We start from the raw sequence: 45,934 nt of genomic DNA on the forward strand, positions 1-45,934 counted from the left end.
CCGTCAGGCCGTCAGGCCGTCAGGCCGTCAGGCCGTCAGGCCGTCAGGCCGTCAGGCCGTCAGGCCGTCAGGCCGTCAGGCCGTCAGGCCGTCAGAAGACCGGTCACCGATAGCGAATCTTTCGGCTCCGCTTTCTGAAATGTTGCATTCCCCCTCTGAGCCAGGCGGCTGTCGGTCATGATGGTCGGGCCATGGCGACCTTCCGCGCGAAGGGCGCCCCGACCAGCCGTGGTGTGGTTCGGCCACGTGCGCTCGAGATCCTGTTCCATCGTGCGCAGCCCTGCGCCCCGTGACTCCCAGGCAGCGCTCTTCGCGCCACGTCCTCACTCACGCCCTTGACTTCGGCGTGCCCTCATCGAAACCGGAGTGTCTGCTGTGCCTGACCCAAGGGCCACGGCCGTTTTACCGAAACGGGCGGGGCCGCAGCCGGTTCCGCCGCCGCCCGATGTGCGCACCGGCCCCGCTGCTGGTCCCACGTCCTGCCTTGAGCCGGGAGCTGCTTTTCCGCGCTCCGGATACGGAAACGACCTGGGAGGTCATGCCGAATGAAGGTTGCAGTGAAGTCGGGCCTCAAGCGGCTCCTGGGGCGCACCGGATTCGACATCGTGCGCAGTACCAACAACCGGGGTGGGGTGGACGACTTCCTCCCGTTCGAAGCCACCATGCGGGCGGCGCGGTCGGCCGGCCTCTCAGTCGGCGACTACCTCGACGAGGTCATGAACGGCACCCCCGGTGCGACCCAGTCGACCATCGACGAACTGCGCGCCGTCGGCGTCTTCGCCGCCGATCCGAAGACGGTGCTGGAGATCGGCCCCGGGTCCGGCCGGTACCTGGAAAAGACCCTGAAGGAGTGTTCGCCAGGCCGCTACGAGATCTACGAGACGGCGGCGCCTTGGGCCGACTACCTCGTGGACACGTTCAAGGTGGTCGCCCGACCGACCTCGGGCAGCAGCCTCGCTCCCACGCCCGACGGCAGCGTCGATCTCGTCCAGGCCCACAAGGTGTTCAACACCGTGACCTTTCTCAGCGCATCCCGCTACTTCCTCGAGATGGCACGCGTCGTCCGCCCCGGCGGCCGGATCGTCTTCGACGTCATGACGGAGACCTGCCTGGACCCGGCGACGATGCGCGACTGGGCGACGAAGGGCGGGGCAGGGCACGACTCCTACCCAGCCGCCATGCCCCGCCAGGCGTGCGTGGACCTCTTCGCGACCCTCGGCTGCAGCCTGGAGGCCAGCTTCCCGGCCCCGATGGGCTTCGCGTCCACCGAGGTCCTGGTCTTCAGGAGGTGACCGTCCCTCCCCTGTCCCAGGGCTTCGCGCTGCCCGTGTCGCCCGCTGGGTTCGTATGGCTGGAGCAGCTGCCCGGGTCGACGGTGTCGTCCGCGTAGGGCCCTTCCGGGCCCCGGCAGGCGGCGAAGGTCCGGTGGTAAGTAGCGCCAACTCGTCGGGGGTGGAGCCCAGTTCTTTCCTGGCCGAATCCGAGAAGTCGGCCGTGGGCCGGCGCCGGAAAACCGCCTCTCTGACCGCAGTTCCGTGAACGACTCGGCTTGAGTCCGGACGGGGTCAGTCGTCGGCTGCGACCAGCAGTGTGAGCAGTGAGTGGTCACGGTCGACGGCGACGTACTCGTGGAAGTCCATGTGCACACCGCCCCAGTCGTGAAACGCCCTCTGCCCCAGATCTCGGAGGTGGTAGCAGTGGGTGGCCGAGTCGATCACGGTGCACATCGCTGAGGCGAGCGTCTCCTCAAGGGACTTCGGGATGGACCCTTGCCGGTCGGTCCAGTCGCGGAGCGTCTGGAGTGCTTCGGCGTTGCCAATCGGCTCGTAGGCCCGCGCCGTGACGTGCCTGAGCCAGTACGGGCCGTGGCGGGTCCCCTCAGGATCGACGCCGCCGCCTGCGTAGTCATCACGGAATTGCTCGTGCGCGACGAGCGCCGCCAGCAGCTCACCGTCCGGAACGTCCCCTGTGAATCGGAACGACTTCACATCGACCCACCGGTACCCGTGGGGTCCGTGGCCTGTGAAGTCATGGTGCCGAAAGTTCACGTCGCGTCGAGCGTCCAGGACGAGCTGTGTCACAGGCGGACGCTATCGCGCCGGCGAGAGGGCGATGGGCCTGGGGTTCCCGGCTCCGGTCAGCCGGTGGTGCGGGAACGTTCTGGCAGGGGATCCCTCGGTTGCGGGGCAACAGGCGTGGCGCCATCGCTGGATCGGGCCAGCGCACGCTGGGGTGGGACTGGCGGCCTCGGCGGCGTTATTGAGGTGAGTCGCTGGTGTCGGCTGCTCTGTTCTGGCGGTCTGGGGGCGGGGCGGGGGTGGCTGCCAGGCTGGCAAGGAGCTTGAGCCGGTCTTCGTCGGGGGAGCCGGGTTCGGCGGTGTAGAGGGTCAGGGAGTGTGCCTCTCGGGTGGACAGGGGCAGGTCCAGCGGCTGGTAGGTGAGTTCGAGCCGGCCGGCGTCGGGGTGGTTGAAGGATTTGACGCCGCCGTGGTGGATGCGGACGTCGTGGGCGGCCCAGCGGGTGCGGAACTCGGTACTGAGGGTGGACAGCTCTCCGATGAGTTCCCGCAATGCCTTGTCGTGGGGGTAGCGGCCGGCCTCGGCGCGCAGCAGGGCGGCGGTGATGGTGACCGCCTGGTCCCAGTCGGCGACGAAGTGCCGCGCGGTCGGGTCGAGGAAGTAGTGGCGAGCGCAGTTGGGGCGGCCGTGGTCGTCGGCGGTGTCGCTGCGGAACATGGGTGAGAGGACCGCTCGGGCGAGTGCGTTGGTGGCGACGATGTCGAGACGACCGTTGGTGACGAAGGCCGCGGACAGGGTCATGGAATCGAGCAGCCACTGGACGCGGGGTGGGAGGTCGACGGCCTTGCGGCGCCGGGGTGCGCGGCCGGCGGGCTGGGCAGCGCGGGGAGGTCGAAGAGGTAGGTGCGTTCGTCGTCGTCGAGGTGGAGTGCGCGGGCGACCGCGTCGAGGACGTCTTCGGACACCCCGTTGATGTGGCCTTTCTCCAGGCGTGTGTACCACTCGGTGCTGACACGCCGGCGAGGACGGCGACTTCCTCCCGCCGCAGGCCGGGGACACGGCGCCGGCCGCTGGTGGGCAGCCCTGCCTGCTCTGGGGTGATCCTGGCGCGTCGGCCGGCGAGGAAGTCCCGGATGTCGGAGCGGTTGTCGGGGCGCTTGTCCATGCCTCCACGGTAGGCGCGTGCCGCCGGGTAGGGAGGTGGAGCTTGTACCCCCTATCACCACGACCTTCCTGACCTGCGTGAATACCGGTTCTCTGGGATGGACACCCCACCGTGACACCCTCTGGAGCCCCACCATGCAAGGAGCGACCCTCCACGCCTCCGTCGACGAACGCGTCGAGCAGCGGCCACCTGCCTCCCGTCGGCTTCCCCTCGTGGTCTACGTGCCGGCCCTGGGGACTTTCCTGATGGGCACGACCGAATTCGTGGTGGCGGGTCTGCTGCCGGAGATCGCGGGCGACCTGCAGGTGAGCGTGGCCCGTGCGGGTCTGGCGATCACCGTGTTCGCGGTCGGGCTGATCATCGGTGCGCCGGTGATGTCGATGCTGACGCTGCGGCTGCCCGCCCGCCCGCCGGACGCTGATGCCGGCCCTGGGTGTCTTCGCCGCGGGGCACGCGATCGCCGCTGTCGGTGAGGGCTTCGGGTTGCTGCTTGCCGCGCGTTTCCTGACCGCGCTGGCGACCGGGGCGTTCTGGGCGGTGGCGAACGTCGTGGCCACCGGGGCGGCCGGCCCGGCCGCGAGCTCGCGCGCCGTGGGAGTGGTCGGTTCCGGTGCCATGCTCGCCAACGTCGTCGGCGTGCCGCTCGGCGCGTTCGCCGGGCAGCTGATGGGCTGGCGCGGACCCTTCTGGATACTGACCGTCCTGGCGGTGGCCGCGGTGGCGCTGATCGCGCGCCGGGTCCCGTACGAGACCCGCGGCGGGCAGACCGTGTCGATCCGGTCGGAGCTGTCCGCGCTGCGCTCGGGCCGGCTCTGGCTGGTGCTGGCGGCCTGTGCCACCACGAGCGCCGGCGTGCTGGGCACGTACACCTACGTCGCGCCGTTGCTGACCGACCGGGCGGGAATCGCCGCGGGTCTCGTGCCCCTCGTCCTCGTCGGCTTCGGTGCCGGCGCCCTGGCGGGCTTCCTCACCGGTGGTCGACTCGGTGATGTCCGCCCGTACGCGACCACGATCACGGCCGCGGCGTCGGCCACGGTGATCCTGCCGGCGCTCGGCCTGCTGTCGGGCTTCGCCGTCCCTACGGTGGTGCTGGTCGCCCTGCTCGGGCTGGTCGGGTTCCTCGGCACCCCGGTCCTGATCGCTCTGGGCGTCCGGTTCGCGGGCAAGGCCCCCACCTTGGGCTCGGCCCTGACGGTGTCCGCGTTCAACTTCGGCACCGCGGTCGGCTCCTGGATCGCCGGGCTCGCCCTCGACTCACCCTTCCAGGCCGCCGGACCCGCCATGGTCGGTGCCGCCTTCGCCTCGCTGACCCTTATCCCCACGATCACCATCGCACTCGTCCAGGGTCGCCGCGGGGGGCCCGCCCCCTTCTAGGGCCACCGGCGGCGGGACCGTCTCTAGGGCTGTCGGCGGGACCGTCGGACGACACCGACGACGCCACACCGGAACATTTCCCCTCATTCCCCAGGAAGTCGTGCCTTCCTGATCACACGCAGGCGCCCGAGGCGCCGGAAGCACCAAGCAAGGAGAACCACCATGCGTGGAGTAGTCATGCACACCGCCGGTGACGTCCGGGTCGAGGACCGCGACGACCCGAAGATCGTCGAACCGACCGACGCCGTCGTCCGGCTGACCGCGACCTGCATCTGTGGCTCCGACCTGTGGCCGTACCGGGGCATCGAGTCCGCCGACCACACGGCCATGGGTCACGAGTACGTCGGCGTCGTGGAGGAGATCGGCTCCGAGGTGAAGAACGTCAAGGTCGGCGACTTCGTCGTCGGCTCCTTCGTCATCTCCGACAACACCTGCGAGATCTGCCGATCGGGCTACCAGTCCGGATGCGTCCACCGCCAGTTCGTGGCGGGCACCATCGGCACCCAGGCCGAGAAGGCCCGCATCCCCTACGCGGACGGAACCCTCGTCGCCACCCCCGGGCACCCCGACGAGGACCTGATCCCCTCACTGCTCGCCGCCTCCGACGTGCTCGGCACCGGCTGGTACGGCGCCGTCGCCGCCGAAGCCGGCCCCGGCAAGACCGTCGCCGTCGTCGGCGACGGCGCCGTCGGCCTCATGGCCGTCCTCGCGGCCAAGCAGCTCGGCGCCGAGCGCATCATCGCGATGTCCCGCCACCCCGAACGGCAGAAGCTCGCCCGCTTCTACGGCGCCACCGACATCGTCGAGGAACGCGGCGACGCGGGCGTCGCCAAGATCAAGGAACTCACCGGCGGGCTCGGCGCCCACTCGGTCGTCGAAGCCGTCGGCACCCGCGAATCCACCATGCAGGCCATCGGCGCCACCCGCCCCGGCGGCCACATGGGCTTCGTCGGCGTCAACTACGACGTCCACATCCCCGGCTTCGACCTCTTCCTCGCCGGCATCCACATGGAAGGCGGCCCCGCCCCCGTCCGCCGCTTCCTGCCCGAACTCATCCAACTCATCTGGGACCGCAAGATCGACCCCGGCAAGGTCTTCGACCTCACCCTCCCCCTCGAACAAGCCGCCGAAGGCTACAAGGCCATGGACGAACGCCGCGCCACCAAGGTGCTCCTGCGCCCCTGAGTCATCCCGTGTGGCGCCGCCGACCGGCGTCACGCAGCTCAGTCATGTCTCCCAGTCCCTGTCCCAGTCCCAGTCCCAGTCCCAGTCCCAGTGATTGGACAGGACTCTTCGCAGATGAACCCCACCTGCGACTTCGCCCGGGCAGGTCGCCCTGGTCACCGGTGCCGCCTCCGGCATGGACCTGGCCACCGCTCGCGCCTTCGCCCGCGCCGGCGCTGCCGTCGTCCTCGCCGACCTCCTGAATGCCTTCCGCCCTCGGGGCTCCTCGTGGGTCCTCGTGGGTCTCCAGAGTGCTGCGGACCTGTTTCAGGTCAGGTCGGTGCGAGGGTCGATGGCCCAGTGGTGGGTTTGCAGGACTCGACCGGCGAAGGGCACGTCTTGGCTGCCCAAAAACCGGAAGCCGAGAGCGCGACAGATACCGTTGGACGGGGCGTTGGCCGCTGCGGGGAATGCGTGTATCAGCCCCCACCGGCCGTCCTCGCGGGCCAGCTCAAGCAGCATCCGGACGCCCTGCTTGCCGAACCCCCGCCCCTGGTACTCCGGCAAAACCATCCAGCCGATCTCGCAGATACGCCCGCCGTCTGCGTCGTGGGACCACAAGGCCACGGTTCCCGCGACCACGCCCAGCCCTGCCCCATCGGGCACGATCATCTTCGTCCAGTCGGTGCCCGCTGCCACCCGTTGCACATCACGCCGGACCTTCGCCTCCATCCCCTCGCGAGGCACCGGTCCGCCCAGCTCGGCCATCATGACCGGGTCGCACCGCATCCGGACGTAGGCATCGACGTCGCCGTACTCGACATCACGTAGCAGCATCGGTGTTGCCCCCTCTGGTCTTCGGATTCAGACATCATGATGGCGGCGGCCGACCTCAGCCGCGTAGGCACCCCAGTCCCTACCGGCACGCCGGCTGAGGGCAGGGCTCCCTTCCTTCACGTGGCTTTGAATCCCATGCGAGGTGCGTGCCCCGGGCACCCTGATCGACCGGCCGGACCTGCTGTTCGAAGCCCACTCCTGGACTGCCCACTCCTGGACTGGCCACTCCCGGGCTGCCCACTCCCGGACTTCGTTCTTCGAGGCCTTCGAGTACGTCTCCGAGTGCGCACCCGCATGGAGGGCCTGCTCGTCTCCCTGGTCGCGGTGCTGGTGGCGGAGAGCTGCAACATCAGCCTGATCCGGTCATCGCCTCGGACAAGGCCCTGTTGCTTCTCGGCGGTCTCGTCTCCGCGGCGTTCGGTGATGACGAGGAGGTGACTGCGGAGGCGGCGGCTCCCGACCGAATTCGCATGGCCACCGAGGGGGGCGCGGTCCACGAAGTGACCATCGTCCCAGGCGGTCGGCCCGACCACGTCGTCTTCGTCGGCTAGGGACTGTCCGACATTCCACGTGCCGTGGAGTGGGGGCAGTGCAGGGTGCCGGGACAGACCCTCATGGCTCACTCCCCCGCCGAAATCGGATACACACGTGGCTGGTGACGGCACTGTACGAAGCCTCACCTGGGCGACGAGCTTGGTGGCGGGGCGGTCGGGTTCGCTCCGGTGGGGGCAGGGCAGGGTTGCTGGGGTCGGGGAGGGGGCTGTGGTTTGCCCTTGCCGGCGTCAGGGGGGAGGCCGATGGTGTTGCTCAGGTCGACGCCGGTCAGATTCGCGCCGGCCAGAGTCGCGCCTGTGAGATCGGTGCTGAGCAGGTTGGCTCCGCGGAGGTCAGCGCCCATCAGGAAGGCGCCGGCCAGGTTGGCGTGGCTGAGGTCGGCATTGCGCAGGTCGGCGCCCGTCAGGTTGGCGCCGGTCTTGGCATTACCAGCCGGGATTTCTGGTGGGTAGGACAGTTGTGCGTTGTTCAGCACGGCGTTGCAGAGATCGGCCCCGCCCAGATTGGCGGAGGTGAGGTCGGCGTTGCGGAGATCGGCGCCCGCCAGGTCCGCGTTGAAGAGGAAGGCGCGGGTCAAGTCGGCGTCTTCCAGGTGGGCTCCAGTGAGTTGACCGCCGTCGTCATCGGACTGGAATTCTTCGTCGACGGAGGAGAACCGGGCGTCCTGGAGATCCGCTTGATCGAGACGCGCACGGGTCAGGTCGGTCCGCACGAAGTTCGTGTTCGGCAGCTTCGCGCCGCGGAGGTCCGCGCCCTTCAGCACCGAGTCATGTACGCGTGCCTTCTCGGCGTTCACTCCCGTCAGGTCGGCCCCGGTGAGATCCACCCGGGTGAGCACGGCGTCGGCCAACTGCGCGTCGTTGAGGAAGGCCCGGTTCAGGTCGACCGCCGTGAAGTCCACGCCGCGCAGGTCCGAGTTCTTCAGCCGGATTCCGCCGAACGGGAGCCGGGGCACTCTGGGAGGCCCGCCCGGTACGTCGCTCTGCACTCTGAGCCGGAGGCCTCGCAGGTCGCTGCGTGACCAGTCGACGAATGCAGAGCCGTCCCGGCCCGGAGGGCGTTCCGCCAGCACTCCGATCACGGCCCCGACCAGAGCAGAGGGCTCGGCGCCAGCCTTCTGCTTGGCGAAGCCGGTGGCGGGGACGGGGGCGTGGGACCGGACGAACGCGGAGAGGACCGACACGATGCGCGGCTGGTCACGCGCCGAGTCCTCCATGATCCGCTGCAACGCGTACATGCCGCCGTACGTGAGCTCCTCGTCTTCCTCGCTCAGCTGCTCGATCGCCGCGGTGAACCGCTCGGTGATCTGCCCCTGCTCCGCGATCCGCAGCTCCCTGTTGCCCTGCTCGAGGGTGTCGGTCCCCTGTCTCCAGGTGAAGATCAGCGCGATGACGGCAGCGAGGCCCGGCAGGAGCGAGCCGGCGATGAGCCAAGGTGATGTCTTCGACCCGTGCCGCCGGCCTTCGCTCGCTCGCGGTCGATGGCCATCCAGACGGAGGCGCGACCGGTCGTCTGTCATCTCCCCATGGCACCTGACATGGTCCTGCGGCGCCTTTCCGAGGCAAGCAGGTGGGTGAATGCACGAGAGAGGACAGCTCCACGCGGGTGGTGTACCCCGACGACGAGGACGCTCGGACGCCCACGCCCCCGCAAACTCGTAGCGTCATTCGGTGCTACGGGCGGCTCCGCGTTGCGTCCTCTCAATCTGGCGGCGTTGTCGGTCGTGGTCGGCGATGGGGAGCTCGATCTTCATTTGGCTGTCACTCATGCATGCCCCCACGGTTCGGCCACGCCTTCGGCGACACGGACCCACGGCCTTCGACCTTGACCGAACACAAAAGGGCACCCTCCAATGAGGCGGCTACGTTCGGCCGACACGAGCCTGCGCGCGGACGAGCTCTCAGGCCGAGACCCAGTGGGACGCCAGGACAACTTGACGGACTCGCTGGTCCAGGCCAGGGACCGCTGGGCGCCCCGCACGATCGGGGCGGCGCAGACCTCCGGGTCTCTCGGCGGGCGTGAGTCGCCTGCGCTCCACGGATCACGTCGTGACAACTCCACCGGGGCGGGTACCAAGGCGTTGGAGGCTCGTGGCCGGGTTCGGGTTCGGCGGCCACTCCCCCAGATCGGAGGTGATGCCATGTGATCGGATGGGGCTATGAGCACTCGGACCTTGTATTTGTTCAGCAGCGCGGCGACGCCCGCCTTCGACATCGCCTGGGTCATCGAGGAGGCTCAGGCCGCCGGCTGGGACGTGTGCCTGGGTCTCACTCCGACGGCGGCGCGGTGGCTCGGCCAGTCTTTGGACGGTCTTGCCGTGCTGACGGGGCACCCGGTGCGGTGGGACTACCGGATGCCGGGCGAGCCGGACGTCTGGCCGCAGCCCGATGCCATCGTCGTCGCGCCGGCCACCTTCAACACGGTGAATCAGTGGGCTCTCGGGATCACGGACAAATGGCTCGTCGGAGTCGTCGCCGAGGGCATCGGCAAGGGGATCCCGATCGCGGTGATGCCGTGTGTGAATCAGGCCTACGCCGCCCACCCCCAGTGGGAGCAGTCGATCCAGACGTTGCGGGGCGCCGGTGTCCGGGTGCTCTACGGCGAAGGTGGATTCGTGCCGCACGAGCCGGGCGAGGGCGAGCCGGCGACGTACCCGTGGCACGCTGCGCTGGATGCGGTGGCGGACGTGCTGCACGCTGTCTAGTCGTGGTCTGGGGAGCGGACGTCGGGGTAGTGGCACGGCCGGCGGCTTCGGACTGGGGCGGTGGTTCGATACGTCCGCGGACGTGAGGGCTTGCGCCCTCCTTCAGGGCGCCCGGGTAGTTCGCTGCGTGTGACGTACGGGCACAGCTGCATGGGCCGGACCCTCGACTGATCGCCGTTGTTGCTGTCCGTCACCCGTGGGGTGCGGCCGTGCTGGTTGCCGTACCCGGCCGTTCGGGGGACGCGCGGGCCGCGTCCGGCGCGTTCCCGTGCCGCAGGGGCATCCCTTGGTGGGACGAAAGGGAGAAGTGATGCCGCTCTATCTGTCGCGGTTCAGCTACACACCGGAGACCTGGGCGAGGTTGACCGCGCGGCCCGAGGACCGTGCGAAGGCCGCTCAGGCGTACATCGAGTCCGTCGGCGGCAAGCTGCACGGCTTCTGGTACGCCTTCGGCACGCACGACGGCTACAACCTGTGGGAGGCCCCCGACAACGTGTCCATGGCCGCGGTCGCATTGGCGATCAGTGGGGGCGGCGCCCTCAGCTCGTTCGAGACGACGGTTCTCATGACCGTCGATGAGACGTTGGATGCCCTGCGCAAGGCCGAGCGGGTCCAGTACCGGGCACCGGGCGCGTAACGGTCCGGAGCGGTGGGGTTTCGGGTGGCGCGATGAGTGGTTCGCCCATGCGCCGGATGAGTGGTTCGCCCATGCGCCGGGGGACAGCGGACCTCTCCTGATCACTGGCGGAGGGGTTCGCGCCTCGCGTGCGGATCGCGGACCGGGGGCACGGCACGTTCCCTGGGGGCGTGTCGGCATGGGGCCTATCGGAGGGCCGGGGTGCTGGGGTCGGTGGTGACGTCGGCGCAGGCGGGGTCGGGGTGTGGGGGGGTTCTGGTGGTCGACGGCGTGGGTCCAGCGGGTTGTGGCGGCGGTGAGGTCGGCGGCGGTGGCGAACCAGATCCATCCGTCGTCGTAGTCGGGGTGGGGGACGGTGCCGACGATGCAGGGGTGGCCGGGTTCGAGAGGCAGGTAGGTGGGCTTGGTCTTCGCGTACGTTCCGTCGGCCTGTCGCAGGACGGACTGGCCGATCGTCATCGTCGCCGGTGGGGTGCCCTTGAGTGGTTCGACGACGGTGACCTTCGACAGCAGTGCTCCGCCGGGGGCCTCGTCCTCTTCGCGGTATTCGACGGTGCGGTCGACGGTGACCAGGGCGATGGTGTGGGCGTAGCCGGCTTTGTCCTCGTCGGTGTCGGTCGCGGGCAGGCACATGTCGTGCGCGGCGGATGGGGGGCGGCGCGCGGGTGCGGCAGGAGCGCGTCCGGCGGCGCGTTCCCGAGGTCGTACGGCGGGCGGGCCTGACGCTGGTCGAAACGGCGCGCTCGTCGATGCGGGGCATTCGTCGAAACAGCGCGCTGGTCGAAACGGCGTCCTCGTCGATGCTTGGTGAAACCGAGTCGGGGTCCCGTTGGTGTTCGGGACCCCGACAGATCGGTTACGGCCGGTGGGTCAGTTGACGGTCCACCGCTGGAGGGTGCTGCCGGTGTCGGGCTGCTGGGTGACCAGGGCTCCGTTGGTGGAGGAAGCGGTCGTCATGAGCAGTCCGCTCGTCGCGGAGGCGACGGTGTAGGTGCCGTTGGCCTGTGGGGTGAGGGTCCAGCGCTGGTTGGGGCCGCTGGTGCAGGTCCACTGGATGATCTTCGCTCCGGCGGTGGTGGAGGCGCTTTCGACGTCGGCGCAGAGTCCGGACTCGGCGTTCTTGAGCTCGTAGGTGCCGTCGGTCCGCCGGGTGAAGGTCCAGTTCTGGTTGGCGCCGCCGGTGGCCGTCCAGGTGATGAGCTGGGTGCCGTTGGTGGTGCTGTGGTCGGGGTTGTCGAGGGCCTTGCCCGCGGCGGTGAGGGTGTGGACTCCGTTGAGGGAGGGAGTGACCGCCCAGGTGAAGGTCGCTGTGCCGACGGCGCTGCCGGAGGAGGCGGTGACGGTGACGGTGGAGGTTCCCGCCGTGGTGGGGGTGCCGGTGATGAGGCCGCTGGAGCTGATGCTCAGTCCGGTGGGGAGCCCGGTGGCGGTGAAGGTGAGGGGCTTGCCGGCCGAGTCGGTGGCGTTGATCTGGAGTGAGGCGGCGGTGTTCAGGGGCGTGTTCTGGTTGCCCGGGCTGCTGACCGACACCGTTTCGGGGGCCTGGGCGGTCGGGGTGAGGGTCAGGGTCTGCTCGCCGGCGGTTCGGGTGCCGCCGACCGTGTTGCCGGTGGTGTTGGTCCAGCTGCGGGTGGGCGTGGTCTCGGCGAGTCGGTTGGTGTCGGAGGAGAGGCCGATGACGAGGCCGCTGTAGCGGTTGACGATCTTGTACGTGCCGGTGGCCGTTCCGTCGGTGTGCGAGGTGCCGCGGACGACGAACCACTGTTGTCCCACGGCGGCGCTTCCGGTCTGGGCCGCGCTGACCGTGGGCTTGGTGCCCCAGGCCCGGGTCGCCGTGGAGCCGGTGCCGACGCCGAGCAGCTGTCCGGTGCTCGCGTTGGCGATGCGGTACGAGCCGTCGCCGTTGGAGGTGAAGGTCCACGACTCCAGGGCGGAGCCGGAGGAGGAGGCGAGCGACGTGGTGGCCGAGCTTCCGGAGACCTGCGCCAGGATCCGTCCTCCGCCGCCGGCGATGCGATAGGCCTTGGAGGTGTCCACGGGAGCGGCGGGCTCCGTGGTGGTGATCGTCAGGTTGACGTACTCACCGCTCGCCTCGCCGGAGCAGCCGAACGAGCAGTACGAGCGGAAGTCCTTGCCGACGATCGTGGAGCTGGTCTTGTTGGCGCTGTCGAGGAACCAGCGGTACCAGGAGGCGTTCTTGTACGAGCCCGTGTCGCCGAGGCGGAACCACTTCTGCGTGGCGAGGTTGTCGGTGGCGTAGATCTCCTGGGAGGCGTTGCCGCTCTGGTCGACCGCCTGCGGCTGCCCGATGTACAGGCCGAGGTGGGCGTTGTAGGTGATGTCCATGACGAAGAGCGGGGAGGTGGCGGGCGTCAGCCCGTTGGCGATCTGCTGGCTGACGTTGCCGCTGTTCGCCGGGTTGTATTCCTTGGCCGGCGCGACGTATCCGGTGGTGTTGGTGCCTCCGACCGGGACCATGGTGCTCTCGCGGCCGCCGACACCGGGCTCGGACCAGGCGCCGTTGTACCACTTCTGCCAGGAGCCCGGCGCCATCTTGGCCGAGATCGGGGCGCGGGCGACGTGGCCGTAGAAGGCTGCCCAGCCGCCGCCCTTGTTCACGATGCGGGAGCCGTAGAAGGCGTAGAAGTAGCCGGAGGCGGTGTCGGCGAACAGGCGCTGGTCACCGGTGCCGTAGTGGTAGGTCTGCTGGGGGAAGGCCGTGGTGTCGCCGCGCTTGGTGCTGTAGTGAGAGGTGATGACGTGGCCCTTGATGGTCCACGTACGGCCCTGGTCCTTGGAGACGGCGTAGTCGATGCCGTCGTAGTGGGAGTAGTCCGCGAAGGGCTCCGGGGTGAACTCGTTGTGCACGAGGCCGTACCAGTCGCCGGTGTCGGGGTCGACCCACACGCCCGCGAGGTCGCAGTAGTTGCGGTGCGCGTAGGTGCCCGTGGAGGGGGCCTGGGTGGACTCCACGCCGGTGGGGCTGTTGTTGCAGCGCCAGGTCGTGTCGTTGTTGCGGTCGTTGCCGTTGGCAGGGTTGACCGCGTCGCTGAGGGTGCTGGAGCGGGTGGCGGTGTCGAGGTTCGTTCCGGTGTAGAAGGTCCACTTGCGCGAGTCGCTCGCGCCGTAGAGGGCGTGGGCCTGCTGGAAGTAGAAGGTGCCGTCCTTGTCGATGTAGGTGCCTGCGGGCGTGTCGTCCGGGGTCGTCCAGGAGCCCTTGGCTCCGGCGGTGACGGTGTAGGAGGCGGTGGTGGAGTCGGCGGCTGCCGTGGGCGTCGTCAGCACGCTGCTGCCGGTGATGACCAGTGCGGCCGCGGCGAGTGCCCCGGCCAGTCTGGTTCGAGGGGTGGTCACGAGTACTCCTTGATCGCAGGAGCCGTGGAAGGGGGACGGCTCCTTGGGTGGTCCGGCGTCCCTTCGGGACGGCGGTGGTGCTCGGAGCGGCTCGTTGCGCTCCAAGTGCGGTGCTCTCTTCGCGGGACCACGGCGCACCACGTGGAGCGCGTCCGGTACCGGGGGGAGCTTTCGGGGGCACACGGCGGGGCGTGTGTTCCTGTGGGGGCGACCGCGTTGCGGTGCGGTCGCGGAGGGAGGTGGGGCGTCCCTATTGGGGGGGTGGCGGCGCGTCGTGCGGTGCGCCTCGCAGGCGGAGAGCCGTGCCGTGGGGGGGATGTCCCGGTTGCGTCGGGTGATGGTGCCGGGGCGGGCAGGGAGCGGAGGGTGAGGCCTGTGCGCCCAGGCGACGTTCCGCGCCGGTCCGGGCGGCCGCCGGGTTGCGGCTGCCGCGGGTTGGGTGGACCGTACGGCTCATTTGACCGGTAAAACAAGAGTTGCGGCGGGGTAACTTCCGTTTCCCTGGGCGGGGGTGTGCGGAGGGCGCTCTCCACTCCCCTGAGCCCCGACGCGCGCCGAGGCAACGAACCCCGGGAGCAACGGTGTTCTTCGGCTCTGTGAGCGCCTCTGGCGGGCCCTTAACCCGGTCGCAGGCAGATGTGGGGCCCGTGGGTGTCAGACGAGCGCCAGGACCCGCAGGAGACGTGCGACCTCGGACGCGACCTCCTCGCGGGCCGCTCCGATGTAGGTGCGGGAGTCGCTGACCGTCGGCCGGCGGTCCAGTTCCCGCCTCACGGTGGCGGAGAAGATGCCGTTGAGGTGGGTGGAGATGTTGACCTTCGTCATGCCGGCCGTGACGGCCTTGGCCAGGTCCGTATCGGATACGCCCGAGGAGCCGTGCAGGACGAGGGGCACGCCGGCGCTGCTGCGGAGGCGGCCGATCAGGTCGAAGTCCAGAACGGCGTCGCGTGTGGCCATCGCGTGGGAGCTGCCGACCGCGACGGCGAGGCAGTCGACGGCGGTCGCCGCGGCGAACGCGCGTGCCTCGTCCGGGTCGGTGCGGACCCCCGGGGCGTGGGCGCCGTCCTTGCCGCCGATCTCGCCCAGTTCGGCCTCGACGAGGACGTCGGCTCGGTGTCCGTACTCGGTGACCGCCCTCGTCGCGGCGACGTTCCGCTCGTAGGGCAGCTTGGAGGCGTCGAACATGACGGAGGTGAAGCCGAGCCGTACGGCTTCGCGTACGAGGTCCTCGGACTCAGCGTGGTCGAGGTGGACGGCCACGGGCACGGTCGCCTCCTCGGCCAGGCTCAGGGCGGCGCGGCCGATGGGGGTCAGGGAGCCGTGGTAGCGCACGGTGTTCTCGCTGATCTGGAGGATCACGGGAAGGCCGGCACGGTGGGCTCCGTCGACGATGGCTTCGGCGTGTTCGAGCTGGACGACGTTGAAGGCTCCCACCCCCCGGTTCTGGGCGTAGGCGGGGCCGATGATGTCGTCAGTGGATGTCAGGGGCACGGGTGGTCTCCACACTCACGGTGTACGGAACTGGTCGTAGACGTCACGGCGGAAGTCGCCGGCGAGGGGCGCGGCGACGGCGGCCGCCGACAGGGCGACGGCGTCGCGCAGGATGTCCGGCCACGGGCGGCCGTCCAGGAGCCCTGCCGCGAGGGCGGCGACACACGCGTCGCCCGCGCCGGTCGGGTTGCCGCTGAGCCGGACGGGCGGCACGGCGTGGTGGCGCGCGTTCGGGGTGAGGACGTGCAGGCCCTTCGGGCCGTCGGAGGCGACGACCGTCCGGGCTCCGCGTGCCTGGAGTTCGGCCGAAGCGTCGGCGAGGTCGGAGTTGCCGATGGCCTCGCGGATCTCCGCCGCGTTCGGCTTGATCACGTCGGGGCCAGCCGCCAGTGCGCCCAGCAGGGCGTCACCGCTGGTGTCGAGGACGGTGAGGGAGCCGGCTTCGCGGGCTGCCGTCACCAGCCTCGCGTAGGTGTCGTCCGGCAGGCCTGGTGGGAGGCTGCCTGCGAGAACCACGACCCGAGCCTGACCGGCCGGTTCGGCGAACCGCCGGGTGAACGCCTTCCAGGACGGCTGGTCGACGTGCGGCCCGCGCTCGTTGAACACGGTGGCGTCCCCACTGCGCTCGCAGACGACGGTGAGGGTCCTGCGGGACTCCCCCCGCACCGGGAGGAAGGCGTCCCGCAGACCGGCGGCGCGGAGCTCCTCACGAAAGGACCGGCCGGTGGTTCCTCCCACCAGGCCGGTGGCGAGTGCGGGGCGGCCCAGCGTCGTCAGAACGCGGGCCACGTTTGTGCCTTTGCCACCGGCGCGTTCGAAGGTCCGTTCGACGCGATGAGAGGTGTGCGGGGTGACCTCGTCGACGACGTACGTGACGTCCATGGCCGGGTTCAAGGTGACAGTGAGGATCACAGCGGACCTTCCACGTGATCGGTGAAGCCGGCCGTCACCGGAGCGCCGGTCGCCTCACAGGCGAGGAGACCCGCACCCATGCAGCCGGCCTGCGCTCCGAGCGCCGCTTGAACCGGTTCGGGTCGACGCTGACAGGTCGGACGACAGTCGACGGCGTCCCGGAGAGGGGCGAGGAGGAGGTCTCCGGCGTCGGAGAGGCCTGTGCCGAGGGCGACGAACAGCGCGTCGTCCACGCCCCCGGCGGCGCCGAGCCTGCTTTCCGCCAGGGGGCGCATGGTGTCATCCAGGACGGCGCCCTTCATCGACGTGCCGCCGACGTCCAGGGCGATCACGCACGCGCCGCTGTCGGTGTACTCAGCCATCCGCGCCGTCCAGGACGACCGAGCGGGTCAGGGCCCGCGGCCGGTCGGCGGCGGAGGCGGCCGCCCTGCGCCGGCAGTCCCGTCGGGTGGCGATCTCGCGCGTGGTCCGCGACGGGTACGCGGAGTCGTGTGAAGTGGTCATCGGTGTTGCTCTCCTTGGGAACGAGAGGCGGCCGGAGGAGTCGGGAGCTCGGCAGGGCGGTTCGCGGCGTGAGGCGCCCTCCGTACGGCGCGCCCTGGTCCGAGGTGCGGTGCGGTGCGGTGCGGTGCGCTGTGTGCGGATCAGTCGAAGGTCTCGACGAACTCTTCGCACGGCCCGAGGCGGGGTGCGTCGAGGAGGTCGACGTGCTCGCCGAAGTGGTCGAGCTCGAGGATCGTCAGGACGTTGGCTCCCCGCCGCAGCAGGGGCCGGGGGACGTACAGGGTCGTCTGGGGGCCGATGTTCCAGTAGCGGCCGAGCAGGGTGTCGTTGACCCAGACGAAGCCCTTTCCGAACCCGGGCAGGGCGAGGAAGGTGTCGGCCGGTTCCTCGACGTTCAGCTGTGCCGTGGCGATGCCGCGGTCGTCGGCGGGTTCGGTCGCGGCGACGGGTGTGAGGTCGTCGGCGGGTTCGGTCGCGGCGGCGGCGCGTATGAGGTGGTCGGCGGGCTCGGCCGCGGCGGCGCGTGTGAGGTCGTCGGCGGTCCACTCGTCCAGGGGCAGCGGGCGCATGGACCATCCGTGGATGAGTCGGCGCTCTACGCGGACGCCGCCGAGGATGCCCTTGCGCTGGCCGAGCAGCGGACCGTAGTTGATGCGTCCCTGGTTCTCCACGAGCAGCTCGAGTCGGACCGCGGCACCCGTTCCGGTGAGGGTGAAGGTCGAGGTCGGCTCGTCCAGGACGGTGACCAGGGTGCCGTCGAGGAAGACCTGGGCGCGGTCGTGGAGACCGGTGACCGTCACCTCGTGGGTCCCGGGCGGGATGCGGGGGTGTGCGGTGTAGAGCACGAGGCCGGAGGACTGTCCCAGCTCCTCGAAACTCAGCGGGCCGGTGCAGTGCAGGGGCGTCGAGACCGCGCCGAGTGCCTCCAGCAGCCCGGCCCCGCGTCGTATGCCCAGACTCATCGGCTCGAGCAGCGGCGGGTCGGCCGGCGGGTCGGGTACGGGACGGGAGGCGTACGGGGTGAGCTTGTCGCGCAGGGCGTGGAACTTGGGGGTGAGTGCCCCGTGTTCGGCTACGGGAGCGTCGGAGTCGTAGCTCGTGACGGTGGGCTGGAGGCGTGTTCCGTCGTGGTTGGCGCCTGCCCACAGTCCGAAGTTGGTGCCGCCGTGAGCCATGTAGAGACTGACCGAGCCGCCCTGCTCGAGGATGCCCTCCACGTCGGCGGCGGCGCTCTGCGGGGAGCGCACGTGGTGCCGCTCGCCCCAGTGGTCGAACCAGCCGTTCCAGAACTCGGCGCACAGGAAGGGTTCGCCGGAGCGGCGCGAGCGCAGCATCGCGGCTGCCTGATCGGGGCGTGATCCGAAGGTCGCCGCCGCCAGTTCGCCGGGGATGGTTCCGCCGTCGAGCATCAGCGGTGTCGGTCCGTCCGCGGTGAACAGCAGCTCGGTGATTCCTCGTGAGACCAGGGAGTCGCGGAGCCGGCGCAGGTAGACGGGGTCGTCGCCGTAGCTGCCGTACTCGTTCTCGACCTGCACGGCGACGACGGGTCCGCCGTGTGTGCTCTGACGGGCGGCGATGATCGGGATCAGGACGTCGAACCAGCGGCCCACCTCGTTGACGAAGTCCCGGTGGCTGCTTCTGGGGCGCATCCCGGGTCGGCCGGTCAGCCAGGCGGGCAGCCCCCCGTTGTCCCACTCGGCGCAGATGTACGGGCCCGGGCGGGCGATGACGTCCAGGCCGGTCTCCTGTGCGAGCCGGAGGAAGGCCGGCAGGTCGCGCCAGCCGTCGAAGCGGATGTCGCCGCGGCGACGCTCATGGAAGTTCCACGGCACGTAGGTGTCGACGGTGTTGAGTCCCAGCGCCGCGAGACGCTGGAGGCGGTCGGCCCACTGCTCGGGGTGGACGCGGAAGTAGTGCAGGGAGCCGGACAGGATGCGGTGCGGCTGTCCGGAGCGCGAGAACGCACCGTCGGCCCAGGTCAGAGCGGGAGGTGTCGGCACGTGCGCCGGCGCGGGGACGGGGACCGCGGGTGGGCCGGCGGTGGGATCGAACAGAGTCGTCACTTGACCGCTCCGGCGGTCATGCCCGCGCGCCAGAACCGCTGGAGCGAGAGGAAGGCGATCAGGAGCGGCGCGATGGACACCAGCGAACCGATGACGACTAGGGGCGGGGGCACGGCGACGTGGCTGGCGTTCCAACCGACGAGGCCGACCGTGACCGGCTGCAGCCGGTCGTCGCCCAGGACCATGGCGGGGAGGAGGTAGTTGTTCCAGATCTCCACGAACTGGAAGAGGAAGATCGTGACCAGGGCGGGCAGCATCATGCGCACCGCGATCGTACGGAAGACACGGAACTCCCCCGCGCCGTCGAGACGCCCGGCCTCGAGGACCTCGTCGGGCACGCTCTGTTCGGCGAAGACCCTGGCGAGGTAGACGCCGAAGGGGCTGACGACGCTCGGCAGCAGGACGGCGAGGGGACTGTCGATCAGGTGGACGCCCGAGAACATCAGGTAGAGCGGCAGCGTGAACAGCACCTTGGGCAGCAGGACGGCTGCCAGGACCAGGGAGAACAGCAGACCGCGGCCGGGGAAGTCGTACTTGGCGAGCGCGTATCCGGTGAGGGCGGACAGGACCGTGCCGATCAGCGCTCCCGCGCCGCAGTACACGACGCTGTTGAGCATCCAGCGCCAGAAGATGCCGTCGTCCTGGCTGCTGAGCCGGGCGATGTTGTCGAACAGGCCGAAGCCGTCGAACCACAGGCCGCTGCCTCCGAACTGCTCTCCGAAGGGTTTGGTCGCCGAGACGAGCAGCCACCACAGCGGGAAGAGGAAGTAGACCGCGGACAGACCCAGCAGGGCGAGCACGGTGACGCGGCTGGCGGGACTCGTCTCGCGCCGCGGCCGGATCCGGGCGGTGGAGGTGGGACTCGTCTCACGCCGCGGCCGGGTCGGGGCGGTGGGGGTGGGGATCACCGTGGTCATGCGTGGTCTCCTCGGCGGGTCAGCTTGAAGAAGGTGAGCGACACCGCGCCCACGGCGAGGGCGAGCAGGACCGACTGGGCCGCGGCGTAGGGGTAGTTGCCGGCCGCGACCGCGCTCTGTGCCGACATCAGCGGGGTGAACGCGGAGGAGATCGATCCGCCCGAGACCGGCTGCAGGACGGCCGGCTCGTTGTAGAGCTGGGCCGACCCGATGATCGAGAACACCGTGGTCAGCACCAGCGCGCCCCGCACGGCGGGGATCTTGACGCTCCAGGCGGTCCGCAGGGCGGAGGCCCCGTCCATCCGGGCGGCTTCCAGGACTTCGGCGGGGATGGACTGGAGGGCCGCGTAGATGATGATCATGTTGTAGCCGGCCCAGCTCCAGGTGACGATGTTGGCCACGGACCACAGCACGACGTCTTCGTCGAAGAAGGGGACGGTGACGGCGAGCGGTTCGAGCAGCCGGTTGAGCGGGCTGGACGTCGAGGAGTACATGAACGACCACACGAGTGCGGCACTGACACCGGGAATCGCGTAGGGGACGAAGCTCGTCAGGCGGAAGAAGCCCCGGCCTCGCGCGGACTTGGAGTCGATGAGCAGGGCCAACACCAGGGCGAGGCCCAGCATGAGCGGTACCTGTACGACTCCGAAGAGGGCGACGCGGCCGAGCGAGGCCGTGAACGAGCTGTCTTCCAGGGCCCGCGTGTAGTTGTCCAGGGGGGCGAAGACCTCCGTGGGCGCGGTCAGGCCCAGGCCGGAGCGGCGGATGGTGAAGAGGCTGCTGTGGGCCGCGTACAGGATCGGCGCGATGTACATGGCGACGAACAGGACGACGAAGGGCGCGCAGAAGAGCAGCGGGCCGAGCCGTCGGGGGTTCCCTGGGGGCTTCGTCTTGCGCGTCCGGTGGGGCGGGGCAGTGGCTGCCGGGCGCCGTGCGGGGGCGCGGTGCGCAACGGGTGCGTGGGTCACGGGTGTTCCTCACTGTGGCCGCCGCCGGCACGGTGACGGGACTCCTGGCGACGGTGGGACGGACGGGGCGGCGGCCGCCGGGCGGGGGCGGTCCCGCCCGGCGGGGCCTGTTCTACGGGGCGACGGCCAGGCCCTGCTTGCGCATCTCGGTCAGAGTGGTGTCCTGCGCGTGGCTCAGGGCCTGGGCGAAGGTGCCCTTGCCGGTCCATGCCTTGCCCAGGCCGTCGTTCAGGTCCGCGACCGTGCTGGGCATCAGCGGGCCCCAGGTCCACTCGGGGTCGACGTCGGGCGTGGCGGTGGCGAAGACGTCGTAGATCTGCTGCCCGCCGAAGTAGGGGTCGGCCTTCAGCTGCGGCAGGTAGAGGAGGTCGCTGGCGGCCGGGTAGAGCGACGCCTTCTCGATCAGCTTCCCGAAGGCGTCCTTGTCGGTGCTCAGCCAGTGGGCGAACTCCCAGGCCGCCGCCGTGTTCTTGCAGCCCTTGAGGACGGCGGTGGCGGATCCGCCGGCGTTGCCGACCTTCTTGTCGCCCTTCTCCCACTGCGGCATGGGGGCGACGGCCCACTGTCCGGCCGCCTGCTTGGCGCCGCCCTTGATGACGCCCGCCTGCCAGACCGCTCCGACGACCGTGGCGATGTCGCCGTTGCCCAGGCCGGTGTACCAGGCCTGGTCGTACATGGGGGCGCTGCTGATCAGTCCGTCCTTGACCAGGCCCTGCCAGTAATCGGCGACCTTCTTGTTCTCCGCGGAGGCCATGCTGACCTTCCACGCGTCGTTGTCGACGCCGAACCAGTCGGCCCCGGCCTGCCAGGCGAGACCGGCGTAGTCGTAGTCGAGGTAGGGCGAGGAGAGGAACCGCTTGGGGTCGGAGGCGTGGATCTTCTTGCCGGCCTCGCGGTACTCGGCCCAGGTGGTGGGGGGCTTGAGGCCGAGGGAGTCGAAGAGCTTCTTGTTGTAGAAGAGGGCCATCGGGCCGGTGTCGACCGGTGCTCCGTAGACGGCGCTGCCGAGGCTCACGGCGTTCCAGGCGGCGGACTGGTAGTCACGCTTGGAGGAGGAGGCGTGCTCCGCCACGTCCTCGAGAGCGCCCTGGGCGGCGAAGCTGGGCATGGTCTCGTACCCCACCTGCGCAAGACAGGGGGCGTTGCCGGCCTTCACGGCGTTCAGCATCTTCTGGTAGCCGCCCTTCGCGCCGGGCTGCACCGTCTGGTAGGTGACCTGGATGTCCGGGTGGCCGGCGTTGAACGCCTTCACGGCGTCCTCGTAACCAGGGGCCCATCCCCAGAATGTTATCGATGCCTTCCCGGTCGCGCCCGCGTCGGAGCCGGAGCCCGACGCCGAACCCGATCCGGAGCAGCCAGTGGCCGCGAGGGCAAGGGTGAGGGCACCCGCCACCCCAGCAAAACGGATGAATCTACGCTTCACAGCTCCTCCTGAGTGCCGTGGCAGGCAACGGGGACGTCCTGCACGGGGCCGCCAGCCCAGTACCGGAGCACCGATCGCACGATGCGTCCGACGGGTGTCGGTGGCCGAAACTATGACAGAGAATGTTATCGATGCCAATAGTTGTGATCGGACGGCGTCCTGCCGCGCGAAACTGCACGTGAGCGGGGATGTGGGCGATATCATCGGCAGGGGCTGATCACGAGGAAGGGGTCTCATGGGGAAGCGCGGTGACACCACCACCGGGACGCGCCCGCCGGGCATGGCGGACGTCGCGCGAGTCGCGGGCGTGTCCGCCCAGACCGTCTCGCGGGCGCTGGCCGGGCACCCCAACGTGCAGGAGAAGACCCGTGCGAAGGTGCTGGCCGCAGTGGACCAACTCGGCTACCGGCGCAACAACGCCGCCCGGATGCTCTCCTCCGGCCGCAGCCGCACCATCGGCGTCGTCACCCTCCAGACGAGCTTCTACTCCCGGGCCGCCGTCACCTCGGGCATCGAGAACGCGGCCCGTGAGGCGGGTTACGCGGTCAGCACCGCCACCACCACCTCGCTGGACACCTCCGCCATCGAGAACGCGCTGTCCCGGCTCGCCGACCAGGACGTGGAAGGGGTCATCCTGTCGGTGCCCCTGATCCACACCAGCAGCCGCATCGAGCAGCTCACCCGGTCCACCCCCACCGTCACCATCGACGGATCGCGCACCGACACCACAGAGGTGCTCGCCCTCGATCAGGCCGAGGCCGCCCGGATCGCCACCCAGCACCTCCTCGACCTCGGCCACGAGACGGTCTGGCACATCGCCGGCCCCGCCGAATGGCTCGAATCGGCACAGCGTCGCGACGGATGGCAGGCCGCCCTCGAAGCCGCGGGCCGCCCGGTGCCGCCTCCGCTCGAGGGCGACTGGTCACCGGCCTCCGGGTACCGCAACGGCCTCGTCCTCGCCCGGATCCCCGACGTCACCGCCATCTTCGTCGCCAGCGACGAGATGGCGTTCGGCGTGATCCGAGCCCTGCACGAGGCCGGACGACGCGTCCCGGACGACATCTCCGTCGTCGGATTCGACGACATCGAGCTCGCCGAGTACTGCTCGCCCTCCCTCACCACCATCGCCCAGCCGTTCCAGCACATGGGCGCCCTCGCCGTCACCCACCTGCTCCGCCAGATCGAGGCACCCGGCGCACTGCCCGAACCCCGCTCCGTCGAACCCCACCTCATCGTGCGCGCCAGCACGGCCCCGGTACCCGGCCGCTGACCGTCCGGGTGCGGCAGATGCCGAACCGTGCAGGGGGCGGAGGGACGCGGGCGGGCGCGTTGACGCGGCACGCACAGAGCCGGTCGATGCGATACCCGCCTATCGAGGTGAAGCCCGGCGAGTAGCCGGGGAAGGGAAGCTTGCGCTACGCCGCTTCGTACGCGTGCTCCCTGCCGCCGCGCCACTCCACCCACTGGGGATCGTCGAGAACCCTCCCGGCATCCGGCAGTCCGGTACGCCGCAGGAACTCGATGAGGTCCCGATCCTCATGAGCCAGCCCCAGAATCTCGCCGCGCGCGGTGACACGGCGACCTCCGCTCGGGGACGGAGGGTGAACGACGATCGGCGCTCCCATGCTCGGCGAATGCCCGCCCTTCCCTGAAGTACACAGTGCGCCGGAGCACCGTGCCGGCCGCGCGGCGCGGCTGGCGCTCCTGTCGGCAGCCGAACGCCTGCCGGAGTCCCGACTCGCCGCTCGCGTGCTCAGGGTGCTCGTCGGTGTGGATCGGTCGCCGGCCCGAAGAGGCTCGATGCCCGCCCCGACCGGCTCACAGGGCCTGGGCCGGTCAGTGGTCGCGGGTGGCGGAAAGGCCCGCGGGGAACGGGGTGTTCCGTCCGCTGTCCCAGTACTCCCCCGGGGGGCATGCCCTTTCTGCGGCCGGAAGGGTGGACAGGACCCAGACCGGTGTGGTCATGCCTGCCGCCTGGGCGGCGGCTTCGTAGACGGCGGTGTCCAACGGGCCATGGACAAGGGGATCTCGGCGCCGGGGGCCAGAAACGCGATGCGCAGGCCGTGCCGGGTCGGGGCGTCCTGGGCGGTGTGGGCGGTCAGTCCGTAGGGAGTAGTCGATCGGGCCCGTGGACGTCGGCCCGTTCGCGGCGAAGCGGAACGGTCGGCAGTGGAGAGTCTCGGATGAACTGCATTTGCTGTTCCAGCCGTTGTTGCCTGTCATGGCACCGAAGCTGGTGGCCGGACTGCTGCGGGGCAAGGAACACCCATCGGCCAAGCGGGCTTTGCGTAGCGGCTGTGCGGACTGTCATGCCATTCTTCGAGCGGCCGCGCACTGCTCCCACCGGAGGTGGATGTGGCACTCCTTCCCGACATCACGGGCTTCTACGGCCGCGGCGACGAGGCGGCCCGCCTCACCTCCGGGCGCACCATCGGGGCGATCGAGTTGATACGGACCCAGGAGATTCTGCGCGCGCATCTTCCGCCCCCGCCCGCGTCCGTCCTGGATGTAGGCGGGGGTCCGGGAGTGCATGCTCAATGGCTTGCCGACAGCGGATACCAGGTGCTCGTTGTCGATGCCGTGGAGCAGCATGTGCTGCAGGCCCGCGGCCAGGGTCTGGATGCCTGCGTGGGAGACGCGCGGGACCTTGGGCAGGCGACCGATTCCTTCGACGTCGTGCTCGTGCTGGGGCCCCTCTACCATCTGCCGGACAGCGGCGGGCGCACCCGCGCCTGGCGCGAGGCCCACCGGGTCGTCAAGCCCGGTGGCCTGGTCGCCGCGGCCGCACTCAACCGCTACGCCAAGCTCCTGGACCTCGGCTCGCACAGCGCTCTGGAGATCGCGTCCACCGGACTGCGCGTACGTCCGGACGGTCCCACCACCTACTACCACGACCCTTCGGAACTCCGCGCCGAAGCACAGCAGACGGGGTTCGACGACCTCACGGTCTATGGCGTTCACGGGCCCGCCTACGAGGCGCTGAGAGCCGAAGAGCGCCGGACGGGACACGGGGACCTGGGCGAGGAGGCGCTCGAAACCGCCCTCGCTGCTGCACGGTTCGCCGACGGCCACCCGCATCTCATCGTGTCCAGCCTTCACCTGCTCGCCGTTGCGCGCAGACCGCACACGGCCTCGGAGGCGAGCCGACGGGCTCCCAGGAACGGGCTCGCCTGACCAGACCGCCGGGCCAGCCAGCCGGCCGTGACGAGGGCTGTAGAGGATTCTCGGCGCTCATCAGGTCGTCGAGAGTCCGGGCAGGCCGGGCAGTCCGGGCGGGCTGGGCGGGCTGGGCGGTCTGGGCGGCGACCGCATCAGCCAAGTCCCGGCCCGCGTCCTCGGCACACCGATGAACGGCGTCGCCCCAGTTGTGTACGGATGAAAGGTCCGCGGACGGCCCGCGAGGCCCGCCTACGCGCACCGGCGCGACAGCCGAGGAGTTGCGCGCGGGCCGAGACCATGTGCGAGCCTCTCAGCCCGAGCCCGGAAATGGGTACCCGGCTCGGCATGACGCGGACGGTGATCCCCGGGATCGGTGGCTTACTGCCTGTCGACGGCGTCGGTCACATCCTGCCAGTTGTCCAGGTCCGCGATGCGCGCCTCCAAAGCGTCGCGCGTGCCCGTCGCGCTGGAGGCGCCAAGGGCCAGGCGCAGTGGGGGGTTGGGGTTGTCGACAGCGGTCCGGATGCCTTCGGCGATCCGTGCCGCGGCGGAGAAGGCGGTCGCCGGCAGCTCGCCGATGCCCTTCTGCACCTCGCGGACGGTCTGGTCGTAGTCGTCCAGGCCGGCTGCGACGTCGAGGTTGGCGAGGAAGGGTGTCGCGGTCAGCCCGGGCTGGATGAGCGTGACCTTGATGCCGAGCGGTGCGACCTCGGCCGCGAGCGCCTCGGACAGCCCCTCGACGGCGTGCTTGGTGGCAGCGAGCAGACCCACGCCGGGGTGGGCGGACTGTCCGTAGACCGACGAGCCTTGGAGGAGGTGTCCGGACCGCTGGGCGCGGAGTACCGGCAGCGTCGCCCGGAGCACGTTGAGCACTCCGAAGACGTTGGTGTCGAACACGGCACGGACCTGCGTGTCCGAGGCCTCCTCCACGGCTCCGAACAGTCCGTATCCCGCGTTGTTGGCCACGACGTCGATACGGCCGAACCGCGCGAGCGCGCCTTGTACGGCGTCTCGGACGGCTCGCTCGTCGCGTACGTCCGCGTTGACGAGGAGCAGGCGCTCACCGTGCGATTGCGCCAGTTCGTCCAGGGCGGAGGTGTCGCGGGCGAGGGCCGCGACGGTGTCGCCGTTCTCCAGTGCCTGGAGCGTCAGTTCGTGGCCGATGCCGGACGACGCGCCGGTGATCAGCCATGTGCGGGAAGGGTTCCGGTCGTTCAACGTCTCGTTCATGTTGCGACCGTAAGCCGTTAGGTCGCAACACGTCAATCGCCATCGACTGATGGGTTGCCTGCTATACGAGTTAGCAACACTCGCACCTTGATGTACTGTGGCAGGATGACCGCAGTGGCAGACGAATCCCCTGACCCCGGCCCGCGCACCGTCCCGCCGACGGTGGAGACCGTCCTCGCGTTCGTGAACACGCGCGCGGACGGATCCGGCCGCCAAGAGCTGTTCGGGAGCGGGGACTCGTTCGCGGCGTGGCTGGCGGGGCGCGACGAGTTCGGTAGCGACACCGTGGTGACCGACGCCGACGCGGCGGTCGCGCGCGAACTGCGCGACGCCCTGGTGACCGTGCTGCTCGCACACTCGGGCGATCAGGAAAGCCTCGGTGAGCCGCTGCTGCGTGCCGAGCGGCACCTGCGACGCGTGGGATCGCTCTACCCACTGGCGACGGTCGTCACGGCCGGCGGCGTAAAACTGGCCTCACCGCAGGCGGGGGTGCCGCACGTGTTCGGAACCGTACTGGCCGCCGTGACCACGTTCGCGCAGAGCAGCGACTGGGGACGCATCAAGGCGTGCCGTAACCCCCCATGCCACTTCGGCTTCCTCGACCGCACCCGGAACGGAGCCGGGCTCTACTGCAGCACCGGCTGCGGCTCCCAGGTGTCCATGCGCAAGCACCGCCAACGGCAGCGACACGGCACGGGTGTGTCGTCCGAGGCGTGACACCGCCCTTCCAGCGCGGGAAGGCGATCCCCCCACCGACGAGCACAAGGGCCACGACCCCGGTCCGGCCGGCGCCTACCGGGGCCCGGCACTCACCGAGCGCGTGGAGCGCCGAGCGCACAACCGAGGTCGGCGGACGGCCACACCGACTCCGCCACCCGCAAGCCGAAGACGACGATCGGTCACTCCGAACTACCGGGGTCTGCTCCGCGGTCCTGATGACACCAGGTAAGCAACGTCACTTGGCGGCCCTTGGCCTCACGCGTGACAGGCTTGTCGTCGGTGAGCCGGAAGCCGGTCGCGCGGGCGACGGCCGCACTGGGGGCGTTCCCCGCTTCGATGCGCAGCAGCACACGTCGTGCGCCCAGCCGGCGACGGGCGTAGTCGGTCACCAGCGTGACGGCACGTGAGGCCAGGCCCTGCCGCCGGTGCCGGCTGCCGACGCCGTAAGCGAGCTCCACATCGCGCGCGTCGAGTCCGCAGCGGAAGAGGAGGACCTCGCCACAGGGCTGCTCACCGTCGGTGGTGATGGCCAGCTGCGCCGTCTTGCGGCCTTCCTCGCGGCCTTCGAAGGCCTTGGCCAGGTACTGTTCCGCCGCTGTCGAGTCGAACGGCGAGGGCACCGGAGTCCATCGGTCGATCTCGGGATCGTCATAGAGCTCGACCAACGCCGACAGATCGGCCTCGGTCCATTCCCTCAGCAGGACCCCTCCTCCTGACAAACGAATGCTTGATGGCAGAACGATCTCTCGCGGGCTGGACATGTCCTCGATCCTGCCTTGTCCGAACGTCGAAAGGTTGCTTGGCACGGGATCCTGTCAGCCCGACAGGGGCCGGCGCGGCGGTGGCACCGCCCGCAGCAGCTCCCACAAAGGGCGTGATCCGCTCGCCCAGTCGCCCAGCAGGGTGCGGTCGACCAGGTGGAGGCGCTGGGAGCGGGCGAATTCGACGGCCGGCTTCGAGAACCTGCCGTTGGTGACGAGTACGACGACATCGCCCTGGTGGACCGGTCGGCCGGTGCCGTTGAGGACCTGGAGATCCGGGCTGCCCACCGCGGCGCCGGACAGGCCGGCCCGGCGGTGCTTGCACTGGATCACCCAGCGGCGTCCGTAGGGGTCGGTGGCCTTCACGTCGGCGCCGTTGTCCCCAGCGCCACCGACCTGCACCGCGTCCGTGCACCCGTCGCGCCGCATGAGGTCCCGTACCGCGTGCTCGAACTGCCGGTGATGCAGCGCGTCCAGCTGTGTCAGCGCGTACCGCAGGCCCTGGGAGCGCACCCGCTCCCACTGCGCGGCTCGCCGCCGGCCTGCCGCCCGGGTCGCTGCCGCCGCGCCCACGAGCAGCACCAGGACGACCGGAACCCAGGGATGTGCCCGTAGGAAGTCCACCACCGCCGCGAGGACAGCCCCCGCGATGACCAAGCCGCCGACGATGAGGAGGAGCTGTTCGGTGCCGTCGGCCTTTCGTGACCGCCGCCGGGTCGGGCGCCGGCTCACCGCCCGTCTCCGTTGCGGTCCCACTTGATCGGGTACGACACGGTCGGCACCGGACGCGGTGCGGTCTCCGTCCATCCCGGCCGGCGGATCGGATAGGACACGGCCGGGGTCGGGCGGGGCGCCGGCTTCTCCCAGCCCGGCCACTTGATCGGATACGTCACCGCTGACGAGGACCTCGGCGCCGGTAACCGTTCCGTGCCCGCTCCGCTGCCCGTCGACGTACCGGAGCCGCCGAAGACGAATACGGCCGCGACGATTCCGATGGCCAGCGCAGTCTGCCGGCTCGTCCCGGCCGGCGCCCTCCAGTGTCCCCGGACCGCTGTTCCGTCCTGCTTGGTGTACCCCTTGACGAACGGCAAGGCCGAAGCCCCCTCCCCTGATCGATCGCGCGCTTCCCACGCAGTCGATCAATGTAGGGCTCGCCGCTGACAGCGGGTTGCCGATCAGCCACTCGTTGCGATCTTGGGCAGGGGGTGGGCGGCGGGCTGCGGACGCCGCCACGGGCCCGGTCGTGCAGGACAGGGCGGGTCGGCGAGGACGCGCTCCGCTCCCTCCGACGGCGACGGGCTGGGGGGAAGAGTGCCCGTGCCCGACCGGCTGATCCGTCCGATCCTGGGTATGCGCCTGAGCGCACCACAGATCAGCGATGCCCGCCCGGAAGGAAGAACCGCGTGGCCGAGAACCCGACCCAGCACAAGACCCGTACGGTGGGTGTGGAGGAGGAGCTGCTGCTCGTCAGCGCCCGGACCGGTGAGCCGTTGGCCCTGTCGTCCGCCGTGCTCGCCTCGGCGGCCGGGGACGAGGCGGGGGACGTCTTCGAGAAGGAGCTGCATCAGGAGCAGCTGGAGTTCGCCACGCGCCCCGTCAGCGACATGGGCGCCCTGCGTGAGGAGATCGTCCGGTGGCGCGGCGAGGCCGGGCGCCATGCCGAAGGCGTCGGTGCGCAGGTGGTCGCGCTGGCGACCTCACCACTCGCCGTGCAGCCCTCCCGGAACCTGGGGCGGCGGTACCGCTGGATGGCCGACCAGTTCGCCCTGACGACGCAGGAGCAGCTCACCGGCGGCTGTCACGTGCATGTGTCCGTCGAGTCGGACGAGGAGGGCGTCGCGGTCCTCGACCGATTCCGTGCGTGGCTGCCGCTCCTGACCGCGATCAGCGCGAATTCGCCCTACTGGCAGGGGCAGGACACGGGATACGCCAGCTACCGCAGCCGGGTCTGGTACCGCCTTCCCTCCGCGGGCCCCTACGAGCCGTTCGGCACCGCGGCCGGCTATCACGCCCGCGTGCGCGACATGCTCGGCAGCGGGGTCCTGCGCGACCAGGGCATGATCTACTTCGACGCCCGTCTCTCCCACAACTTCCCCACCGTCGAGATCCGCGTCGCCGACGTCTGTCTCGAACCCGACACCACGGTGCTGGTGGCCACGCTCGCCCGGGCCCTGGTCGAGACGGAGGCGCGGGCCTGGCGGTCGGGGGAGCCCGTACCCCGCGTTCCGGTCGAACTGCTCCGGCTCGCTGCCTGGCAGGCCGCCCGCTCGGGACCGGAGGGCCCGCTGCTCGACCCCAGGACGCTGCGACCGGTCCCACCGGAGGCGGCCTTCGACGCCTTCATCGCGCACACCGAGGACGCCCTGCGGGAGACCGGCGACCTGGACCGGGCTCGCGCCGCCCTCAAGGAGCTCCTGGTGCGCGGCGGAGGGGCCCGGCGCCAGCGCGAACTGCGCGAGAGCGGGATGGAGCTCGGCGAGGTCGTCCGCACCTGCGCCCGGATCACCACGGAGGACAGCACCCCGCAGGAGTAGCTCCCGAAGACGACCCCGGCCCTCCCGCCTGCGAGCGTCCCGACGGCCTCTCACCGCTGACGAGACCGTCGCGCTCGGCACCCCTTGTACGCGCCGGGAGGGCTCGGGAGCAGGTGCGTGCGTCTTGCTCGTCGGACCTTGGACCGCGATGCCCCCGCTCCCCGTCTGCGGTCAGTCGCAACCTGCCGCCGTGTCCGGCGCCTCGGTCCTTCGCTCATCCGGCCCACCGGACAACGCCTCCCTGTGCCGGGCCTCGAATCAGTCCGGGACCGGCAGAGGGATCGAGGCGAGTCTGTCCGGATCGACGACGATGTGGATGCCGGTGATCCGGTGTTCGGTGACGGTGAAGGCGATGAGGGAGAGCGGGCTTCCGTCGGGGCGCCAGGACATGTGGCCGGGGACGCCGTTGACCAGCACGGGGCGTTGGCGGGCGACCTCGCCGGAGAACATGCGGGCGCCGGCGGCGACCTTGGTGGCGCCGAGCGTGACGACCACGCCGTCGGGGGTGTCGACGGTCAGTTTCACGTCCGGGTCCAGGACGCGCAGGAGCGCTTCGAAGTCGCCCCTGAGGGCGGCGGCGCCGAATGCCTCGACGGCCTCCCGGTGCTCGCGGCGGGTGTCCGTCGGCCGGTCCGTGGCCCGGACCTTGCGGCGGGCACGGCTGGCGGCCATCTTGGTGGCGGCGGTGGACTTGCCCAGGATGTGGCCGACTTCCTGCAGGGGGACCGCGAACATGTCGTGCAGGACGAACGCCAGGCGTTCGCTCGGGGTGAGGGAGTCGAGCACGATGAACAGGGCGAGGCCGACCGAATCGGCCAGCGCCACCTGCTCGTCCGGCGCGGGGTCGTCGTCGGGCGTCACGACGAGGTTCTCGAACTCTTGCTCGTAGGCGGTTTCGGGGCGGGCGCGGCGAGATCTCAAGACGTCCAGGCTGATGCGGCCGACCACGGTGGTCAGCCAGCCCGCCAGGTTCCCGATGGTCGCCTCGTCCTGACGGCTGAGGCGCATCCAGGCTTCCTGGACCACGTCCTCCGCGTCGGCGTGCGAGCCCAGCACGCGGTACGCCATGGCGCGCAGCCGGTCGCGCTGGGCTTCGAACGCCTCGGCCACGAGGTCGGAGCTGCGGGCGGTCACGGCTTGCGCTGTTCGCGGAGGGAGATCCGGTTGCCGTCCGGATCCACCGCCTCGACGCGGACCCCGAACGGATAGTCCACAGGCTCGGGCTCCTCGAAGGTGACACCGCGCCGGCGCATGCTCTCGAAATCCTTTCGCAGGTCCTCGGATCGCAGGATCAGTGGACCGGGCGCGCCCGCGCCGCCCGGCTGCCCCGCCGTCACACCTGTGACGGATGCCGACGGGGGAAGGTAACAGGGCCGGTCCGTCGGAGCGGATCCCGGGCGCGGTGCGAGCGCACTCCCCTACCTCGTTGCGCAGGGCGTGCGAAAAACCCTTGCCAAATGGTCAAGAACTGTTGACCATTGCTCGCATGCCTACCGATGATCTTCCCGAGACGTTTCACGTCACGACCGACGAGCAGCTGCGCGCCGTCTCCAACCTCACACGTCACCGGATCATGGCCGTGCTCCGCTTCGAGCCGGCGACGATCACGCAGATCGCCGAGCGGGTCGGCCTGGCGAAGGGGAGTTCCAGCTACCACGTGCGGCTGCTGGAGCGGGCGGGCCTGGTGAAGGTGGTGCGGACGCGGAAGGTGCGGGGGGTCACCGAGCGGTACTACGCGATGGCCGCGCGGTCGATCGTGTTGCCTGATCCGGGCGAGGGAGGGCCGGATCTGCTGATGCGGCACGCGGTGGCGGATCTGGAGGCGTCGCCGGCGGACGGCGAACGGCACGTACGGATGGCGCATCTGCGACTCACCGAGGAGCAGTTCGCGGAGCTGGGGGCGCGGTTGGAGGCTCTGGCGGACGAGTACCGGGCGCTGTCCGACCCGTCGCTGCCGGACGCGTCACTCGTCTTCGCGCTGTTCCGGCCGTCGCCGCGCGAGCAGGCGAAGGGAGGCGCCAAGTGACTTCAGACATAAGGAAGTTGCCCGTGGGCTTCGGACGGTTGTGGACCGCGCAGACGGTCTCCTCGCTCGGTGACGGAGTCACGCACGCCGCGCTGCCGCTGCTCGCGTTGACGTTGACGCGGGATCCGATGGCGCTCGCCGTCGTCACGGCTGCCGGAACTCTGCCGTGGCTGCTGTTCGGGGTGCTCGGCGGTGCGCTGGTGGACCGCTGGGACCGCCGGCGCACGATGTGGGTCGCGGACACGGCGCGCGCCGTGCTGCTCGCCATACCCGCGGCGGCGGCCGTGCTCGACGTCCTGAGCATTCCGCTGCTCGCGGCCGTCGCGTTCCTGCTCGGGCTCGGCGGCCTCTTCTTCGACACGGCCGCCACGGCCTATCTTCCGGACCTGCTCCGCCGCGACCCCGCACTCCTGGAACGCGCCAACTCCCGCTTGCGCGGCGCCCAGACCGCCATGTCCGGCTTCGCGGGGCCGCCTGCGGGCAGTGCGCTGCTCGCGCTCGGGCGGGCGGTTCCGCTGCTCGCCGACGCGGTGTCGTTCGCGCTCTCGGCACTGCTCGTACGTACGCTGCCGGCCATGCCCCGGCCCGTCCCGGAGGTCCGTGAGTCACTGCTGCGGCAGGCGCGGGCAGGAGCCTCGTACGTCTTCAGGGACCGGTTGCTGCTCGGGCTCGCGCTCCGACCGGCGGTCGGGAACATCGCCTTCCTCGCCGTGGAGACCGTCCTCGCTCTCTTCGCGCACGACCGCCTCGGCATCGACACGTACGGCTTCGGCCTGCTTCTCACGGCGGAGGCCACCGGCGGCCTGCTCGGCGCGGCCATCGCCTCCTCCCTTGGCCGACGACTCGGCACCGGCACCGCACTGACCTGCACGGCCGCCGTCGAAGGGCTGGCCATCCTGGGCCTGGCCGCCGCCCCCGACCCGTACGTCGCCGGCCTCGCGCTCGCCGTCTGCGGAGCCGGAATGGGCGCCACGATGGTGCTCGGTCCTTCCCTCCGGCAGGCGATCGTCCCCGGCCACCTGATGGGCCGGGTCGCCTCCACCTCCCGCATGCTGGCCATGTGCGCCGCCCCCGTCGGGGCCTTCCTCGGCGGCTGGCTGGCCACCACCTACGACATCCGCACCCCGCTCTACGCCGCCGCCGGCCTCCTCCTGACGATGACGGCCATCACGGCGTCCATGACCAGCAACCGCCGGGTCGAAGCCGCGCTGCGCGCCGCCGCACCGGCAGGCGGCCCGGACCACTCGGCGTCGGAGGATCCCGCCCGAGCGAGCGCGTCCGACTCGTCGTGACGCCTGCCGCGAAGGCCTGAGGCAAGTGGGGTGGCCCGCCTCCCTGCGGTACTGCAAGCGCGGACACGTCGGCCGGTGCGCCGGCCGTCCAGTCCTGACTCGCCGCGGGACATCGGATTCACAACCGCGGGAACGGAGGCGTGCCGTAAAGGACGTAGTGGACTACTCGTACACCTGCCACCAGCGGTCCGCCTCGGCGCGAGCCACTTCGGCGTCGTACTGCTGCGCGTCGAAGTGGAACTCAGGCAACGGGTGGGGGTCCTCCAGAAAATCGAACATCGCGCCACTCCACGGGCACGCTGCCCTCACCACCGGAGCCCCGACACCTCCCCCGCCCACCGGAACGAGACGATCACGGAACGTCTCCCGTTTCCGCCGAGCCCCGGGTCGGTCAGTCGCCGACCGGCCGCCAGCCGGCCGCTGCCCGCAGGGCCGTCGCCGCTCCCCACACCGTCAGTGCGAGGGCGCACACCAGTGCGCCCGAGGTGAGGGACGCCAGGCCCAGGGGGTCGCTGGGGGCGACACTCCTGACCGGTGCGGCCAGCCACCACGCGAGTCCGACGCCGGCGAGGGAGGCCAGGGCGGTCGGGAGCAGGAGGGACCAGCCCGCGACCGCGCCGTAGAGACGCCTGCCGGGAGCTATCACGGACAAGGGGGCGAGTTCGCGTCCGAAGCGCAGGAAGTCCGTGACCGCGCCGATGCCGGCGCTGAGGCAGACGATGGCGATGCCGACGGTGGACAGCAGCCGCAGCCATCCTGCCGCGGTGGTCAGTTTGCCCAGCCCGCCGCCGTTGAGTACGTGGTCGACCGAGGCCGACATGGCGAGGTGGCGGTGGGCGATCCCGCTCAGCGTGGCGAGCGGCAGTTGCCGGCTGTCGGTGCCGAAGAGGACCAGTTCGCGTCCGGTGTCGGCGGCCTCGGGCAGGTGCGCCACGTCGCCTGATCGGACCATGACCCTCATGCCGCCCGCCGCGCCGATCCCGCCGAGGTACTCCCGTAGCCGTGGTTCGGCGGTCGCGAAGGTGACGGGTCGCGGACGCGGGTCACAGGTGATGCGCAGCTCGCGCAGGGCGGGACAGTCGCCGACGAGTTCGACCTGACCCTGGCCATCCGCGTGGACCTGCACCGCGAGAGTGTGCACCTCGGTCGGCAGTGCGTCGTGGAACGCCCGCACCCTGGCGGGCTCGGCGTACGGAGTCGCCCGCAGCACGCTGGTGCCCAGTCGCTCGCGCGAGTCCGCCGCGCCCTGGGACGCCGCGGTCAGGGACGCCGTCCACACCTGGATCTGCACGGCGATGCCGATGGCGATGACGAGAGAGGCGACCAGGCGGGTCACGGTGTGGGGCGCGGCGGCCATGCGCCGCCCCGCGAGCAGCAGGCCCGCGCCGCCCCGCCGGTAGCCGAGGGCCGCGAACCGCGGTCCGAGGAGGCCGACGCAGGCGCCGATGACGCCGGGGAGGGTGATGAGGACGAGCAGGTACCCGGTGGCGTAGAGGACCACGACCGCGTCGGGATGGGCCAGGTCGACGACCCGGACCGTGAAGAGCAGCGCGACCGGGAAGAGCCACAGGCTCCAGGTGGGCCTGCGGGTGCGGACGGCTGTCGGGCGGGTGGCACGCGCGCGGCGGCGCGGTTGTGCGAGCACCGTCACGAGGAGGACGGCGGCCGGGACCGAGACCAGGACGCCTGCCAGCAGCGGGGCTTCCGCACGTACGTCCCGGGCGGCCAGGATGAACGTGGTGGAGGGGAACGGGATGTCCACGACCAGCGCGGGGATCGTGACCACCGCTCCGGCGACCGCGCCCAGGGCGACCGGCCGGGCCGCCTCGCCGGCCGTGCAGCAGGCACGCGCGAACCAGCCGCTGCCGAGTGCCGCGAGCAGCACGGTCCTGCGGTCCCGGGCAGCGGCTCCCGTACGGACGGCGATGGCAACGAGCAGGGCCACGGGCAGGAGTACGAACCCGGCGTAGGCGGCGAGGAACTCGCCCTGCCCGAAGTAGTGCAGGTGCTCGCCCAGGACACCGGTGCCGGTCGTCTCTCCGAAGCCGCTGATCCCTTGCATCAGGGAGCGGTCCAGCATGGCCGCGGTGGGCCGGACGTAGACCAGGAACTCCCCGGGCGCCTCGAGACCCGCGGGGTCGATCACACCGGCGAGCCTGCCGTACCGCGCGACGACCGCGGCCTCGCCTGAGGCGTCGAGCAGCGCCCGGGACGCGAAGGCCTCACCGGGCAGGGGCCAGCGCGGCAGGCCGGGTGGGGGCGCCAGTCGCTCCGTGAGCGGTTCGAGGTGGATGACGTCGTACGCCAGGCCGTCGGCCTCGGTCGCGTCCCATCTCCACAGGGCGCGCACCGGCTCGTCGGGGTAGGCGGCGGCCAGCCGGGGCGAGCGTTCCAGAGTGCGGTGCGTACGGCCGTCGAAGGAGGCGTCGGCGACCACAAGGCCGCCCACGGCGAGGGTGAGCAGTGCGGTGGCCAAGGCCAGGGCCCAGAAGCGGATGCGGCCGGCTTCCGCACGGTGTGCGGTCGACGCCCCGATCCTCCACAGCTGCGGTGCGAGCCTGCCTGCGGTCATGAGAGGGCCCTGGAAGAGGAGGTGGAGCGAGCGCGGGGCAGCCACTTGAGCGGCGCGGTACGCGGTTCCCCGGTGGAGGAGGCGCGCGGTCGCGGCGTGGCGGTGGCGTCCGGAGGGGGCGCCGCGGCCGTGGGGGCCTGGGGCGCCGGTGTGGCAGTGGCTCCCCTCGACATCGGTGTGTCCGTGGTTCCCCTTCGCGCCGGCGTGGCGGTGGCGTCCTGGGGCGCCAGACGCCCGGCATCGAGGGTGACGCGCCGGTCGGCACGCCGGGCCACCGCCTCGTCGTGGGTGACGAGCAGCAGGGCGCAGCCCCAGGTGGCGGGGAGGGCGTGGAGCAGGTCCGTGACGGCGTCGCGGTGGGCGGGGTCGAGCGAGCCGGTGGGTTCGTCGGCCAGCAGCAGCGCGGGCTCGTTCATGAGGGCGCGGGCGACCGCGGTGCGCTGGCGCTCGCCGCCCGACAAGGTCTCCACGCGCCCGTCCACCGGGTGGACGCCCAGCTCGCCCAGCAGGTCCGCCGCGCGACGGTCGGCCGCCTTGGGTCCCATGCCGCCGAGGAGGCCGGCCAGTGCCACGTTCTCCAGCGGGGACAGTTCGGGGAGGAGTTCACCGAACTGGAAGACCATGCCCACGTTCCGGCGCCGGTGCCGGGCAAGCACGCGTGAGGACATCGCGCCGAGGTCGGCGCCCCCCACCCGTACGGTGCCCTCGGCCGGGCGGACCAGGCCGAGGACGCTCATCAGGAGCGTGCTCTTGCCGCTGCCGCTCGGGCCGGTGACCGCCACGGACTCACCCGCGCGGACGCTCAGGTTGACGTCCTCGAAGAGCGTCCGACCCGGCACGTGGCAGGTCAGCCCCTCGATGTCGAGTACCGGTGGATCGTCTTGGGCTCGCACTGCGCGGTCTCCCCGTCCGTCGTTCCTGATGGCGGCTGCGTACACTGCGCGTCGGCCCGGGAGGCGGCCTGTGAGAGAGGCCGCCTCCCGGTGTCCGACGAGCGTTCGTCAGGTCCTGCGGTGTGGCGGCCCCGTACGGCAGGGGCGTTCACGGTCCGCAGGGCGGCCGGCTCAGAAGGCCTCCATACCGCCGCAGTAGTCGGGCAGGTTGTTGCGGACCTCGCACGCCTGGCCGCGGAAGATGGTGGAGTACTTGCCGCTCTCCACCGTGCCCGGGTTGCCGTCGTTGTCGGCCGGCCCCTCTGCGCCGGCCTTGTTCCACAGGGTCAGCTTGTCGGCCGGGTGGGCGTTGCGGTAGTACTCGGCCTTCACGGAGTTGCCGTCCGCCTCCAGGTCGCGGATGTTCATGACCGTGTCGGACTGCTCCGTCCACGCCTTGGCGCCGTAGTGGGTCTGCGACCAGGCGAAGGCCGGGGACGAACCGGCGATGGCCGCGAAGGCGAAGAGACCGACGGCGGCGCGACGCATGCCCATCTTCATGGGAACTCCATTTCCTTGACTGACACATGGATTCGCACCGGACCCGGGGGCCCGGTGCGAACGTGAATCATTGTGTGGAGCGGAGCCGTTCCCAGTCGTTGGCCAGGAGTCGACAGCGACTTGACGATCCGTCTACTCGCCGCCCCCCATGCAGGCGCCGGCGGTCGGGGTGGCGGGGGCGCCGGCGGCCCGGCGGTAGGCGGTGGGGGTCGTGCCGTAGGCGTCGCGGAACGCCCGGCTGAAGGCGGCCGCGTGACTGAAGCCGCGCCCTGCGGCGATCGTGTGCACGGGCAGTTCCCGGCGGACCGGGTCGAGCAGGTCACGACGCGCGTGCTCCAGACGCTGCCGCAGCAGGACCCTCCCGACCGTGGTGCCGTCGCCTTCCTGCTGGAACAGCCGGTGGAGGTAGCTGACCGAGATGTGGTGCGCGGCGGCGATCGACGGAACGTCCAGCCGGGGGTCGTCGGCGTGATCCCGGATGAAGGTCCTGATACGGAGGGCCAGTGTCCGGCGGTGCGTCTCGTACGGCAGGCTGCGCTCCGCGTCGAGGGCACCGGCGAAGACCGCGGCGACCAGGTCTGCCAGTACGGTCCGCAACCGGGGTGCCTCGGACGGCCGGTACGACCTGCTGTCCGCCACCATCCGGGTCAGGAACTGCGCCAGCAGCGCCCCCGTCCCCTCCCGTGCCGACAGGCAACTCCCGATCACGCGGTCGGCCTCCCGCGCGGGCAGGGGTAACAGCGCCTTGGGTATCTCCACGCCGATGAAGCGGAGGGGCTCACGACCGGTATGGATCTCCCAGACCCTCGAAGTGTCGCTGGTGTGCAGGTCGTACGCGCGGTGCGTACGGGTCTCCCTGCCGAGGGTGACGTGTCCTTCCCCGCGCTGCATGAGGGAAAGGTGGTACGCCTCGGGATCGGACTTCCGGATGAGCCTCGCGGTGCGGCGGAAGACGAGGGGTTGGCATTCCGCCGGATAGACGGACACCTCGTCCAGGGAAATGACCCGCTGGTTCACCTGGAATTCAGTGGCATGTTCGCTTTCCATTTCCATCGGCGCGTGCGTCTCGGCCATGAGCGCCGCGAAACAGTCGAATCGGTCACCGGGTGGCAGTTCTGCACTGCGGAATGATTTCTCGGGCAACATGGCCATGGGTTTACATGGACGTGAACGGCAGACGCAAGTGCCGTTTGCCGCGCCGATCGGCTTCTCGAGCAGCAGGGACAGTGCTCCCTATTCCTTGATCACCTTCCGGATCTCGCGCTCCCCGATGCGCTCTGCTGCCACGTCCGGGGATTACGCCATTCACGGGTGCGTGCGGCAGCCCTCAGGCACGCATATAAGCGCCGATTCGTCCGGCTCATCCTCCGAACCCACCCGCGGACGCATCGGTCTTCGCCCCCGGTGCACCCATGACCGGTCCTGCCACGGCACCACCGCCGCGGTTCCGCTTACCCCTGCGCTCAACACCGCGCCACCGACGACACGGACGCGGCGCCCGACGCGTGTCACGGCGGCCGGTACGTGTCACAGCGGCCGGCGTTATCCCTCCGGGTCTGTCCGGAAGGAGTAGACGCGCAGGCCTGGTGCCGAGGCGAAGATCAGGTTCCCCAAAGCCATGGGGCGGGGCGTGAGCGCCAGCGGAAAGCGCCGCGAGCCACCAGGGGGTTTCCGGTCTCTCAGAACGCTTCCGGTGCGGCCGTCGACGGTGAGGACGGCTCCGTCGTCCGCCGCGAAGTAGACGTGATCACCGTTTAGGACGGGCGCGGACAGACTCTGATGCAGGGTGGTGGCGGACCAGGTCCGTTTCCCGGTGACCATGTCGTAAGCGCCGGCGACTCCGCCCTGTGCGGTGTGGAAGACGTCGCCTGCGGCACTGAGCAGCGACTCGGGCGCGCCGAGGCCGACGGTCGTCGTCTTTCCGCTGGAGCGCTCGATCCGGATCAGCTTGGTCGCTCTCTCGGGGGCCGGTGCCGCGAGGTACACGAAGTCGTTGTCCATCGTGAAGGGAAGGGCCTGCTGCGACACCTCCTGCTCTCCGTACAGCTCGCCGCTGCCTTGCATGAGTTCCCCTACGCCGACGATCCGAGCGTCGTCGTCGCGTTTGATCACGTAGATGCTGTCGGGCTGTGTGCCGTCGGCGGGACGAAGCAGTTCCCAGCCGGGGTGGTCGGCGGTCCACATGCGCCGCATGGTCCGCGGCTCCCACGCGGTGATCCCGTTCTGCGTGGCACACACCAAGGTCATCGTCACGAACACGCAGCCGGATCCCGAGACCGGCCGGTTCCCCAGCGGCTTTCCGGTGTCCTTGTCGAAGCGCAGCAGCCGGAACGGCGTTTTCTCATCACTGATGAGAGCGTAGAAGCTCGTGTCGTCGACGACGGGGAAGGTCCAGTCGCTCCACGCGGACGTGGAATGTCTCCATACGACGCTGCCGGTGAGGGGGTCGATCCTGGACGCGGCCACCCCAGGTCCGATGCACCAGACGGCCGGCGCCGTGTACTGGCATTGCGCCGCCATGACATTGCCGGAGGCGTCTTTCGTCAGGTTTGTGGAGGCGGCCCAGCCCGGGGTCGTACGCGCTCAGGGTCCTCGGGGCGAGCAGTGAGGCCACGGCGAGGGCGGATCCGGGGCAGCGGACGTACGCCGGATCCCGCCCGACGTACTCACGCAATTCGGTGGCACCGTCGTACAACCAGCGGACTTTCCAGCCCTGCCACGCCGCCCGGATCAGCTCGAAGGTGGTCACGCGGTGCCGCAGTTTGGTGCTCGGCCCTTCCCATGCGAAGAACAGCAGGACTTGCTGCCCCAGGTCGAGCAGCACCCCACCCTGGGCCCTGTCGTCGTCCAACCACCACTCTTCCTGGCGGATTTCGGTGAGCACCGCGAACACGGACTCCGGTCCATCCAGCAGGTCGAGGTCGATCCCGACCGCCCGGCCCGTACGGTGCAGCTCGTGCACTCCGTTCTCGCGTACGACGATTACGCGCTCACGGCCGGCTGAGCTGCGCGACCCACGCCCCACCCGGTCCGGTGATCGCCCTCCTCGTCGACCAGGGCCCTGTCCTGCTCAAGGTCCTGCGGGAGAGCGATCCGGACCACGCGCTGCTCGACGGCACTCGCGGAGTGCGACCGGACCGTCTCCGTCCCGGAAGGAGCGGCCGGCCCGCCCGGACAGAACGACCGTGATCGCGCGCCAGACGTCTCCTCCGACTGGCTGCGGCCGGTAGTAGTGCCTCCGGGTATGGACTCCGGTCCCGCGGGCAGAAGCCATACGTCGAGTCCCGGCACAGCGCGGAAGCAGCCCGGTCACTGAGGGGCGGCGGCGCTGTGCAGGGGGCGAGGAGACATCTCGTGACCACCGAGTTCGATGGACAGCCGATTCGCCCGAGGGACGACGCGCCGGCGCCGGTCGTCGTCTACGTGGCCGGCGAGATCGACATCCAGCACGCGGGTCAGCTCGAAACCCAGCTCATGACGGCTCTCGCCGACGCGGAGCCCTCGACGGCGGTCATCGTCGACCTGAGCAATTCGTCCTTCTGCGACTCGGCAGGACTCAACGCCCTGCTCCGGGCGCGTGAGACCGCACTGGCCACCGGCCACGTCCTCAGCCTTGCCGCTCCCAGCCACCAGATGCTGCGGTTGCTCGACCTTACGGGCACCGCCAAGCTCTTCCCGGTTCAGCCCAGCGTCTCAGGTTGACGTCGCCGGGCCGGCCGGCAGGCTCACATGCCCCCGAACGGCGCACGGCACACGGCACACGGCACACGGACCTTGGTCAGCCGGCCGACTCGTGCGACGGCGAGGCGAGCTTGTCGGCCGCCCGGACCCGGTGGAGGTGGACGAGGACGTCGTAGGCCTGGCCCAGGGCGAGGGTGGGCAGGGGGTCGGGGGTGAAGGTCGAGCCGGCGTCGTAGACCGGGCGGGGCCGGGCGAGCCAGGTGCGGGCCGCGGCGGGGGTGGTGCGCAGGTCGAGGTAGAAGTCGCGGTATCGGACCTGGTCGAGGGTGTGCTCGTTCATCCCGCGGACCGCGGCGGGGACGGTGACCGGGTTCCAGTCCCCGTCGAGCGAGGTGTCCTTGGTCAGGAAGGAGCCGCCGGCGAAGCTGAACCCGATCGCGGTGTAGTCGCGGCCCAGGCGGGCGCGCAGCACCGCGCCTTGGGTCAGCGGGTAGGTGTCCGGATGGGTGGAGACGTATCCGACGTGACCGTTGTGGGCGGACAGCAGCATCTTGTGGCCGCTGTGGCGCTGCCACCACAGCACGTTGTCGGCCATGGCCTGGTCGCGGAGGCGCTCGGCGGCGGTGACCGAGGCCGGGTCGGTGAGGTCGACGGTGGCGAAGGCGAAGGTCTGCGCGATGTTCCGGGCGTGCTGCACCGTCCACGCGTAGGCCTCGCCGCCGTCTTTCTCGTGCTCGGCGAGCAGGTCGAGTGCTTCCTGGGCTCGTGCGGCGTTCTCCTCGCGTTCCGCGACCGGTTTGCGCAGATAGGCGAACACGTCGTCGAAGGGACGCAGCCGGTCGTACAGCTCGGTGAGCCTGGGCAGCGCCTCCGGTCGGTTCTCGCGTACGGACGACAGCACGCGTTCGAAGAGGTGGGCGCCGAGCTTCGGTGCTCCGAGGTCGTCGCCCATGAAGTGGACCCGGCGGTCGGGGTGGCGACGGTTGTGCTCGCGCATCCAGGCCATCAGGCTGACGAACTCCTCGCGCTCCCAGGGGGATCCGGCGAGGGTCGCCTCCGCGATCTGCCGCGGGTCACCGGGGCCTCCTTGGAGGTACTCGTCGATCCTCAGCCCTGCCGACCAGCTCATCTCCAGGGCGAAAGTGGTGAAGCCGCGTTCCTCGACGAGGTGCCGGAAGACACGTTCCTTCATGGCGAAGAACTCGTGGGAACCGTGCGTGGCCTCGCCGAGCCCCACCACCTTCGCGTCCCCGACCATTCCGCTCAACGCCCGGAGGTCTGCGGTCGGGCCGCCGGGGTCGGTGGAGCGCAGCGGGTGTGCGATGCGTTCCAGGGACCGTACGACGGCCGCCTCCCGACCCGCCGTGACGAGGTCGGCCGAGCCGGCCGACGCGGTGGGAACGGTCGAGGTCGCCCGCGCGGCCGGTGCCGCGGAGGCCATCGTGGTGGCCAGCGCCGTGGCGGTGACCACTCCCGTGAGGGCGAGCATTCCTCGCCGGCCGATCCTCGTCGTGTACCCGTACATGCTGATCACTCCTTGCGTGCGGCGGCTTCCCGTGCCTCCCGCGCCGATGAAATGATCTTCGTGTGCGGGGAGGGTGGACCGCGCTGGGGCAGTCCACCGACTTCCTCCAGAGGCCGCCCCCGGTACGGAACGGGGGCTAACCCCCGGCAGCCGGTCGAGCGACGTCAGGGGGCTACCCCCACGGAAGTCGGGGCGCTACCGGGATGTCCGGTGGATCTTGAACCGAGCAGGGTGGACGGACACACCGGATTCCCAGGAAGGCCCTCCATGTTCAGCTCGCAGTCCGTCGGCCGCCGCGGGGCACGCGCCACCGTCGTCGCAGCTCTCGCCGTCGCCCTGTGCACCACCCTGATGACCGACAGCGCGGAAGCCATCGTCAACGGAACGGATGCCACCGAGCGGTACCCGTTCATGGCGGTGATCCCGGAGTCGGCCCCGACGCAGGGGGTGTACGACGGGAACTGTGGGGCGTCCCTGATCGATCCGCGATGGGTGCTGACGGCTGCCCACTGCGTACAGGGCGAGGGTCTCGAGCTGGAAGGGGTCGTCCGGATCGGCAGCCCGGAGCGGAAGTCCGGCGGGACCGTCCGCGCGATCGAACGCACTGTCGTCCATCCCGGCTACGCGAACGGCGAGGGGGCGGCGCCCAACCAGGACGACATCGCTCTGGTCCGTCTGGATCGCCCGGTCTCCGAGCAGCCCGTCCCCCTCGCGAAGCGCGTCGGGCGGCCCGGCACCCCGACCCGCATCCTGGGATTCGGAACCACCACCGACACCGGACTGCGGTTCGCGGAGCGGCTGCAGGAACTCGAGACGCGCACCGGCACCGCCGCCGAGTGCGACCCCGGCTACGCGGACAGGACCCGGCTCTGCACCATCAGCCGCGTCCCCGGGGCGATGGCCTGCTTCGGGGACTCCGGCGGGCCGCAACTCCAGAAGGACCGGCGGGGACGGTGGGAACTCATCGGCACCACCTCGGGCCCCGGCGCCTCCGCGGTCGCGTGCTCGGCCGGCCCGGGCCTCTACACCAACGTGCCGGCCTACGCCGACTGGATCCGCAGGACCGTCAAGCGCCACTCCTGAGTACCTCCGGGGCCGGCCGGGACGCCAGGACCGGCCGGCGCCGGTTTCGGACGAAGCCATGGCGATGCCGGGGTCGCACGACCCCGGCCTCGTCGGGCGTCCTCCGAGATGACGACATCGGCTGACTGAGCGGAAGCCGGATCGAGGAGCCCGGCCCCCGGTGTTCGACAGAAGCAGCCTCCGGGGCGGATCCCTGCTGCCAAGAGCGCTCGTTGCCGTCCGGCCCGCGGAGGCCTGCCGCTGCTGCCAGGACCATGGGCGCGGTGCAGTAGGGCTTGCCGGAATGGGCTCTGACGGGGCAGCGACGGCAGAAGCGGTGCTTGTGGAGGACGATGGTCAGGGGAGTTGGACGGTCGTGCACGTGGCTCCGCGTACTGCCCGGGCCTCGCAGTCGTCGCGACCGCCGGCGTTGGTCGCGACGATTTCGAGGCCCCAGGCGTCTCCTGCGGCCGGGAGCGGCATGCTGATGTCCTGCGTGATCCTGCCCTTGTCGTCGGGCCTCATGCTGCTGGAGTAGAGCTCTGACAGGCTGTCGAGGGCCTCACCCTCCTCGCCGATGGCGACGACGTACACACCGACGGTTGCCGACGTCTCGACGCCGTCGGCCCGGACGCCGAAGCTCAGCTTGAGGTTCGACCTCGGCCCTGCGAGTTCGACGTTGCCGATCGTCGGCCTGCCGTTCCCGCCCGCCGCCTTGGCCGCGCCGACGACCGCCACGCTCCGGGCGACCATGTAGAGGATCACGCCGACCACCAGGACGACGGTCTCCCATAGGTTGCCCCTCCTGGTCGGGTGGATGAGCAACGCCACCATGCTGCAGACGATCGCTCGGGAGTCCCCCACGCGCAGTGTGGCGTGGTGGTGTACGGCGGGGTGTGGGCGGAGCGCGTACTCATCGGGTGATCGGGGTGGCGCCGGTCGCCGCGAGGGACAGTTCCCAGAGGCGTGCGGCGGAGTCGGGGGCGATGGCGTACGCGCGGACCCCGCCGTCGTCCATGGGCTGCTCGGGGGTGGAGACGCGTGCGATGTCGCAGTCCTCCAGGTAGAGCCCGCCGAGTGTGTCGAGGAGGGGTGAGGTGGCTGCCCAGAGGCCGGTGGCGGCACCCTGGGAGGGGGTCTTGAAGCCGGCGCCGATGACGTTGCCGTGCTGGTCCACCCACCCGCGGTCGATCTGCTCCTGGAGACTCATCTCCCGCTGGAGACCGGTGATGATCTTTCCGGGGTGAAGGGCGAACGCCCGTACGCCGTCGTCGCGTCCGAGGGTGTCGAGGTGGACGGCGAACAGGGAGTTGGCGGTCTTGGCCTGGCCGTAGGCCAGCCACTTGTCGTAGCCGGTGCGGAAGTGCGGGTCGTGCCAGCGGATGTCGGTCAGTACGTGCCCGGCGGAGCTGTTGACGACGACGCGCGCGCCGTCCGCGGCGGCCAGGAGCGGGTAGAGCTCGCTGGTGAGTGCGAAGTGGCCGAAGTGGTTGGCGGCGAGCTGGCTTTCCCAGCCGGGTCCTACCCGCTGCTCCGGAGTGGCCATGACGCCCGCGACGGCCATCAGGATGTCGAGACGGTCGAGCCGGTCACTGATCTGTGCGGCAGCGGCGCGCACGCTCCGAAGGTCGGTCAGGTCCATGGCGACGACCTCGGCCCCCTTCAGGTCCTGGAGAACTGTGCGGGCGGTGGCGGGGCGGCGTGCGGGGACGATGACGCGGGCCCCGGCGACCGCCAGGCCCCGGGTGGTCTCCAGCCCTAGACGAGTAAGTCCGAAGTTGGTCAGTGGTCGTAGGCGGTAAGTGACCTGGTCAGCGGTGTTCCGTTGGTCCGGTTGTGCCAGATGACTGCG

The 45,934-nt window shown here is 70.5% G+C and carries 41 protein-coding genes and 1 pseudogene; 15 read left to right on the forward strand and 27 right to left on the reverse strand.

All coding sequences use genetic code 11. From position 1 onward, the window contains the following. Positions 1-545: 545 nt before the first annotated feature. The gene (locus AC067A_RS35700) at positions 546-1,292 is read left to right on the forward strand and encodes a methyltransferase domain-containing protein (RefSeq protein WP_479247525.1); all 747 of its coding nucleotides are present in this window, start codon (positions 546-548) and stop codon (positions 1,290-1,292) included. 273 nt (positions 1,293-1,565) lie between these two features. On the opposite strand, the gene AC067A_RS35705 is transcribed toward AC067A_RS35700, so the two are convergent. Together AC067A_RS35705 and AC067A_RS35710 are read right to left on the reverse strand one after the other, a co-directional pair. Next, positions 1,566-2,081 carry a hypothetical protein gene (locus AC067A_RS35705; RefSeq protein ID WP_479247527.1) on the reverse strand — a complete coding sequence of 172 codons (516 nt, stop codon included), beginning with the start codon at positions 2,079-2,081 and terminating at the stop codon, positions 1,566-1,568. 175 nt (positions 2,082-2,256) lie between these two features. Next, positions 2,257-3,184 (reverse strand): annotated as a pseudogene (locus AC067A_RS35710) (helix-turn-helix domain-containing protein). A gap of 212 nt (positions 3,185-3,396) precedes the next feature. On the opposite strand from AC067A_RS35710, the gene AC067A_RS35715 reads away from it, so the two are divergent. From AC067A_RS35715 to AC067A_RS35725, 3 genes are all read left to right on the forward strand, one after another. Beyond that, the gene (locus AC067A_RS35715) at positions 3,397-3,657 is read left to right on the forward strand and encodes an MFS transporter (protein ID WP_479247531.1); all 261 of its coding nucleotides are present in this window, start codon (positions 3,397-3,399) and stop codon (positions 3,655-3,657) included. Next, a complete protein-coding gene (locus AC067A_RS35720; RefSeq protein ID WP_479247533.1) occupies positions 3,605-4,558 on the forward strand; it encodes an MFS transporter in 954 nt (317 codons plus the stop codon). The genes AC067A_RS35715 and AC067A_RS35720 overlap by 53 nt, the downstream gene beginning before the upstream one ends. 162 nt (positions 4,559-4,720) lie before the next feature. Beyond that, positions 4,721-5,743: a zinc-dependent alcohol dehydrogenase family protein gene (locus AC067A_RS35725; protein WP_479247535.1), complete on the forward strand. Its 1,023-nt coding sequence runs from the start codon at positions 4,721-4,723 to the stop codon at positions 5,741-5,743. A gap of 306 nt (positions 5,744-6,049) precedes the next feature. On the opposite strand, the gene AC067A_RS35730 is transcribed toward AC067A_RS35725, so the two are convergent. Both AC067A_RS35730 and AC067A_RS35735 read right to left on the reverse strand, forming a co-directional pair. Then, positions 6,050-6,559 (reverse strand): GNAT family N-acetyltransferase, encoded by a 510-nt coding sequence (locus tag AC067A_RS35730; RefSeq protein WP_479247537.1) that lies wholly within the window; start codon positions 6,557-6,559, stop codon positions 6,050-6,052. A 676-nt stretch (positions 6,560-7,235) separates the two neighbouring features. After that, positions 7,236-8,633, reverse strand: a complete 1,398-nt coding sequence (locus AC067A_RS35735; protein ID WP_479247539.1) for a pentapeptide repeat-containing protein — start codon at positions 8,631-8,633, stop codon at positions 7,236-7,238. A 639-nt stretch (positions 8,634-9,272) separates the two neighbouring features. Between AC067A_RS35735 and AC067A_RS35740 the strand changes: the two genes are divergently transcribed. Then, the gene (locus AC067A_RS35740; protein WP_479247541.1) at positions 9,273-9,818 is read left to right on the forward strand and encodes a flavoprotein; all 546 of its coding nucleotides are present in this window, start codon (positions 9,273-9,275) and stop codon (positions 9,816-9,818) included. Between the two features lie 310 nt (positions 9,819-10,128). After that, positions 10,129-10,455: a GYD domain-containing protein gene (locus AC067A_RS35745; RefSeq protein WP_479247543.1), complete on the forward strand. Its 327-nt coding sequence runs from the start codon at positions 10,129-10,131 to the stop codon at positions 10,453-10,455. An 870-nt stretch (positions 10,456-11,325) separates the two neighbouring features. Here the strand turns inward: AC067A_RS35745 and AC067A_RS35750 are convergent. The 9 genes from AC067A_RS35750 to AC067A_RS35790 all read right to left on the reverse strand — a co-directional run bounded on the left by AC067A_RS35750 (position 11,326) and on the right by AC067A_RS35790 (position 21,916). Beyond that, complete coding sequence (locus tag AC067A_RS35750) at positions 11,326-13,809, reverse strand: RICIN domain-containing protein (protein WP_479247544.1); 2,484 nt, start codon at positions 13,807-13,809, stop codon at positions 11,326-11,328. A gap of 654 nt (positions 13,810-14,463) precedes the next feature. Further along, positions 14,464-15,300: a class II fructose-bisphosphate aldolase gene (locus AC067A_RS35755; protein ID WP_479247545.1), complete on the reverse strand. Its 837-nt coding sequence runs from the start codon at positions 15,298-15,300 to the stop codon at positions 14,464-14,466. A 15-nt stretch (positions 15,301-15,315) separates the two neighbouring features. Continuing rightward, entirely contained in the window at positions 15,316-16,212 is an 897-nt protein-coding gene (locus tag AC067A_RS35760; RefSeq protein ID WP_479247547.1) for a 1-phosphofructokinase family hexose kinase, read from the reverse strand. Further along, entirely contained in the window at positions 16,209-16,574 is a 366-nt protein-coding gene (locus AC067A_RS35765; RefSeq protein ID WP_479247548.1) for a hypothetical protein, read from the reverse strand. The genes AC067A_RS35760 and AC067A_RS35765 overlap by 4 nt, the downstream gene beginning before the upstream one ends. Further along, on the reverse strand, positions 16,567-16,716 hold the full coding sequence (locus tag AC067A_RS35770; protein ID WP_479247550.1) for a hypothetical protein: 150 nt from the start codon (positions 16,714-16,716) through the stop codon (positions 16,567-16,569). The genes AC067A_RS35765 and AC067A_RS35770 overlap by 8 nt, the downstream gene beginning before the upstream one ends. Before the next feature lie 140 nt (positions 16,717-16,856). Beyond that, entirely contained in the window at positions 16,857-18,716 is a 1,860-nt protein-coding gene (locus AC067A_RS35775) for a glycoside hydrolase family 35 protein (RefSeq protein WP_479247589.1), read from the reverse strand. Positions 18,717-18,775: 59 nt separating this feature from the next. Then, positions 18,776-19,696: a carbohydrate ABC transporter permease gene (locus AC067A_RS35780; RefSeq protein ID WP_479247551.1), complete on the reverse strand. Its 921-nt coding sequence runs from the start codon at positions 19,694-19,696 to the stop codon at positions 18,776-18,778. Next, entirely contained in the window at positions 19,693-20,664 is a 972-nt protein-coding gene (locus AC067A_RS35785; RefSeq protein ID WP_479247553.1) for a carbohydrate ABC transporter permease, read from the reverse strand. The genes AC067A_RS35780 and AC067A_RS35785 overlap by 4 nt, the downstream gene beginning before the upstream one ends. Before the next feature lie 112 nt (positions 20,665-20,776). Then, positions 20,777-21,916 (reverse strand): ABC transporter substrate-binding protein, encoded by a 1,140-nt coding sequence (locus AC067A_RS35790; RefSeq protein WP_479247554.1) that lies wholly within the window; start codon positions 21,914-21,916, stop codon positions 20,777-20,779. Positions 21,917-22,322: 406 nt separating this feature from the next. On the opposite strand from AC067A_RS35790, the gene AC067A_RS35795 reads away from it, so the two are divergent. After that, entirely contained in the window at positions 22,323-23,357 is a 1,035-nt protein-coding gene (locus tag AC067A_RS35795; protein ID WP_479247555.1) for a LacI family DNA-binding transcriptional regulator, read from the forward strand. Between the two features lie 145 nt (positions 23,358-23,502). Here AC067A_RS35795 and AC067A_RS35800 read toward each other — a convergent pair whose 3' ends face one another. Beyond that, the gene (locus AC067A_RS35800) at positions 23,503-23,712 is read right to left on the reverse strand and encodes a hypothetical protein (RefSeq protein ID WP_479247556.1); all 210 of its coding nucleotides are present in this window, start codon (positions 23,710-23,712) and stop codon (positions 23,503-23,505) included. Between the two features lie 730 nt (positions 23,713-24,442). Between AC067A_RS35800 and AC067A_RS35805 the strand changes: the two genes are divergently transcribed. Next, a complete protein-coding gene (locus AC067A_RS35805; RefSeq protein ID WP_479247557.1) occupies positions 24,443-25,261 on the forward strand; it encodes a class I SAM-dependent methyltransferase in 819 nt (272 codons plus the stop codon). Positions 25,262-25,624: 363 nt separating this feature from the next. On the opposite strand, the gene AC067A_RS35810 is transcribed toward AC067A_RS35805, so the two are convergent. After that, the gene (locus AC067A_RS35810; RefSeq protein ID WP_479247559.1) at positions 25,625-26,476 is read right to left on the reverse strand and encodes an SDR family NAD(P)-dependent oxidoreductase; all 852 of its coding nucleotides are present in this window, start codon (positions 26,474-26,476) and stop codon (positions 25,625-25,627) included. Positions 26,477-26,581: 105 nt separating this feature from the next. On the opposite strand from AC067A_RS35810, the gene AC067A_RS35815 reads away from it, so the two are divergent. Next, positions 26,582-27,193, forward strand: a complete 612-nt coding sequence (locus tag AC067A_RS35815) for a CGNR zinc finger domain-containing protein (RefSeq protein WP_479247561.1) — start codon at positions 26,582-26,584, stop codon at positions 27,191-27,193. Between the two features lie 182 nt (positions 27,194-27,375). Here AC067A_RS35815 and AC067A_RS35820 read toward each other — a convergent pair whose 3' ends face one another. Together AC067A_RS35820 and AC067A_RS35825 are read right to left on the reverse strand one after the other, a co-directional pair. Beyond that, complete coding sequence (locus AC067A_RS35820) at positions 27,376-27,957, reverse strand: GNAT family N-acetyltransferase (protein WP_479247563.1); 582 nt, start codon at positions 27,955-27,957, stop codon at positions 27,376-27,378. A gap of 54 nt (positions 27,958-28,011) precedes the next feature. After that, positions 28,012-28,689: a restriction endonuclease gene (locus AC067A_RS35825; protein ID WP_479247565.1), complete on the reverse strand. Its 678-nt coding sequence runs from the start codon at positions 28,687-28,689 to the stop codon at positions 28,012-28,014. A 671-nt stretch (positions 28,690-29,360) separates the two neighbouring features. Between AC067A_RS35825 and AC067A_RS35830 the strand changes: the two genes are divergently transcribed. Next, a complete protein-coding gene (locus tag AC067A_RS35830) occupies positions 29,361-30,491 on the forward strand; it encodes a glutamate--cysteine ligase 2 (protein WP_479247567.1) in 1,131 nt (376 codons plus the stop codon). Between the two features lie 258 nt (positions 30,492-30,749). On the opposite strand, the gene AC067A_RS35835 is transcribed toward AC067A_RS35830, so the two are convergent. Both AC067A_RS35835 and AC067A_RS35840 read right to left on the reverse strand, forming a co-directional pair. Then, positions 30,750-31,625 carry a sigma-70 family RNA polymerase sigma factor gene (locus tag AC067A_RS35835; RefSeq protein WP_479247569.1) on the reverse strand — a complete coding sequence of 292 codons (876 nt, stop codon included), beginning with the start codon at positions 31,623-31,625 and terminating at the stop codon, positions 30,750-30,752. Continuing rightward, positions 31,622-31,744 carry a hypothetical protein gene (locus tag AC067A_RS35840; RefSeq protein WP_479247571.1) on the reverse strand — a complete coding sequence of 41 codons (123 nt, stop codon included), beginning with the start codon at positions 31,742-31,744 and terminating at the stop codon, positions 31,622-31,624. The genes AC067A_RS35835 and AC067A_RS35840 overlap by 4 nt, the downstream gene beginning before the upstream one ends. 233 nt (positions 31,745-31,977) lie before the next feature. Here AC067A_RS35840 and AC067A_RS35845 point away from each other — a divergent pair, with 233 nt between their 5' ends. Together AC067A_RS35845 and AC067A_RS35850 are read left to right on the forward strand one after the other, a co-directional pair. Then, positions 31,978-32,517 carry an ArsR/SmtB family transcription factor gene (locus AC067A_RS35845; protein ID WP_479247572.1) on the forward strand — a complete coding sequence of 180 codons (540 nt, stop codon included), beginning with the start codon at positions 31,978-31,980 and terminating at the stop codon, positions 32,515-32,517. Next, complete coding sequence (locus AC067A_RS35850; RefSeq protein ID WP_479247574.1) at positions 32,514-33,809, forward strand: MFS transporter; 1,296 nt, start codon at positions 32,514-32,516, stop codon at positions 33,807-33,809. The genes AC067A_RS35845 and AC067A_RS35850 overlap by 4 nt, the downstream gene beginning before the upstream one ends. 391 nt (positions 33,810-34,200) lie before the next feature. Here the strand turns inward: AC067A_RS35850 and AC067A_RS35855 are convergent, their stop codons facing one another. The 5 genes from AC067A_RS35855 to AC067A_RS35875 form a co-directional block, all read right to left on the reverse strand. Continuing rightward, positions 34,201-36,381, reverse strand: a complete 2,181-nt coding sequence (locus AC067A_RS35855) for a hypothetical protein (protein WP_479247575.1) — start codon at positions 36,379-36,381, stop codon at positions 34,201-34,203. Continuing rightward, on the reverse strand, positions 36,378-37,274 hold the full coding sequence (locus AC067A_RS35860; RefSeq protein WP_479247576.1) for an ABC transporter ATP-binding protein: 897 nt from the start codon (positions 37,272-37,274) through the stop codon (positions 36,378-36,380). Before AC067A_RS35860 ends, AC067A_RS35855 begins: the two co-directional genes overlap by 4 nt. A 171-nt stretch (positions 37,275-37,445) precedes the next feature. Further along, on the reverse strand, positions 37,446-37,814 hold the full coding sequence (locus tag AC067A_RS35865; protein WP_479247577.1) for a hypothetical protein: 369 nt from the start codon (positions 37,812-37,814) through the stop codon (positions 37,446-37,448). Positions 37,815-37,946: 132 nt separating this feature from the next. Then, the gene (locus tag AC067A_RS35870) at positions 37,947-38,960 is read right to left on the reverse strand and encodes a helix-turn-helix transcriptional regulator (protein WP_479247591.1); all 1,014 of its coding nucleotides are present in this window, start codon (positions 38,958-38,960) and stop codon (positions 37,947-37,949) included. 396 nt (positions 38,961-39,356) lie between these two features. Then, positions 39,357-40,280, reverse strand: a complete 924-nt coding sequence (locus AC067A_RS35875) for an outer membrane protein assembly factor BamB family protein (RefSeq protein ID WP_479247579.1) — start codon at positions 40,278-40,280, stop codon at positions 39,357-39,359. A gap of 334 nt (positions 40,281-40,614) precedes the next feature. Between AC067A_RS35875 and AC067A_RS35880 the strand changes: the two genes are divergently transcribed. Then, positions 40,615-40,818, forward strand: a complete 204-nt coding sequence (locus tag AC067A_RS35880) for a hypothetical protein (RefSeq protein WP_479247580.1) — start codon at positions 40,615-40,617, stop codon at positions 40,816-40,818. A 350-nt stretch (positions 40,819-41,168) separates the two neighbouring features. Further along, entirely contained in the window at positions 41,169-41,516 is a 348-nt protein-coding gene (locus AC067A_RS35885; protein WP_479247581.1) for an STAS domain-containing protein, read from the forward strand. Between the two features lie 76 nt (positions 41,517-41,592). On the opposite strand, the gene AC067A_RS35890 is transcribed toward AC067A_RS35885, so the two are convergent. Then, positions 41,593-43,020 (reverse strand): erythromycin esterase family protein, encoded by a 1,428-nt coding sequence (locus AC067A_RS35890; protein WP_479247583.1) that lies wholly within the window; start codon positions 43,018-43,020, stop codon positions 41,593-41,595. 267 nt (positions 43,021-43,287) lie between these two features. On the opposite strand from AC067A_RS35890, the gene AC067A_RS35895 reads away from it, so the two are divergent. Then, complete coding sequence (locus AC067A_RS35895) at positions 43,288-44,103, forward strand: S1 family peptidase (protein WP_479247585.1); 816 nt, start codon at positions 43,288-43,290, stop codon at positions 44,101-44,103. A 336-nt stretch (positions 44,104-44,439) separates the two neighbouring features. On the opposite strand, the gene AC067A_RS35900 is transcribed toward AC067A_RS35895, so the two are convergent. Together AC067A_RS35900 and AC067A_RS35905 are read right to left on the reverse strand one after the other, a co-directional pair. Then, complete coding sequence (locus AC067A_RS35900; protein ID WP_479247587.1) at positions 44,440-44,916, reverse strand: hypothetical protein; 477 nt, start codon at positions 44,914-44,916, stop codon at positions 44,440-44,442. Between the two features lie 79 nt (positions 44,917-44,995). Next, on the reverse strand, positions 44,996-45,868 hold the full coding sequence (locus AC067A_RS35905) for an oxidoreductase (protein ID WP_479247592.1): 873 nt from the start codon (positions 45,866-45,868) through the stop codon (positions 44,996-44,998). Positions 45,869-45,934: the final 66 nt, after the last annotated feature.

The organism is Streptomyces sp. NPDC043176 (genome assembly GCF_056436715.1).

Excerpts from the sequence above, each read along its gene's own strand:
- AC067A_RS35700 (WP_479247525.1), top strand. The coding sequence starts at position 546 with ATGAAGGTTGCAGTGAAGTCGGGCCTCAAGCGGCTCCTGGGGCGCACC.
- AC067A_RS35720 (WP_479247533.1), top strand. The coding sequence starts at position 3,605 with ATGCCGGCCCTGGGTGTCTTCGCCGCGGGGCACGCGATCGCCGCTGTC.
- AC067A_RS35725 (WP_479247535.1), top strand. The coding sequence starts at position 4,721 with ATGCGTGGAGTAGTCATGCACACCGCCGGTGACGTCCGGGTCGAGGAC.
- AC067A_RS35730 (WP_479247537.1), bottom strand. The coding sequence starts at position 6,559 with ATGCTGCTACGTGATGTCGAGTACGGCGACGTCGATGCCTACGTCCGG.
- AC067A_RS35735 (WP_479247539.1), bottom strand. The coding sequence starts at position 8,633 with ATGACAGACGACCGGTCGCGCCTCCGTCTGGATGGCCATCGACCGCGA.
- AC067A_RS35740 (WP_479247541.1), top strand. The coding sequence starts at position 9,273 with ATGAGCACTCGGACCTTGTATTTGTTCAGCAGCGCGGCGACGCCCGCC.
- AC067A_RS35745 (WP_479247543.1), top strand. The coding sequence starts at position 10,129 with ATGCCGCTCTATCTGTCGCGGTTCAGCTACACACCGGAGACCTGGGCG.
- AC067A_RS35765 (WP_479247548.1), bottom strand. The coding sequence starts at position 16,574 with ATGGCTGAGTACACCGACAGCGGCGCGTGCGTGATCGCCCTGGACGTC.
- AC067A_RS35770 (WP_479247550.1), bottom strand. The coding sequence starts at position 16,716 with ATGACCACTTCACACGACTCCGCGTACCCGTCGCGGACCACGCGCGAG.
- AC067A_RS35780 (WP_479247551.1), bottom strand. The coding sequence starts at position 19,696 with ATGACCACGGTGATCCCCACCCCCACCGCCCCGACCCGGCCGCGGCGT.
- AC067A_RS35795 (WP_479247555.1), top strand. The coding sequence starts at position 22,323 with ATGGGGAAGCGCGGTGACACCACCACCGGGACGCGCCCGCCGGGCATG.
- AC067A_RS35800 (WP_479247556.1), bottom strand. The coding sequence starts at position 23,712 with ATGGGAGCGCCGATCGTCGTTCACCCTCCGTCCCCGAGCGGAGGTCGC.
- AC067A_RS35810 (WP_479247559.1), bottom strand. The coding sequence starts at position 26,476 with ATGAACGAGACGTTGAACGACCGGAACCCTTCCCGCACATGGCTGATC.
- AC067A_RS35815 (WP_479247561.1), top strand. The coding sequence starts at position 26,582 with ATGACCGCAGTGGCAGACGAATCCCCTGACCCCGGCCCGCGCACCGTC.
- AC067A_RS35820 (WP_479247563.1), bottom strand. The coding sequence starts at position 27,957 with ATGTCCAGCCCGCGAGAGATCGTTCTGCCATCAAGCATTCGTTTGTCA.
- AC067A_RS35840 (WP_479247571.1), bottom strand. The coding sequence starts at position 31,744 with ATGCGCCGGCGCGGTGTCACCTTCGAGGAGCCCGAGCCTGTGGACTAT.
- AC067A_RS35845 (WP_479247572.1), top strand. The coding sequence starts at position 31,978 with ATGCCTACCGATGATCTTCCCGAGACGTTTCACGTCACGACCGACGAG.
- AC067A_RS35855 (WP_479247575.1), bottom strand. The coding sequence starts at position 36,381 with ATGACCGCAGGCAGGCTCGCACCGCAGCTGTGGAGGATCGGGGCGTCG.
- AC067A_RS35865 (WP_479247577.1), bottom strand. The coding sequence starts at position 37,814 with ATGAAGATGGGCATGCGTCGCGCCGCCGTCGGTCTCTTCGCCTTCGCG.
- AC067A_RS35870 (WP_479247591.1), bottom strand. The coding sequence starts at position 38,960 with ATGTTGCCCGAGAAATCATTCCGCAGTGCAGAACTGCCACCCGGTGAC.
- AC067A_RS35890 (WP_479247583.1), bottom strand. The coding sequence starts at position 43,020 with ATGTACGGGTACACGACGAGGATCGGCCGGCGAGGAATGCTCGCCCTC.
- AC067A_RS35895 (WP_479247585.1), top strand. The coding sequence starts at position 43,288 with ATGTTCAGCTCGCAGTCCGTCGGCCGCCGCGGGGCACGCGCCACCGTC.
- AC067A_RS35900 (WP_479247587.1), bottom strand. The coding sequence starts at position 44,916 with ATGGTGGCGTTGCTCATCCACCCGACCAGGAGGGGCAACCTATGGGAG.